At 58.0% G+C, this 55762-nt stretch carries 56 protein-coding genes and 3 pseudogenes (3 of these 59 cut by a window edge); 30 read left to right on the forward strand and 29 right to left on the reverse strand.

Annotation, left to right across the window (positions count from 1 at the left end):
- Window positions 1-17: the beginning of a sugar ABC transporter substrate-binding protein gene (locus FHX14_RS26400; RefSeq protein ID WP_130815675.1), read on the reverse strand. The gene continues 952 nt to the left of window position 1, outside the view; the window shows 17 of its 969 coding nt (coding positions 1-17); it begins with the start codon at window positions 15-17; its stop codon lies beyond the left edge, outside the window.
- Window positions 18-626: 609 nt separating this feature from the next.
- On the opposite strand from FHX14_RS26400, the gene FHX14_RS26405 reads away from it, so the two are divergent.
- The 7 genes from FHX14_RS26405 to FHX14_RS26435 all read left to right on the forward strand — a co-directional run bounded on the left by FHX14_RS26405 (window position 627) and on the right by FHX14_RS26435 (window position 9582).
- Entirely contained in the window at window positions 627-2150 is a 1524-nt protein-coding gene (locus FHX14_RS26405; protein WP_246713460.1) for a sugar ABC transporter ATP-binding protein, read from the forward strand.
- A 37-nt stretch (window positions 2151-2187) separates the two neighbouring features.
- Window positions 2188-3408 (forward strand): ABC transporter permease, encoded by a 1221-nt coding sequence (locus tag FHX14_RS26410; RefSeq protein WP_246713461.1) that lies wholly within the window; start codon window positions 2188-2190, stop codon window positions 3406-3408.
- A gap of 100 nt (window positions 3409-3508) precedes the next feature.
- The gene (locus FHX14_RS26415) at window positions 3509-4897 is read left to right on the forward strand and encodes an MmgE/PrpD family protein (protein WP_210301144.1); all 1389 of its coding nucleotides are present in this window, start codon (window positions 3509-3511) and stop codon (window positions 4895-4897) included.
- A gap of 122 nt (window positions 4898-5019) precedes the next feature.
- Window positions 5020-5769 carry an electron transfer flavoprotein subunit beta/FixA family protein gene (locus FHX14_RS26420; RefSeq protein WP_184379765.1) on the forward strand — a complete coding sequence of 250 codons (750 nt, stop codon included), beginning with the start codon at window positions 5020-5022 and terminating at the stop codon, window positions 5767-5769.
- A gap of 25 nt (window positions 5770-5794) precedes the next feature.
- Window positions 5795-6727, forward strand: a complete 933-nt coding sequence (locus tag FHX14_RS26425; protein ID WP_184379767.1) for an electron transfer flavoprotein subunit alpha/FixB family protein — start codon at window positions 5795-5797, stop codon at window positions 6725-6727.
- A 185-nt stretch (window positions 6728-6912) separates the two neighbouring features.
- On the forward strand, window positions 6913-7329 hold the full coding sequence (locus tag FHX14_RS26430; RefSeq protein ID WP_130815677.1) for a cupin domain-containing protein: 417 nt from the start codon (window positions 6913-6915) through the stop codon (window positions 7327-7329).
- Window positions 7330-8241: 912 nt separating this feature from the next.
- Entirely contained in the window at window positions 8242-9582 is a 1341-nt protein-coding gene (locus tag FHX14_RS26435) for an adenylate/guanylate cyclase domain-containing protein (protein WP_184379769.1), read from the forward strand.
- Between the two features lie 379 nt (window positions 9583-9961).
- On the opposite strand, the gene FHX14_RS26440 is transcribed toward FHX14_RS26435, so the two are convergent.
- Window positions 9962-11365: a helix-turn-helix transcriptional regulator gene (locus FHX14_RS26440; RefSeq protein ID WP_184380031.1), complete on the reverse strand. Its 1404-nt coding sequence runs from the start codon at window positions 11363-11365 to the stop codon at window positions 9962-9964.
- A 119-nt stretch (window positions 11366-11484) separates the two neighbouring features.
- On the opposite strand from FHX14_RS26440, the gene FHX14_RS26445 reads away from it, so the two are divergent.
- The 5 genes from FHX14_RS26445 (at window position 11485) to FHX14_RS26465 (ending at window position 19413) form a co-directional block, all read left to right on the forward strand.
- On the forward strand, window positions 11485-13017 hold the full coding sequence (locus FHX14_RS26445) for an acyl-CoA carboxylase subunit beta (RefSeq protein ID WP_130815679.1): 1533 nt from the start codon (window positions 11485-11487) through the stop codon (window positions 13015-13017).
- Window positions 13018-13074: 57 nt separating this feature from the next.
- The gene (locus FHX14_RS26450; RefSeq protein WP_130815680.1) at window positions 13075-15078 is read left to right on the forward strand and encodes an acetyl/propionyl/methylcrotonyl-CoA carboxylase subunit alpha; all 2004 of its coding nucleotides are present in this window, start codon (window positions 13075-13077) and stop codon (window positions 15076-15078) included.
- 86 nt (window positions 15079-15164) lie between these two features.
- Window positions 15165-17306: a methylmalonyl-CoA mutase gene (scpA, locus tag FHX14_RS26455; protein WP_184379771.1), complete on the forward strand. Its 2142-nt coding sequence runs from the start codon at window positions 15165-15167 to the stop codon at window positions 17304-17306.
- Between the two features lie 7 nt (window positions 17307-17313).
- Window positions 17314-17715: a methylmalonyl-CoA epimerase gene (gene mce / locus FHX14_RS26460; RefSeq protein ID WP_132575202.1), complete on the forward strand. Its 402-nt coding sequence runs from the start codon at window positions 17314-17316 to the stop codon at window positions 17713-17715.
- 36 nt (window positions 17716-17751) lie between these two features.
- The gene (locus FHX14_RS26465) at window positions 17752-19413 is read left to right on the forward strand and encodes an electron transfer flavoprotein-ubiquinone oxidoreductase (RefSeq protein ID WP_184379773.1); all 1662 of its coding nucleotides are present in this window, start codon (window positions 17752-17754) and stop codon (window positions 19411-19413) included.
- A 26-nt stretch (window positions 19414-19439) separates the two neighbouring features.
- Here FHX14_RS26465 and FHX14_RS26470 read toward each other — a convergent pair.
- Window positions 19440-19559: pseudogene (locus FHX14_RS26470) on the reverse strand (IS6 family transposase); the annotation flags it as partial.
- A 287-nt stretch (window positions 19560-19846) separates the two neighbouring features.
- Entirely contained in the window at window positions 19847-21085 is a 1239-nt protein-coding gene (gene serA / locus FHX14_RS26475; protein WP_184379775.1) for a phosphoglycerate dehydrogenase, read from the reverse strand.
- Window positions 21086-21554: 469 nt separating this feature from the next.
- Between serA and FHX14_RS26480 the strand changes: the two genes are divergently transcribed.
- Window positions 21555-22535: an IS30 family transposase gene (locus tag FHX14_RS26480; RefSeq protein ID WP_348649270.1), complete on the forward strand. Its 981-nt coding sequence runs from the start codon at window positions 21555-21557 to the stop codon at window positions 22533-22535.
- A 207-nt stretch (window positions 22536-22742) separates the two neighbouring features.
- A pseudogene (locus tag FHX14_RS26485) lies at window positions 22743-22934 on the forward strand (GNAT family N-acetyltransferase); the annotation flags it as partial.
- A 108-nt stretch (window positions 22935-23042) separates the two neighbouring features.
- On the opposite strand, the gene FHX14_RS26490 reads toward FHX14_RS26485, so the two are convergent.
- Window positions 23043-23438 (reverse strand): hypothetical protein, encoded by a 396-nt coding sequence (locus FHX14_RS26490; RefSeq protein WP_184379779.1) that lies wholly within the window; start codon window positions 23436-23438, stop codon window positions 23043-23045.
- A gap of 319 nt (window positions 23439-23757) precedes the next feature.
- Here FHX14_RS26490 and FHX14_RS33165 point away from each other — a divergent pair, with 319 nt between their 5' ends.
- The gene (locus FHX14_RS33165; RefSeq protein WP_246713462.1) at window positions 23758-24048 is read left to right on the forward strand and encodes a hypothetical protein; all 291 of its coding nucleotides are present in this window, start codon (window positions 23758-23760) and stop codon (window positions 24046-24048) included.
- A 73-nt stretch (window positions 24049-24121) separates the two neighbouring features.
- Window positions 24122-25070 (forward strand): IS630 family transposase gene (locus FHX14_RS26500; RefSeq protein ID WP_184379780.1). Its coding sequence is split into 2 segments (ribosomal slippage): window positions 24122-24457 and window positions 24459-25070, totalling 948 coding nucleotides; the frame shifts between segments, so codons are not numbered across the junction.
- A 284-nt stretch (window positions 25071-25354) separates the two neighbouring features.
- Here FHX14_RS26500 and FHX14_RS26505 read toward each other — a convergent pair.
- Together FHX14_RS26505 and FHX14_RS26510 are read right to left on the reverse strand one after the other, a co-directional pair.
- On the reverse strand, window positions 25355-25774 hold the full coding sequence (locus FHX14_RS26505; protein WP_184379782.1) for a hypothetical protein: 420 nt from the start codon (window positions 25772-25774) through the stop codon (window positions 25355-25357).
- Between the two features lie 113 nt (window positions 25775-25887).
- The gene (locus tag FHX14_RS26510; protein WP_184379784.1) at window positions 25888-26148 is read right to left on the reverse strand and encodes a DUF982 domain-containing protein; all 261 of its coding nucleotides are present in this window, start codon (window positions 26146-26148) and stop codon (window positions 25888-25890) included.
- Window positions 26149-26287: 139 nt separating this feature from the next.
- On the opposite strand from FHX14_RS26510, the pseudogene FHX14_RS26515 reads away from it, so the two are divergent.
- From FHX14_RS26515 to FHX14_RS26525, 3 genes and pseudogenes are all read left to right on the forward strand, one after another.
- Window positions 26288-26738 (forward strand): annotated as a pseudogene (locus FHX14_RS26515) (Ku protein); the annotation flags it as partial.
- 142 nt (window positions 26739-26880) lie between these two features.
- Window positions 26881-27120, forward strand: coding sequence for a hypothetical protein (locus FHX14_RS26520; protein ID WP_184379786.1), 240 nt, complete (start codon window positions 26881-26883; stop codon window positions 27118-27120).
- Between the two features lie 206 nt (window positions 27121-27326).
- Window positions 27327-28256, forward strand: coding sequence for a sulfite exporter TauE/SafE family protein (locus FHX14_RS26525; protein WP_184379788.1), 930 nt, complete (start codon window positions 27327-27329; stop codon window positions 28254-28256).
- A gap of 62 nt (window positions 28257-28318) precedes the next feature.
- Here FHX14_RS26525 and FHX14_RS26530 read toward each other — a convergent pair whose 3' ends face one another.
- The 4 genes from FHX14_RS26530 to FHX14_RS26545 are packed head-to-tail and all read right to left on the reverse strand — an operon-like array spanning window position 28319 to window position 30385.
- Window positions 28319-28645, reverse strand: coding sequence for a YnfA family protein (locus FHX14_RS26530; protein WP_184380032.1), 327 nt, complete (start codon window positions 28643-28645; stop codon window positions 28319-28321).
- A 54-nt stretch (window positions 28646-28699) separates the two neighbouring features.
- Window positions 28700-29407, reverse strand: a complete 708-nt coding sequence (locus FHX14_RS26535; protein WP_184379790.1) for a cytochrome c biogenesis CcdA family protein — start codon at window positions 29405-29407, stop codon at window positions 28700-28702.
- 4 nt (window positions 29408-29411) lie between these two features.
- Entirely contained in the window at window positions 29412-29795 is a 384-nt protein-coding gene (locus FHX14_RS26540; protein ID WP_130661107.1) for a thioredoxin family protein, read from the reverse strand.
- A complete protein-coding gene (locus FHX14_RS26545; RefSeq protein WP_184379792.1) occupies window positions 29792-30385 on the reverse strand; it encodes a hypothetical protein in 594 nt (197 codons plus the stop codon). The genes FHX14_RS26540 and FHX14_RS26545 overlap by 4 nt, the downstream gene beginning before the upstream one ends.
- Before the next feature lie 74 nt (window positions 30386-30459).
- Between FHX14_RS26545 and FHX14_RS26550 the strand changes: the two genes are divergently transcribed.
- Together FHX14_RS26550 and FHX14_RS26555 are read left to right on the forward strand one after the other, a co-directional pair.
- On the forward strand, window positions 30460-30903 hold the full coding sequence (locus FHX14_RS26550; RefSeq protein WP_184379794.1) for a helix-turn-helix domain-containing protein: 444 nt from the start codon (window positions 30460-30462) through the stop codon (window positions 30901-30903).
- A 31-nt stretch (window positions 30904-30934) separates the two neighbouring features.
- A complete protein-coding gene (locus FHX14_RS26555) occupies window positions 30935-31531 on the forward strand; it encodes a cation transporter (protein ID WP_184379796.1) in 597 nt (198 codons plus the stop codon).
- Window positions 31532-31965: 434 nt separating this feature from the next.
- Here FHX14_RS26555 and FHX14_RS26560 read toward each other — a convergent pair whose 3' ends face one another.
- Both FHX14_RS26560 and FHX14_RS26565 read right to left on the reverse strand, forming a co-directional pair.
- Window positions 31966-32970 carry a dienelactone hydrolase-related enzyme gene (locus tag FHX14_RS26560; protein WP_184379798.1) on the reverse strand — a complete coding sequence of 335 codons (1005 nt, stop codon included), beginning with the start codon at window positions 32968-32970 and terminating at the stop codon, window positions 31966-31968.
- Window positions 32960-34570, reverse strand: coding sequence for a hypothetical protein (locus FHX14_RS26565; protein WP_184379800.1), 1611 nt, complete (start codon window positions 34568-34570; stop codon window positions 32960-32962). Before FHX14_RS26565 ends, FHX14_RS26560 begins: the two co-directional genes overlap by 11 nt.
- A 263-nt stretch (window positions 34571-34833) precedes the next feature.
- On the opposite strand from FHX14_RS26565, the gene FHX14_RS26570 reads away from it, so the two are divergent.
- Window positions 34834-35511 carry a hypothetical protein gene (locus FHX14_RS26570; RefSeq protein ID WP_184379802.1) on the forward strand — a complete coding sequence of 226 codons (678 nt, stop codon included), beginning with the start codon at window positions 34834-34836 and terminating at the stop codon, window positions 35509-35511.
- Here the strand turns inward: FHX14_RS26570 and FHX14_RS26575 are convergent.
- From FHX14_RS26575 to FHX14_RS26595, 5 genes are all read right to left on the reverse strand, one after another.
- Window positions 35508-37529 (reverse strand): hypothetical protein, encoded by a 2022-nt coding sequence (locus tag FHX14_RS26575; RefSeq protein WP_184379804.1) that lies wholly within the window; start codon window positions 37527-37529, stop codon window positions 35508-35510. The two genes, FHX14_RS26570 and FHX14_RS26575, sit on opposite strands and share 4 nt — an antisense overlap.
- Window positions 37495-37887 (reverse strand): hypothetical protein, encoded by a 393-nt coding sequence (locus FHX14_RS26580; protein ID WP_184379805.1) that lies wholly within the window; start codon window positions 37885-37887, stop codon window positions 37495-37497. The genes FHX14_RS26575 and FHX14_RS26580 overlap by 35 nt, the downstream gene beginning before the upstream one ends.
- A gap of 3 nt (window positions 37888-37890) precedes the next feature.
- The gene (locus FHX14_RS26585) at window positions 37891-38292 is read right to left on the reverse strand and encodes a hypothetical protein (RefSeq protein ID WP_168320228.1); all 402 of its coding nucleotides are present in this window, start codon (window positions 38290-38292) and stop codon (window positions 37891-37893) included.
- Between the two features lie 4 nt (window positions 38293-38296).
- Window positions 38297-39046 carry an AAA family ATPase gene (locus FHX14_RS26590; protein WP_168320229.1) on the reverse strand — a complete coding sequence of 250 codons (750 nt, stop codon included), beginning with the start codon at window positions 39044-39046 and terminating at the stop codon, window positions 38297-38299.
- A gap of 140 nt (window positions 39047-39186) precedes the next feature.
- Complete coding sequence (locus tag FHX14_RS26595) at window positions 39187-39585, reverse strand: hypothetical protein (RefSeq protein ID WP_184379826.1); 399 nt, start codon at window positions 39583-39585, stop codon at window positions 39187-39189.
- 128 nt (window positions 39586-39713) lie between these two features.
- Between FHX14_RS26595 and FHX14_RS26600 the strand changes: the two genes are divergently transcribed.
- Genes FHX14_RS26600 through FHX14_RS26625 form a run of 6 tightly spaced genes read left to right on the forward strand, consistent with a single transcriptional unit; the run spans window position 39714 to window position 42922 of the window.
- Window positions 39714-40394, forward strand: a complete 681-nt coding sequence (locus FHX14_RS26600) for a thermonuclease family protein (protein WP_184379828.1) — start codon at window positions 39714-39716, stop codon at window positions 40392-40394.
- Window positions 40395-40411: 17 nt separating this feature from the next.
- Window positions 40412-41044 carry a thermonuclease family protein gene (locus FHX14_RS26605; protein ID WP_184379830.1) on the forward strand — a complete coding sequence of 211 codons (633 nt, stop codon included), beginning with the start codon at window positions 40412-40414 and terminating at the stop codon, window positions 41042-41044.
- 32 nt (window positions 41045-41076) lie between these two features.
- Window positions 41077-41637, forward strand: a complete 561-nt coding sequence (locus FHX14_RS26610) for a thermonuclease family protein (protein ID WP_246713463.1) — start codon at window positions 41077-41079, stop codon at window positions 41635-41637.
- Between the two features lie 25 nt (window positions 41638-41662).
- Complete coding sequence (locus FHX14_RS26615; RefSeq protein WP_184379832.1) at window positions 41663-41977, forward strand: hypothetical protein; 315 nt, start codon at window positions 41663-41665, stop codon at window positions 41975-41977.
- A gap of 8 nt (window positions 41978-41985) precedes the next feature.
- Window positions 41986-42357, forward strand: a complete 372-nt coding sequence (locus FHX14_RS26620; protein WP_184379834.1) for a hypothetical protein — start codon at window positions 41986-41988, stop codon at window positions 42355-42357.
- Window positions 42358-42376: 19 nt separating this feature from the next.
- Entirely contained in the window at window positions 42377-42922 is a 546-nt protein-coding gene (locus tag FHX14_RS26625) for a hypothetical protein (protein WP_168320235.1), read from the forward strand.
- A 32-nt stretch (window positions 42923-42954) separates the two neighbouring features.
- On the opposite strand, the gene FHX14_RS26630 is transcribed toward FHX14_RS26625, so the two are convergent.
- A complete protein-coding gene (locus FHX14_RS26630; RefSeq protein ID WP_170262592.1) occupies window positions 42955-43296 on the reverse strand; it encodes a helix-turn-helix transcriptional regulator in 342 nt (113 codons plus the stop codon).
- Window positions 43297-43702: 406 nt separating this feature from the next.
- Between FHX14_RS26630 and FHX14_RS26635 the strand changes: the two genes are divergently transcribed.
- Complete coding sequence (locus FHX14_RS26635; protein ID WP_184379836.1) at window positions 43703-43996, forward strand: hypothetical protein; 294 nt, start codon at window positions 43703-43705, stop codon at window positions 43994-43996.
- Window positions 43997-44006: 10 nt separating this feature from the next.
- The gene (locus FHX14_RS26640) at window positions 44007-45395 is read left to right on the forward strand and encodes a hypothetical protein (RefSeq protein ID WP_184379838.1); all 1389 of its coding nucleotides are present in this window, start codon (window positions 44007-44009) and stop codon (window positions 45393-45395) included.
- Between the two features lie 43 nt (window positions 45396-45438).
- Here FHX14_RS26640 and FHX14_RS26645 read toward each other — a convergent pair whose 3' ends face one another.
- Window positions 45439-45771 carry a hypothetical protein gene (locus tag FHX14_RS26645; RefSeq protein WP_184379840.1) on the reverse strand — a complete coding sequence of 111 codons (333 nt, stop codon included), beginning with the start codon at window positions 45769-45771 and terminating at the stop codon, window positions 45439-45441.
- Window positions 45772-45830: 59 nt separating this feature from the next.
- Entirely contained in the window at window positions 45831-48551 is a 2721-nt protein-coding gene (locus FHX14_RS26650; protein WP_184379842.1) for a type IV secretory system conjugative DNA transfer family protein, read from the reverse strand.
- Complete coding sequence (virB11, locus tag FHX14_RS26655) at window positions 48520-49569, reverse strand: P-type DNA transfer ATPase VirB11 (RefSeq protein WP_168320241.1); 1050 nt, start codon at window positions 49567-49569, stop codon at window positions 48520-48522. The genes FHX14_RS26650 and virB11 overlap by 32 nt, the downstream gene beginning before the upstream one ends.
- The gene (virB10, locus tag FHX14_RS26660; RefSeq protein WP_184379844.1) at window positions 49566-50903 is read right to left on the reverse strand and encodes a type IV secretion system protein VirB10; all 1338 of its coding nucleotides are present in this window, start codon (window positions 50901-50903) and stop codon (window positions 49566-49568) included. The genes virB11 and virB10 overlap by 4 nt, the downstream gene beginning before the upstream one ends.
- An 11-nt stretch (window positions 50904-50914) precedes the next feature.
- Window positions 50915-51733, reverse strand: a complete 819-nt coding sequence (locus FHX14_RS26665) for a TrbG/VirB9 family P-type conjugative transfer protein (protein WP_246713464.1) — start codon at window positions 51731-51733, stop codon at window positions 50915-50917.
- An 8-nt stretch (window positions 51734-51741) separates the two neighbouring features.
- Window positions 51742-52476, reverse strand: a complete 735-nt coding sequence (locus tag FHX14_RS26670; protein ID WP_168320273.1) for a type IV secretion system protein — start codon at window positions 52474-52476, stop codon at window positions 51742-51744.
- Window positions 52477-52504: 28 nt separating this feature from the next.
- Complete coding sequence (locus FHX14_RS26675) at window positions 52505-53578, reverse strand: type IV secretion system protein (RefSeq protein ID WP_184379846.1); 1074 nt, start codon at window positions 53576-53578, stop codon at window positions 52505-52507.
- Window positions 53579-53786: 208 nt separating this feature from the next.
- On the reverse strand, window positions 53787-54578 hold the full coding sequence (locus tag FHX14_RS26680) for a conjugal transfer protein (protein ID WP_168320276.1): 792 nt from the start codon (window positions 54576-54578) through the stop codon (window positions 53787-53789).
- A 22-nt stretch (window positions 54579-54600) separates the two neighbouring features.
- Window positions 54601-55762, reverse strand: partial view of a transglycosylase SLT domain-containing protein gene (locus FHX14_RS26685; RefSeq protein WP_184379849.1) — the 3' portion only. It continues 14 nt past the right edge of the window; the window shows 1162 of its 1176 coding nt (coding positions 15-1176); its start codon lies beyond the right edge, outside the window; it ends in the stop codon at window positions 54601-54603.
- Window positions 55754-55762, reverse strand: the 3' end of a protein-coding gene (locus FHX14_RS26690; protein WP_184379851.1) for a VirB4 family type IV secretion/conjugal transfer ATPase. 2511 nt of this gene lie beyond the right edge of the window; the window shows 9 of its 2520 coding nt (coding positions 2512-2520); its start codon lies off the right edge, out of view; it ends in the stop codon at window positions 55754-55756. Before FHX14_RS26690 ends, FHX14_RS26685 begins: the two co-directional genes overlap by 23 nt.

Below are 55762 nucleotides of genomic sequence, written 5' to 3' on the forward strand. Positions count from 1 at the left end.
CCAGTTCTATTTCGCATTCTGCACTCCTCCCATAAACATTTGGCAGCGTCATAGCGACTGCGGCCGGCTTCTACTTTTCCAATTCCTCCCTGCGCAATCGCCCAGCCATACGTGAACGGCTTCCCGCAAACGCAACGGTTGGCGGAACGGCCAACAGATATGCGGAGCGACTGACGTGATCAAACACCGCTACTCGTAGCAAGTGGAGCTCTGATCGACGTTCGTAAATAATCTTATATTACGGGACATTGTCAAGAGAATGCTTTGGGGGACAATCAATTGCGTCGAGGGCCGACCCTCCATATGGGTAAAAATAGGCGCATCAATGAGGCGATGAACTCATAAGTAGCTCTGTAAATGGCCAGTAAGGTCCGGCGAGTTGGCCGAGCGCGCAAAGCGGGATTGACATAATCCCATATGAGGGGATATTTATATTCTTGGGAGTAGGATGCGTATTGTGCAGGATCGCCGGCGGCGGTCCGCGTGGAGGAAAAAGTGTTGCAGCATCGCCACCAAATTCGAAACCGAACAGCTCGGCAAATTGCGTTGGAGGAGGAAGCGTGTGACCCCACGCAATTCGAAGCGATGAAGTTGAGTATGCACCGTTCTGTCGGAGATTCCAACCGATGACCGATCGCTCACTGCTAATGCGTTTGGAGAACGTGACGAAGAAGTTTGGTGGGCTGATTGCGCTGAGGGGCGTTGATCTTCAGATCACAAGCGGCCGCGTCCACGGACTTCTAGGGGCCAATGGCGCTGGCAAGTCGACGTTGATCAAGATTATTTCCGGCGCCTATGCGGCAACATCTGGGCAAATTTACTGGAGGGGCGGAGCAGTCTCTTGGTCGAGTCCGAGAGACGCCAATGACAGCGGGGTGGCAACGATTCATCAGCATATTCCGTTGGTCTCGACGCTCTCCGTCCTCGAAAATGTCTTTCTCGCAGCGCCCGGCTTTTGGCGCCAGAGCCTCGAAATGCGTGAGCGCTTCGATGTTATTTGTGAGCGCGTCGGGTATTCCTTGAATCCGGACGCGCTTGTGGGCGACTTGCGGATCGGTGCGCGTCAGATGGTAGCAATCTTCCAGGCGCTCGGCTCAGGAGCCGATCTGATCGTCATGGATGAGCCTACCGCTTCCTTGGCGACTGAGGAGCGGGAACTTGTCTATCGCGCTGTTCGACGCCTCACTCAAGGCGAAAACAAAGCCATTCTCTTTGTATCGCATTTCCTCGATGAAATCATAGCGTTGACCGACGAGGTGACGGTGCTACGTGATGGCCAGGCCGTGCTGCGAGCGGAAACAAAAGACCTCGATGAATCCAAGATCGCTGAGGCGATCGTTGGGCGCAGGCTAGCTGCGATGGAAACAACATCGCAAGGGCGCAGCCTAGAGCAGTTAAAGGTCCTACCAGAACTGCTAGAGCTTCGGGAATTGGGGTCCCCGGGCAAGCTTCAGCCTATTTCGCTAAAATTGCGTGCCGGTGAGGTACTGGGCATCGCCGGGTTACTTGGTTCAGGTCGCAGTGAGCTGCTTCATGCAATCTTCGGAGCAGATGCCGATGCGACCGGCGATGTGGTCTTGCGGGGAAAGACGCTTCGCCGCAGCACCTCTGCAGCCGTAAAGGCCGGCATCGCCTTGGTACCAGAGGACAGAATGCGTCAAGGCTTGGTCCCCGGGTTTGAAATATGGCGAAATACGACGCTGCCCGCCCTGAAAGGGGTTTCAGCGGCAGGTGTTATCCCCATCGAGCTCAAGGAGCGCGAACGGGCCCTCGACGCTATCCAGCGGCTTTCTATCAAGGCGCAGTCGCCGGACGTGCCGGTGATGGAACTCAGCGGTGGAAACGCGCAAAAAGTGACTATCGCCAAGTGGTTGTACAGCAACGTCGACGTTTTCCTTCTCGATGAACCAACCGCGGGGATCGACGTCGGTGCAAAAGCGGACATCCTTATGCTGGTGCGTAAGCTCGCATCTGAAGGCAAAGCCGTTATCGTCGTTTCGTCGGAATTTGAGGAATTGATTGCCGCGTGCGATCGCATACTTGTGATGCGGGACGGACGTTGCATCGCCGAAAGATCGGTCGCAAGCACCTCAGAACATGAACTCATCCTGTTGGCCAGCGGGCATACTGTTGCGCAGACAGCCGCCTGAACAAGCTCGAAAATTGAATTTGAATAGTGAGAACACAATGGCTTTGACACTGAAGCAAACCGATAAACAGAGGGAGAGCCGTGCTGCGGCGCCGTCGCTCGCTTCAAATCCGTCAATCGACAAAAAGGCGGACTGGAGTCAGGCCTTCGGCCTTCGTGAGATGGGCGTTTTTTACGCCTTGCTGTTGCTCGTGATCGTCCTTTCATTCACCACAGCCTACCTTGGAAAATCCAATTATATCAGCGTTCTCAATGTGACGAATGTCGTTTACCAGGCATCACTGATTTCATTCATGGCTATTGCCATGACAGTTGTCCTGATTACCGGAAATTTCGATCTTTCTGTCGCGTCTGTCGCAGCGCTTTCGGCGGCGATCTTCGTTGGAAGCTGCAACTCCATGGGGCTCGCGCCGGCGATTGGCCTTTCCATGGCCACAGCAGTGACAATTGGACTGATCAATGGGAGCATCGTGCAATTCCTGGGGATCAACGCGTTTATTGTGACGCTTGGAACATTAACGGCAGTGCGCGGACTGGTTTTGATTTATACCGACGGCGCGTCCTTAACGATCCAGTCGCCCCAGATCGTCGAAGTACTGAAAGCATTTGAATCAAACCGGATCGACATTGCCTATGCACTGATCGTTCTCTCCGCGCTTTTTCTTATTTCTGGAGCCTACAGCGCGATTCGTATCAAAAGAATGTCTCCGCGCTCTGCTGGCCTCGTCCTTGCGGGCGTCTCGATACTGGCGTTCACGTGGGTTGCCGGTTTTGTCGTCTCGGTGAAAATGCCCGTGATATATTTGGCAGTGTTCACGGCGATGGTCTGGTTTGTTCTCCGCTTTACAACGGTCGGTCGAAAGATCTATGCGGTCGGCGGCAACCCGGAGGCAGCACGTCTATCAGGCATCAATGTCACACTTTACCGTCTTGCCGCGTTTGTCTTTTGCAGTGGCATAGCGGGGTTTGCCGGAATATTATTTGCAGCACGGCTCCGCTCGATGAATCCTACGGGCCTGCAGGGAGCTGAACTTACGGTCATTGCGGCAGCAATCCTCGGGGGCACGTCCCTGTTCGGGGGTGCGGGGAGCGTAGTCAAAACGCTAGGTGGAGCGCTTCTACTATATTCCCTAACCAACGGGTTTAATATTCTTAACCTCGGTGCGAACTACCAGGGTCTTATAGAAGGTATCGTGGTCGTCTCGGCTGCGGCGATTTATACCGTCGGTGGCAATAAGCGAAGAACGAAGACAGGCTGATCCACAGCTCCGAGATCATTCACTTAAAGCGTACAAGCGAAAGCGACGATAACGCGACGAGTGCACCCATTTTTCTCGCCGACCCAAAAGAGTGAAGACAATGGTGACGATGCCTGCTGACGACTTTTCCCGCGACTTGGCCAAGTTCGTTTCGAACTGCCGCTACGAGGATTTGCCGGCTGAAGCGGTGGAAGCGGCCAAAAAGAGTATTCTTGACCTGCTGGGAGTAAGCTTGGCAGCGAGTGGTACCGTGCCCGCCGTACGCGGAGTTATGGAATTTGTTCGCGATCACGGCGGCAAACCGCAATGTAGTGTCTTAGGTTTCGGCGACCGTGTTCCGCCTATCATGGCCGCCTTTGCGAACGGCGCGATGGCCCACTGCCTAGATTTTGATGATATGGCACCTGATGGTAATCACGCAAGCAGCACACTTATCCCCGCGGTGTTTGCCGCAGCTGAGTATCAAGGCGGGCTGTCCGGCCAGGATCTCATCACGGCTGTTGCAATCGGGCAGGATATCTTTCTCAGGATGCGGCGAAGCCTGAAGCAGCGACTGGACTGGCTTGTGACAACCGTGCTGGGTGTATTCTCGGCTACTGCAGGTGTTTCATACGTATTGCGTCTCAGAGAGGACCAAGTGGCCAACGCATTTGGTATAGCAAGCCTAGGCTCCTGTGGGACACTGGAGATGCGGTTTGGAACGGGAAGCGACCTCGGAGAGCTGTATGCTGGTTTCGTCGCCAAAAGCGCCGTGATGTCTGGAATGCTTGCGAAGAATGGCGTCACGGGCACGCAGCGCGTTTTCGAGGGCCAGGCAGGAATTATGAAAGTCTATTTCGGCGGCGAATATGATCGTGCCAAGATCCTTGACGGACTTGGTACTTGCTTTAAAGGGGCCTCGATGCAGTACAAGCCATGGCCCGTCTGCGGAATTGCCAACACCTACATCCATGCGATCCTGAAGTTGGTACGCGAACACGACCTCAAAGCAGATGACATTCAGGAAATTCGGCCGTTCGTCGGTGATTTCCAGCAGCGTATGTCCTATCCGCTCGAGGAAAGACGGCGACCGACAGGTTCCATGGACGCGCGTTTCAGTCTTCCTTTCTGTGTCGCGGTCGCGGCGACCTACGGCCGCGTCGGAGTTGAGCATTTTACCGAGCAAGGACTTCAAGATCAGGCGGTACTCGCTATGGCCCAGAAGGTGGTTCCTGTTGACGACAGCAAATTTGATTGGACAGCTGAAATGCCCGACGCGCGCGTTGAAATCGACACAAGGCGAGGGTTGACGATAACCGGAACAGGGAAGGGGACACCAGGAAGTAATGACTTTCCCCTGGAATGGACTGACCTGGTTCGCAAATTCACGTCCTGTGCAGCTCTGGCCGCTCAGCCAAAGTCTTCAGCTGCGATCTCCGACGCCGCCGGGATGGTACGCTCCCTTGAGCAAGTGACGGATGCCACCAAGATTATTCGGCTGCTTTCATGACGACGAATAAGACCGGAAGGTGGTTTGGATGGCCGCCAATGCGGGATGCTTATCGAAACCACGTTTTCATCCGATTTCTTTAATTCTGATTCAAGCCAAACGGTTGGCATGAGGAGAACCCAATGAAAATCCTAGTCGCCGTAAAGCGGGTCGTCGACTACAACGTGAAGATCCGGGTGAAGCCGGATGGCACGGGTGTCGAGCTTGCCAATGTGAAGATGTCGATGAACCCGTTCGACGAGATCTCGGTGGAAGAGGCGCTGCGGCTGAAGGAAGCCGGCAGGTGCGAGGAAGTGGTGGTCGTCTCGATCGGTCCTGCCAAGGCCGAGGAGACGCTGCGGACCGCACTTGCGATGGGCGCCGACCGGGCGATCCTGGTCGAGACCGACGATGCTGTAGAGCCGCTCACGGTTGCCAAGATCCTCAAGGCTGTGGCGGACGTCGAACAGCCCGGTCTGATCATCGTCGGCAAGCAGGCGATCGATGACGATTCGAACCAGACCGGCCAGATGCTGGCGGCACTGCTGGGCATGCCCCAAGCGACCTTCGCCTCGAAGATCGAGATCGGTGATGGCAAGGCTCAAGTGACCCGCGAAGTCGATGGCGGCCTGCAGACGATCGAGATCAAGCTGCCGGCGGTCGTCACCACCGATCTCCGCTTGAACGAACCGCGTTATGCCTCGTTGCCGAATATCATGAAGGCGAAGAAGAAGCCGCTCGACAAGAAGACGCCGAGCGACTTCGGCGTCTCGACCACACCGCGCCTCAAGGTCTTGAAGACCGAGGAGCCGTCGGGCCGCAAGGCCGGCGTCAAGGTCAAGTCGGTCGCCGAACTCGTCGACAAGCTCAAAAACGAAGCCGGCGTGCTGTAATCAGCTTGGAACAGGAATCATCATCATGACCATTCTTCTTCTGGCTGACCACGACAATGCAAGCCTGTCCGACCAGACCGCCAAGACGCTGACGGCTGCATCCAAGATTGGCGGCGACGTGCATGTGCTGGTTGCCGGCAAGGCTGCCAAGCCGGCTGCCGATGCCGCCGCCAAGCTTGCCGGCGTCTCCAAGGTGCTGCTCGCCGAAAGCGACGAACTCGCCAACAATCTGGCCGAACCGCTGGCCGACCTGATCGTCTCGCTGGCGGGAAGCTACGACACGATCATCTCGGCTGCCACCTCGGTCGGCAAGAACGTGCTGCCGCGGGTGGCAGCCCTCCTCGACGTCGCCCAGGTCTCGGAGATCATCGAGGTGATCTCCTCCGATACCTTCAAGCGGCCGATCTATGCCGGCAATGCCATCCAGACGGTGCAGGCAACGGACGCCAAGAAGGTGATCACCGTACGCACGACATCCTTTTCCCCGGCCTCCCAAGGCCAGCTTGCTGCCGTTGAGGAAATCTCAACGGCAGCTTTTTCTTCAAGCCTTTCCTCATTCGTCTCCAGCCGAGTATCCTCATCCGACCGTCCGGAACTGACCTCGGCCAAGATCATCATTTCCGGCGGCCGCGCGCTCGGTTCCGCGGAAAAGTTCGACGAGGTCATTCTGCCCGTTGCCGACAAGCTCGGCGCGGCGGTCGGTGCATCGCGTGCTGCCGTCGATGCCGGATATGCTCCGAATGATTGGCAGGTCGGCCAGACCGGTAAGGTGGTGGCGCCGCAGCTCTACATCGCCTGTGGCATCTCCGGTGCCATCCAGCATCTTGCTGGCATGAAGGACTCGAAGGTTATCGTTGCAATCAACAAGGATGAGGAAGCGCCGATCTTCCAGGTCGCAGACTACGGCCTCGTCGCGGATATCTTCGTCGCTTTACCGGAACTCGCGAACTTGCTTTGAGTCGCCATGGTCGCCTCTAATCGCAGCTCGCTACCGCAATTTGCGACGAGGCAATGAACCTGCAATGCGGACTAAATATTTTATCGAACATCCTGCGGCTCCGGTAATTTGAATCCGAAGAATGACTAATACCCCTTATTTCATGCACCCATGCATGGTTGTGCCCCAACTAATGGAGACAAGACATGAAAATTGACAGGAACGGTTCGCAAAACTCCGCCAAGGGGCCAGTCGAATGGTTCACCGGAAACGTACGCCTCGATCCACTCTTCGCAGCTAACGCCTCTCGGCGTGCGACGGCTGGCGCGGCCACTTTCGAGCCTGGCGCGCGAACAGCATGGCACACTCATCCGCTCGGACAAACCCTTATTGTGACGGGAGGGGTGGGCTTGGTGCAACGAGCCGGCGGGCCGATCGAGGAGGTTAGGCCAGGCGATGTGATCTGGTTCGAGCCAGGCGAAAAGCATTGGCACGGCGCAGCGCCCTCTACGGCCATGACCCATATAGCAATCCAAGAGAATGTTGATGGAAAGGTCGTTGATTGGCTGGCCCCTGTGACCGACGAAGAATATCTCGGTGCTGTGAAACGAGCATTCGAATGACTCTCTGCGTGTCGTGAGCAATTTGTATCAACGACTAGCGAACGGCACGGCATCAGTTCGGGCTTAAAAAGATAGCGGGCAAAGTTTCTCACAGCGAATTGGAAACACTCAGTTCAATACATGTCATAGATATTTTCCCGTATTCCCAAATCACCAGCAGGTTTTACCAGGCTTCGCAGACTGACTATTCGCAGCCGTAACCCTGAGTTTCGTTCCTGAAATCCTCAATCGATCCGATACGAACGACAGTCTCCGCTCAGACATTGATGAGCGCATCTCATAACGACAAGCGACATGAGGCGACTAATACAAGTATCGAGCAGCTGCTAAGAATCCTTAATTCGATCGAAACGAGGGGGAGTTTGCAAAAAATGGCAGCAAACAACTGACGTCACGACCAAGGCGGCACCTTGGACACCGGTCGCCGTCGAAGTACTCAACTTAAGGAAGCTGGCGCGCTGCGCGGTGATCAAGCTCACTCCAAGGAGTTTAGTGAGGATACGTATTCCCGCGCGGCTAAACCAAAGCGGTAAAGGGTCCCGGCCACGTTGATCTCTACGATAGGGTAGACTTGATTCCGTTCGATAAATTCACGTCTCTCTTCGAGACCCATCTTGCCACGGCCTAAGGGGGGTGTAGGTACATTGTAAACGGGGATATGCGGTCTTTAGCACAAGATACTATGCGGTAAGGTCTTCCGCCTGCACCCTTTCATTCTCGTCTTACGCTCGGAACCGGAAGAGCCGGCTCCGATGTGTCCAAGACAGCGAGCATCATCGCGGTTTTCCAGCCAGAAAAGGCACGAATTAAAATCGTGCTGCAGCGGTTTCAATATCTGAGAGGCTAGTTTCCGGAGGAAGCTGGGCCTTCCTTTCGCAATGCGACTCCAACCGCAAAAAGATTGAGCAAAGTATGACTTCGCAGAAACGGCTAAGTTCGTTGAATTTCCTATTTCAAAACCGCTCTCTTGAGGCCGCGCAACGGACAGGATTCATTTTGGCTGTGTTGGGACGCACGGTTGCCGTAACTCTGTTAGCATTCGTGTTTCTTTGGGGCTATCACTACCCCGTCAACATCGTGATATTCGCCTTCACGCTTTTCTTGGCGTCTCTTGGTTTGGTGGCACTTATATCGACAAGAACGCGGTCCGAAATCTACGCGCGCTATGCTTTTTTTTGCACTGATGCGGTGCTCGTCTCCCTTGTTTTAACGTTTGTTCCCTTGAGCAGCGGCGACTCGATACCGCAAAATCTTGTGTTCCTGACCAGCCGGGTACAATACTTTTACGTCGTTATAGCTGCTTCCATCTTGACGCTATCGCCTTGGTTGGTGGTCTGGACAGGGGCGAGTTGCGTTCTAGGATTGACGTTTTCCACGGCTTGGATCGTCCACAGCATGCCGGAGATGTTATCGTTTTCGGATCTAGCCCCGTCCCCTTCACGGGAAGTTTTCTACAATGTCGTTCTCAACCCCAATTTCATTGGAATAGAGTCGCGCATCGAAGAAGGACTGATAATGACCACGTTGACGGGAATTGCCGCAGTCGCTGTTCATCGTGCCAGATCTGTTGCCTCCGCAAGGCTTGAAGCAGAGGAGAGACGGCGCCAAATCCAGCGCCTCTTTGGTAAATACGTTCCGTCGTCGGTTATTGGCGATCTCGCAAGCGATGGTCAATTGGCGCCTCAGATAAGAGACGCCACACTGCTTTTCGCCGACGTGGAAGGCTTTACCGCCTTGTCGGAAAATCTGGATCCCTCAGCAGTAATCAGCCTCTTAAATGGGCTTTTTTCATCCGTCTCAACGGTAGTAAGCAGTCACGGAGGCCTGGTCGTTAATTATTTCGGCGACGCCGTCATTGCAGCATTCAATTTGCCACTTGCTTGTGACGATCACGAGCTGCGGGCGGTCAGGGCCGCACAGGAGATATTGCAGGTGCTTGCGGATACCAAGTTTGATGGCCATCGAATCAAACTGAGGATCGGGATTGCCTCGGGCCCTGTTGCAGCCGGTACAGTTGGGAGCGAAGACAAGCTTTCGTTCACTTTATATGGCGATACCGTAAACCTGTCTCAACGTCTGGAGGCGCTCAACAAGAAACTTGGCACCAACTGTTTACTTTGTGGAAGAACCTTTGAGCGCCTGGGCGGTCATATCGTCGGCTTGCGCAGCCTCGGAGAAATGGCGGTTCGCAATCGGGACAAACCAGTGGCGATTTATGCCTTGGCCAATGCCGTTCCCGCGCACCGAGGCTGAGATCGTCAGACCCTCGATGCTAAAGCATGGATCCTGGCATCTTTCGGCGCTTTACCCGCTTTCAAGTGGCAGGAGCGTCGAACGGAAGCGCTCATGGTCGCGCCCAGCCTTGGGCGGTAACGGCACATAGCTTTCGGGAACCTGGCTGTGCTCTTAGCGAAGCCCGTCGGTCAGGGACATTTCTTCAAGGCTCTCCGCGAGGCAGGTTTCACATTACAACGCTACTTTCGACGATCGCGTCCCACGAAGCTGACGAAGTTTTTTGTGACAACGCACTATGGAAGCGGACCGGACGCCGGATAAATTCGAGGCCCGGCCAGGTTCCTCTGAATACGCTCCATTATGCTTGGCATCCTGATTTGGCTAATAGCCCCCGCCGTCAGAGTTTGTACGGGAGCATTCCCCTGAGATGGTGATCGACCAATATCTTTTGGCGGAGCGGGGGAATCGACCTGCTAGCACAGTCGCGTCGTTCGCAAAGGCGACACGATACTCCGATCGGATCGAAACCGCGTTGGTTCGATACATCGAGATCGTCCGCGTAGACGAAAGCATCTGCGTAGGAGATCTCGCATCCGAGCGCCAGCGTGTAGGTCGGCCGGTTGTTGCTGTATCCGGCCACGGCTTTCGATGTCTGCGTAGCAAGACAGAGATAGCGACTACCATCCGGCGTTTCCGCAAGCTGGCGCATGATCTGTCCCGGTGTTACTGGCGCCTGATGCGCGATCCACAGCGGGCATGCTGCGCCATATCTCGCGAACTGAAGTTTCGTCGCGCTGTGTCGCTTGGTGATATTTCCCGACCGATCGATCCGTGCAAAGAAGAGAGGAACGCCTTTGCCGCCGGGGCGCTGCAGCGTCGAAAGACGGTGGCACACCTGCTCAAGCGAAGCGCCAAACCGTGCAGAAAGCAGGTCGAGGTCATGCCGAAGCTCAGCGGCGGTTTCTTTAAATACTCCATATGGTAAAAGCAGCGCACCGGCAAAGTAGTTGTGCAATCCGACACGACAGATCTCATAGGCTTCCTGGGTCTTAAAATTCGCCGCTGACGCGACGGCGTCGATAGTCTCCGCTCCGTGCAATTGCGCGATCTGCAATGCAACCTGAAAGTCTCTCGTTGGCGCGGGGAGATACTGGTTCAGTGTCAATTCTCGTAAAATTGGATCGAAACGGCGCATAGCCGCGTGGACCTCGGCGTCCTTGCGCAGCCGAATCCCATACCGTGTGTCAACAAATCGACTGAGGGTCGTAAAAGTATCTTGCTCGGCAAGACCGAGTTCCTGTGCTAGGGATTCCGCTTGTTGATCAACTTCATGAATGTAGTTATCAACAAAATGGAAGAAATCGCGCACTTCCTCATAGGGCGTGTTTTCCACTAGGATTTGATCGTCCAACCGATCATCATGGCTTGCAAGCTGTTCGCTGCGCTGCCGGTATGCCTCGTGGCAGTTGAGCAAAGCATGGGCAAACCCGGGCGCATTCTGCGCGATCAGCTTCAATTCCTGGATGCTGGGAATGTAGTTTGCAAATAGGGGATCCGACAGCGTTTCCGCCAGTGCAGAGACGAGTCGATCTCCGCTGCCGGCTGACAGCTCGCTGATATCCATCTTAAATTTGTCGGCCAGCGCCAGGAGAACAGTCGCGGAGACTGGCCGCTGATTATTCTCGATCTGGTTCAAATAACTGGTCGAAATTCCAAGCCGCTCAGCGAAAACCGCCTGAGTGAACCTGTTGGCGTCGCGCAGATCGCGAACTTTTCGTCCGATATAAAGCTTCCCAGCCATGTTCTTTTTCGCAAAATAGATATTTGCATTTTTGCAAAAAATACTTTGGCACACGATCGAGCCTTTTGCCAATACGGGATTTTCGTTATCCGACATGGAAACGGAAATAGAAGGTCATCATGGCGGCTAATATTGAGAACCTTGAGCAGCGACGGGAACAGGCGCGTCTCGGCGGCGGGCAAAAACGCATTGACGCACAGCATGCCAAGGGCAAGCTGACGGCGCGCGAGCGCATCGAGGTGCTGCTCGACGAAGGCTCCTTCGAAGAATATGACATGTACGTCACCCATCGCGCCGTCGATTTCGGCATGGCAGAGCAGAAAGTTGCGGGCGATGGCGTCGTCACCGGCTGGGGCACGATCAATGGCCGCCAGGTCTACGTCTTTTCCCAAGACTTTACCGTGCTCGGCGGCTCGCTGTCCGAAACCCATGCGCAGAAGATCTGCAAGATTATGGACATGGCGGCGCGCAACGGCGCGCCTGTCATTGGCCTCAACGATTCCGGCGGTGCCCGCATCCAGGAGGGCGTCGCCTCGCTTGCCGGTTATGCCGAAGTCTTCCGGCGTAATGCCGAGGCGTCGGGCGTCATTCCGCAGATCTCCGTCATCATGGGTCCCTGCGCCGGTGGTGCGGTCTATTCGCCTGCCATGACCGACTTCATCTTCATGGTGCGCGATTCGTCCTACATGTTCGTCACCGGACCCGACGTGGTGAAGACCGTCACCAACGAGATCGTCACGGCCGAAGAACTAGGCGGCGCCGGCACCCATACGAAGAAATCCTCGGTCGCCGACGCGGCCTATGAAAACGATATCGAGACGCTGGAGCAGGTGCGCCTGCTGTTCGATTTCCTCCCACTCAACAACCGCGAAAAACCGCCGGTGCGTCCGTTCCACGACGATCCGGCCCGCATCGAGAATCGTCTGGACACGCTGATCCCGGACAGTTCGGCAAAACCCTACGACATGAAGGAGCTCATCCACGCGATCGCGGACGAAGGCGATTTCTTCGAGCTTCAGGAAGCCTTTGCCCGCAATATCATCACCGGCTTCATCCGGCTTGAGGGCCAGACCGTCGGCGTCGTCGCCAACCAGCCGATGGTGCTGGCCGGCTGCCTCGATATCGATAGTTCACGCAAGGCGGCCCGCTTCGTCCGCTTCTGCGATGCCTTCTCGATCCCGCTCCTGACCCTGGTCGACGTGCCCGGCTTCCTGCCAGGCGTCGCGCAGGAATATGGCGGCGTCATCAAACATGGCGCCAAGCTTTTGTTTGCCTACAGCCAGGCCACCGTGCCGATGGTGACGCTGATCACCCGCAAAGCCTACGGCGGCGCCTATGACGTCATGGCCTCCAAGCATATCGGCGCCGACGTCAACTATGCCTGGCCGACCGCCGAAATCGCCGTGATGGGCGCCAAGGGCGCCACCGAAATCCTCTACCGCTCCCAACTCGACGACGCGCAGAAGATCGCAACCCGGACCGCAGAGTACGAGGTCAACTTCGCCAACCCCTTCAAGGCGGCCGAACGCGGCTTTATCGACGAAGTTATCATGCCCCACTCCTCCCGCCGCCGCATTGCTCGCGCCTTTGCCTCGCTGCGCGGCAAGCGGCAGGAACAGCTTTGGCGCAAGCACGATACGATCCCATTGTGATCCGTCGTCCCGTCATTCTCCGGATGCCAGAGCAAGTTTGAACCGATCGAGAGTAAAATGATCAAGAAAATCCTCATTGCCAATCGCGGCGAGATCGCCTGCCGGGTGATCAAGACAGCACGCAAGATGGGCGTCGCCACCGTGGCCGTCTTTTCCGATGCGGATGCCGATGCCCTGCATGTGAAGATGGCTGACGAGGCCGTGCATATCGGCCCGGCACCCTCAAACCAGTCCTATATCGTCATCGACAAGATCCTCGACGCCATCCGCAAGACCGGCGCCGATGCGGTGCATCCAGGCTATGGCTTCCTGTCGGAAAACGCCGTGTTTGCTGAGGCGCTGGAAAAGGCAGGCATTGCCTTCATCGGCCCGCCTGTCGGCGCTATCCAGGCCATGGGTGACAAGATCACCTCGAAGAAACTGGCGGCCGAAGCCGGTGTTTCCACCGTGCCCGGCCATATGGGCCTGATTGCCGATGCCGACGAGGCGGTAAAAATTTCCGCGTCCATCGGCTATCCGGTGATGATCAAGGCCTCGGCCGGCGGTGGCGGCAAGGGCATGCGCATCGCCTGGAACGACGCGGAAGCCCGCGAAGGTTTCCAATCCTCGAAGAACGAGGCGAAGAATTCGTTCGGCGACGACCGTATCTTCATCGAGAAATTCGTCACCCAACCGCGCCATATCGAAATCCAGGTGCTTGGCGACAAGCATGGCACGGTGCTCTATCTCGGCGAACGCGAATGCTCGATCCAGCGGCGAAACCAGAAGGTCATCGAGGAGGCTCCATCGCCGTTCCTTGACGAGAAAACCCGCCGCGCTATGGGCGAGCAGGCTGTCGCCTTGTCGAAGGCCGTTGGCTATTATTCGGCCGGCACCGTCGAGTTTATCGTCGATGGCGACCGGAATTTCTATTTTCTCGAAATGAACACCCGCCTGCAGGTCGAGCACCCGGTGACCGAGTTGATCACCGGCATCGATCTGGTCGAGCAGATGATCCGCGTCGCAGCCGGCGAAAAGCTGTCTTTCGGGCAGGATGACGTCAAGCTCAACGGCTGGGCGATCGAAAGCCGGCTTTATGCCGAAGATCCGTATCGCAATTTCTTGCCCTCGATCGGCCGCCTGTCGCGCTACCGGCCACCGGTCGAAGGCAAGACGTCCGATGGCATCATCGTGCGCAACGATACCGGCGTCTTCGAGGGCGGCGAAATCTCGATGTATTACGACCCGATGGTGGCGAAACTCTGCACATGGGCACCTGATCGTTTGACTGCCATCGACGCCATGTCGGCGGCTCTCGACAATTTCGAGGTCGAAGGCATCGGCCATAACCTGCCTTTCCTGTCGGCCGTCATGCAACACGACCGCTTCCGCTCCGGCAACATCACCACGGCCTTCATTGCCGAAGAATTCCCCGAGGGCTTCCATGGTGTCGAGCCCGATACCGTCTCCGCACGAAAACTCGCAGCCGTCGCCACCTTGGTGCATAAGGCACTGCAGGACCGCGCCGTGCAGATTTCCGGCACCATCGGCAATCACCGCCGGGTGATCGGCAAGGATTGGGTCGTCACCTTTGCCGGTCAGGAACATGCGGTAACACTCGACACCTCCGCCGATGGCGCCTGTATCCAACTGTCGGACGGCACCGTCTTTGCAGTTGCCGGCGACTGGACGCCCGGCCGCAGCCACTCCACGTTCGTTGTCGATGGAACTGCCATGGGCGTGAAGATCGATATTGGGGGCACCGGCATCCGCCTGCGCTGGCGCGGCATCGATGTCACCGTCCATGTGCGGAGTCCGCGCGTCGCCGGGCTTGCTCGGCTGATGCCAACGAAGCTGCCACCGGACACTTCGAGAATGCTGCTCTGCCCGATGCCCGGCGTCATAACCTCACTCGCCGCTATTGAAGGACAAATCATTGAGGCCGGACAGCCACTAGCTACAATCGAAGCCATGAAGATGGAAAACGTTTTGAAAGCGGAGCGTAAGTGCATCGTTAAACGGGTCGCCGCCTCCGTCGGTCAGAATATGGCCGTCGACGAACTCATCATGGAATTTATCTGACAATGAGCGGCATCTCTGCTCGGCGGCAACCACTAGGACGCTAAAACAATGATTGATCGTGTCGTCAAGCTAGAGGCGCATTAAAGATGGCAAACGCGGATCTCTATCACCACTGGAAGACGATAGCGGAGAAAGAACTGAAGACCTCGCCCGACGGCCTCACTTGGCAAACGCCGGAGGGCATCGCCGTGAAGCCACTCTATACCGAGGCCGATCTCGAAACCGTCGATCACCTCGGCTCGCTGCCGGGTCTTGCGCCGTTCACCCGTGGTCCGCGCGCCACCATGTATGCCGGACGGCCCTGGACGATCCGGCAGTATGCCGGCTTCTCCACCGCCGAAGCGTCGAATGCCTTTTACCGCAAGGCGCTCGCCAGTGGCCAGCAGGGCGTCTCCGTCGCGTTCGATCTTGCCACCCATCGCGGCTATGACAGCGATCATCCGCGCGTCGAGGGTGATGTCGGCAAGGCCGGCGTGGCGATCGATTCAGTCGAGGACATGAAGATCCTGTTCGACGGCATTCCGCTGGAAAAAATCTCGGTGTCGATGACGATGAACGGTGCCGTCATCCCGATTCTCGCCTCGTTCATCGTCGCCGGCGAGGAACAGGGCGTGCCACGTGCACAGCTTTCGGGCACGATCCAGAACGACATCCTCAAGGAGTTCATGGTCCGCAACACCTATATCTATCCGCCCGAACCCTCGATGCGGATCGTTGCCGATATCATCGACTATACCGCCCGTGAGATGCCGAAGTTCAACTCCATCTCGATCTCCGGCTACCACATGCAGGAAGCCGGCGCGACGCTGGTGCAGGAACTGGCCTTCACGCTGGCCGACGGCCGCGAATATGTCCGCGCCGCCATCGCCAAAGGCCTGAGCGTCGACGAGTTCGCCGGCCGCCTGTCCTTCTTCTTCGCCATCGGCATGAACTTCTTCATGGAAGCCGCCAAGCTGCGCGCCGCCCGCCTGCTCTGGACGCGGATCATGGAAGGGTTTCACCCGGAGAAACAGTCCTCGCTGATGCTGCGCACCCATTGCCAGACCTCCGGCGTCTCGCTGCAGGAGCAGGACCCTTATAACAACATCATCCGCACCGCTTTCGAGGCGATGTCGGCCGTGCTCGGCGGCACGCAGTCGCTGCACACCAACTCCTTCGACGAGGCGATCGCGCTGCCGACGGAATTCTCCTCGCGCATTGCCCGCAATACGCAGCTGATCCTCCAGCACGAGACCGGCGTAACGAAAGTCGTCGATCCCTTGGCCGGCTCCTATTATGTCGAGAGCCTGACGGCGGAGCTGGCCGACAAGGCTTGGGCCCTGATGGAAGAGGTCGAAGCACTGGGCGGCATGACCAAGGCCGTGGCCGATGGCCTGCCGAAACGGCTGATCGAACAGGCCGCCACCCGCCGCCAGGCTGCCGTCGACAAAGGCGAAGAGGTCATTGTCGGGGTCAACAAATATCGGCTGGAAACCGAGGATGATCTCGACATTCTCGACATCGACAATGCCGCCGTCCGCACCGCCCAGATCAGGCGGATTGAGGAGACCCGCAAACGGCGCGACACCGTCGAGGTAACTGCAGCGCTCGAGGCGCTGACGCAGTTCGCCCGCACCGGCGGCGGCAATATTCTCGAAGCCGCAGTCCGGGCTGCCCGCGCCCGCGCCACCGTCGGCGAGATCTCCGATGCGTTGCGCGCTGTGTTCGGCGATCACACCGCCGTGCCGGAAGTCGTCAGCGACATCTACGGCGACGCTTACAAGGACGAGCCGGAACTGGTGACATTATCTGCCCGGCTGTCCGACTTTTCGCGCACTATCGGCCGCAAGCCGAAGATCATGGTGACCAAGCTCGGGCAGGATGGCCATGACCGTGGCGCCAAGATCATCGCTTCGGCCTTCGGCGATATCGGCTTCGATGTGCTCGCCGGCCCGCTGTTCCAGACGCCGGACGAAGCGGCCGACATGGCGCTGGCCGCGAACGTCCACGTCGTCGGCGTGTCGTCGCTCGCCGCCGGCCACAAAACGCTGCTGCCGCAACTGGTCGAAACGCTGAAAGCCAAGGGCGGCGGCGATGTCATCGTCGTCTGCGGCGGCGTCGTGCCGCGTCAGGATTACCAGTTCCTGCTCGATCATGGTGTCGCTGCTGTCTTCGGCCCCGGCACAAACGTCATGGAGGCCGGACGCGCCGTTCTCGACCTTCTGGAAGGCCGCCTAAGGAACAATTGAGGGAAATATGATAAATTGGCTCAACCATATCGCAATTGTCGTGCCTGATCTCGCGGCGGCTGCAGCTCAATATAAGCTACTTGGAGCGACAACTTCGGCCCCGAAAGACCTCCCCGAACACGGTGTCACCGTCGTCTTTGTCGGCATTCCTAACACCAAAATCGAACTCATGCATCCACTTGGCGAAGGATCCCCGATTGCGGGCTTTCTCGAAAAGAATCCCGCCGGTGGCATCCATCACATATGCTTTGAAGTCGCCGAAATCGACGAAACGTCTGCGAAACTTCGTGAAATTGGCGTGAGGATACTCGGCGACGGGAAGCCGAAATTTGGTGCACACGATAGGCCCGTTCTCTTCGCTCATCCGAAAGACTTTCAGGGTGCGTTGATCGAATTCCAACAGACCTAAGCCAATGGTGTTGTTCAGCAAAGAATGTGATAAAGAATGAGAGTGATATCTCTCCCAGAACGCGAGAGCATGGAATTCGACGTTGTGATCGTCGGGGCGGGTCCTGCCGGTCTTGCGGCGGCGATCCGGTTGAAGCATATCAATCCGGAGCTGTCGGTCGTCGTGCTGGAGAAGGGCGCGGAAGTCGGCGCGCATATCCTCTCGGGCGCCGTGGTCGACCCGATCGGCATCGACCGGCTGTTGCCCGGCTGGCGCGACGAGGCCGATCATCCGTTCAAGACCAAGGTCACATCAGATCACTTCTTGCTGCTCGGTCCGGCCGGCTCTGTTCGCCTGCCGAATGTGCTGATGCCGCCCCTGATGAACAACCACGGCAATTACATCGTCTCGCTTGGGCTCGTCTGTCGCTGGCTGGCGACCAAGGCCGAAGAACTCGGCGTCGAGATCTATCCGGGTTTTGCCGCAACCGAAGTGCTCTACAATGACGAGGGTGCCGTCATCGGGGTCGCCACCGGCGACATGGGCATCGAAAAGAACGGCGAACCCGGCCCGAACTATACCCGCGGCATGGAACTTCTCGGCAAATATGTGCTGATCGGCGAGGGCGTGCGTGGCTCGCTCGCCAAGCAGCTGATCGCCAAGTTCGATCTTTCGAAGGACCGCGAACCGCAAAAATTCGGCATCGGCATCAAGGAACTCTGGCAGGTCAAGCCGGAAAACCATCGGCCGGGCCTGGTGCAGCACTCCTTCGGCTGGCCGCTCGGCATGAAGACCGGCGGCGGCTCCTTCCTCTATCACCTGGAAGACAATCTGGTGGCCGTCGGCTTCGTCGTCCACCTCAATTACAAGAACCCCTATCTCTATCCCTTCGAGGAATTCCAGCGCTTCAAGACCCATCCGGCGATCCGCACCACCTTTGAGGGCGGCAAGCGCCTGTCCTATGGGGCGCGTGCCATCACCGAGGGCGGCTACCAGTCGGTGCCGAAGCTTTCCTTCCCCGGCGGGGCGCTGATCGGCTGTTCGGCCGGTCTGGTCAACGTGCCGCGCATCAAGGGCAGCCACAATGCGGTGCTGTCGGGCATGCTGGCGGCCGAGAAGATCGCCGCGGCGATTGTATCAGGCCGCAGCCATGACGAAGTGACCGAGATCGAGAACGAATGGCGCAAGGGCGACATCGGTCGCGATTTGAAGCGCGTCCGCAACGTCAAGCCGCTGTGGTCGAAGTTCGGCACCGCGCTTGGTGTGGCGCTCGGCGGCTTCGACATGTGGACCAACACGTTGCTCGGCTTTTCCGTCTTCGGCACGCTGAAGCATGGCAAGACCGATGCCCAGTCGCTCGAACCGGCCTCGCAGCACAAGCCGATCGTCTATCCGAAGCCCGATGGCGTCTTGACCTTCGACCGGCTGTCCTCGGTGTTCCTGTCGAACACCAATCACGAGGAAGACCAGCCGGTGCATCTGCAGGTCAAGGACATGGCGCTGCAGATCTCGTCCGAGCATGACATCTATGCCGGTCCGTCGACGCGTTACTGTCCGGCCGGCGTCTACGAATGGGTGGAAAAGGATGGCAAGGACGTCTTCGTCATCAACGCCCAGAACTGCGTGCACTGCAAGACCTGCGACATCAAGGATCCCAACCAGAACATCAACTGGGTGCCGCCGCAGGGCGGCGAGGGGCCGGTCTATCCGAATATGTGAGGCGCGGTGAAGGCGTCGGGGCTACACCGCAGACGCCAGCGATGGATCGTCGAATGATCGACGCTGATGCCGCGTTCGGCCATCATTTCCTTCAGGTCGCGCAGGCTCAGGCCGTAAGCCAGATACCAGCGCACGCAGAGCAGAATTACTGACTAGTCGAAGTGGCGCCCTTTGAACATTATCATCCCCGAAGATATCGAGTACTGATTACCGTTCCCAAGTTAGCAATAAGTTTGCAACAGAACCCGCAACCGAGGTAGCGTTTTTAGCTACCGGCGGTATCTCGCGATTCTCAGCGAAGGCACTGATCCTTTGCCCCCAACCGCGTGAACATACCAATAATCTACGGGTCGACGGTCGAACCCCTTCAAGCAGCAGGTCACAATGATTCCTGAGCCTCGCGAGCTACCTGGAAAAGGCATTCCCACCGGCGTCAGTAAACCAATCGAGCCCGTATCGTTCCTTGAATCTGGCGGAGTGCATCAAGTATATCATTTGCGGTTTGGCCAACGCCTTCGACTTCAATAACCACGTAACCGGTTTCGCCGTGCGTCTGCAGGAACTCGCCCACAATATTAAGTCCACGAGACGAAAAAACCGTATTCAGATTGTTGAGAATGCCAGGGCGATTTTCATGAACATGGATGAAACGCGTGCCGTTTGGTCGTGGCGGCAGTTGAACCTGGGGAAAGTTGACAGCCCCCAGCGTCGAACCGATGTCCGAATATTCGACCAGCTTCCTCGAGACTTCTCTTCCAATGCGCTCTTGGGCTTCTTCGGTCGACCCTCCAATATGCGGGGTCAGAATGACATTATCCAAACCTTGCAGCGGGGTTTCAAAACGCTCTTTGTTTGATGCCGGTTCCCTCGGGAACACGTCCACAGCCGCGCCTGCGAGATGTCCTTCCTTCAAAACCTTCGCGAGCGCTTCAAGATCCACCACGGTTCCGCGGGCGTTGTTGATGAAAATGGCTCCCTTTTTCATCCGGCGCAGTTCGACCTCAGTGATCATGTTCTGCGTCGAACTGGTCTCCGGAACATGCATCGTCACAAAATCTGAGATTTCGAGGAGCTCGCCAAGCGTTGCCATCGATTCTGAATTGCCGTGGCGAAGCTTGTCCGAAGGATCAAAATAGCGAACGTTCATACCCATGCTTTCGGCAAGAACGCTTAGCTGCGAACCGATATTGCCATAGCCCACGATGCCCAGCGTTTTCCCGCGCACCTCACGACTGCCCTCGGCGGTTTTGTCCCATCCGCCTTCATGAGCTGAAGCCGAACGCGGGAAAATCCGCCTGGTCAGCATTATGATCTCACCGATCACAAGCTCGGCGACCGAGCGCGTATTCGAATAAGGGGCGTTGAATACCGGGATCCCGCGTCGACGGGCCGCATCCAGGTCGACCTGATTTGTCCCCACTGAGAAACAACCGACGGCCATCAACTTCTTGGCGGAGCTGAAAATCTCCTCTGTCAGCTGCGTGCGTGAACGAATTCCGACAATATGGGCCTCGGCTATATGACTTTTGAGATCTTTGTCATCCAGAGCCTTCGGCAAATGGGTCAGGTTGACGTAGCCGGATAAAGCGAAGTAGTCCACCGCGCTCTGACTGATCCCTTCCATCAAAAGTACGGAAATTCGATCGCGAGGAAGAGAAAGTTGTTCGGTCATTGAATTGCCCTGGAGTCTCGATTTCTATCTGGCCGAAGTAGCTCGTCCGACACAAAGACGCACTGCTATGGCAGCATGACTTAGCGACCATCCGATGAGCAGCGCAATAACAAACTCAACTCCGTCGGCAGGCATAAGGCTCCGTTGCCGCAATTCAGCATATGCCGACAGTCATGACGTGCGTACGGCGGCTATTGGCCCCCAGCGGCTGCGGCGATGCCGCCGCCATCAGGCTTAAATGCCGACGATGTTGATTGCCACTGAGAACTGACCCAGCGTGGCCCGATATTCTCATTCAGGCGATGCAGCGATGTCTGTCGGCCGGCTCATTACATCGCATCGAAGTTCCATAAATCTGCTTATGCGATATGTTATAACATAACGGTACATTCTATTTCCAAGTGCGACATGCCAGTAATTTCAATGGCTTCACTTTGGAGATTTTGGCATGTCTTGATGCTATACGCAGATCACCCTCGCCGATCGCCGACGCCTGCATCATCTGGTGGCGGCAAAGGTTCCGGTAAACGAGATGGCACGTCAGCTTGGCCGTCATCGCTCGACCATTTACCGCGAGATCAAGCGCAATACGTTTCATGACCGTGAACTGCCGGACTACGACGGGTACTACAGCACAGTTGCTCACGATATCTCCAAGGAGCGGCGACGCCGGCTGAGAAAGCTGCGGCGCCACCCAACTTTGCGCACAGAGATCATCAACCAGTTGGAGGCTCGCTGGTCTCCAGAACAGATTGCCGGACGCCTGCTTTCGGAGGGGCTAAGTCTTGTTCGTGTCTGCAAAGAGACGATCTATCGCTTCATCTACAGCAAGGAAGAGTATGAGCTAGGCCTCTATCGCCATCTGCCCGAAGCGCGCCGCAAACGTCGTCCATTGCGCTCCAGGAAGCCCCGCGACGGTGCGTTTCCAACCACTCACCACATATCCCAACGGCCTGATTTTATTGGTGATAGATCGCAGTTTGGGCATTGGGAGGGCGATCTCCTCATCTTCGAACGTCCACTTGGCCATGCCAATGTCACTTCCCTTGTGGAGCGCAAGAGCCGCTATACCGTTCTCATCAAGAATCCGAGCCGACACTCGCGCCCAATCATGGACAAGATCATCAGAGCGTTTTCTCCTTTACCGGCGTTCGCGCGTCAAAGCTTCACATTTGATCGCGGGACCGAGTTTGCCGGGTTCAGGGCTTTGGAAGAAGGCATCGGTGCCTGCAGCTGGTTTTGCGACCCAAGTGCGCCTTGGCAAAAAGGAACCGTCGAGAACACCAACAAGCGCATTCGACGCTTCCTGCCAGGCACGACAGATCTGGCAATTGTGTCGCAACGCGACCTTCTCCACCTCACGCGCCATATCAACGATCAACCGCGCAAATGCCTCGGATACAAGACGCCGACCGAGGTGTTTATGGCGCATTTGCACGAAGATAGGTGATCCCCTATCCTGCAAAACAGGCATGATGCACTTGGGTTAGCTTCTCCAAACGCGCTATGTTGACTTTTGTTGTGATAAACACTTGAGATTGCTAGATTCGGCCTTTTCAAGCAGTTTTCCGGTCGGGAAAAGCACGTAAAAACGCGAGACGCAATTTTCCCCTATTCTGCTCGTTTAACCAGACTGACGCGCACATGCCGGTGAGCTGGCTTTGCCACAGAGTTGGTGACGGAAGCAGTGCGATTTGCATTCGAAGATGTCGGCACTCGTCGCGTTATCGGGCTGGTACGCCCTGCCAACCCAGCCTCTCGACGGGTTTTGGAGAGATGCGGCTTCTCGTTCGAACGAGAGGTTATGCTGCACGGCGCTCCGACTAATTTGTATGTCCGAGAACGATGACCGGTATTGTGCGCGCGATCCGGCGAAGGGCGTAGTCGCATGTCGGCCGAAAACGCCCACCCAACGATGGGCAGCGAGTGCCACTGACACGAACCCCAGCCGGCAGATTTACCCGACCGTCGAGACAGCGTGCACCTTCATGTCATCTCGAACTTCATAGAATTTGTCCCCATCGATATAGATAGAGTGGCAATTCGGCTTCTCGCCTTTTCCGTTCGAGCAAGCTTTGCCGTCCTTGAAGGTGAGCTTGCTTTTCACGTCGATCATATTGCCGTCGACGTTAGCCTTACCCGTAATCGTGCCCTTCTTCCAACTCCATACCAGATCGGCAGTCACGGGCTTCTCCAGATCGAAAATCTCGACCTTCACATGCTTGCCATCAGCAAAGGCTTTGAACTCTTCCATCGTGACCTTTTTGGCACCCGCTGGAAGGTCCAGGGCATATGCGTTTATACCTGATAATAAGAACGCCAGTGCACCAATGCTTGAAAGAATCTTTCTCATAGCGTAGGTCCCCACCCCAAAATCAGGGTGCGCTAAGTTACCGCCCGTGGGTTGGTGCTGCAACGTGGACCACCATCATCATTTTGATGGAGGCGGCGAAGTCGCCGTGTCTGCTTGCGGCTCAAGTGGTCAGGCCCAACACACACTCGATAAGATACGAGCAGTTGGGCTTCTGGCATTCGGTCCCGGCTGGAGCGCTGGTACTCGGCATTGTAGGTGGCCTCGGAGCGCTGTTTGGCACAGGATGGACCCGGGAGCAGACAACCCGCCTTCTGTCCTCTGAATGGCTTGCTTTGATGACGCGACAGAGCGGTTTCGAGTGGTGCTCGGCGCGGCAATTCGATCAAAGATCGAATTGCTCGGGGAGAAACGAACCAAGCTTCCCGAAGGCAAACATCCCGTGCGCGCTTGGGTCGACGCCCGATTTTCGTGCGAGATCGTCTCGCTCGGAGAAGCTCGCTACGATCTTGAGCACGGTTTCCGTAACCTGCGTCAGCCGACGAGGGCAAGGGCATGCCTTGAGGTCATGAGGGAAGCGGCCGTACACCCTGTCGCGGTCGAAGCCGAACTGAAGGGCCTGCTCAAGGTATTAGAGCGTATCCGGATTTAGTTGAATCGGAAGGGATTCCGTTTTTGTGTGTTTTGTGATTCAAGATGCTGGCTGGAGTGGAGGCCAGCATCGAATGACGCGACCTCTTTCCAATGATCTTCGTGAGCGTGTTGTTGCTGCAATCGAAGCCGGTGAGAGCTGCCGGTCGGTTGCGGCGCGGTTCGGTATTGCCGTGTCTTCAGCGGTGAAGTGGTCGCAGCGTTATCGTTCGAGCGGATCTGTCGCGCCTGGGAAGATGGGCGGCCACCGCAAGCGGGTTCTGGAGTCGCATCGGACGTTTATCGTGGAGCGGATCAACCAGACGCCGCATGTGTCACTGCACAGGTTGAAGGAAGAGCTGGCCGCGCGAGGGGTGAAGGTGTCCCACGATACGGTGTGGCAGTTCCTGCGGCGTGAGGGATTGCGGTTCAAAAAAAACACTGTTCGCCCTTGAGCAGGCGCGCGCTGACGTCGCGCGACGGCGACAGCGCTGGCGATCCTGGCAGGCTGGCCTCGATCCAAGACGGCTGGTCTTCATCGATGAAACCTGGATCAAGACCAACATGGCGCCGCTTCGAGGGTGGGGGCCGAAGGGCAAACGCCTGCGCAGCTTCGCGCCGCACGGACATTGGCGCACCCTGACTTTCCTCGGCGCGTTGCGCTGCGATCGGCTCGCCGCACCCTGTGTCTTCGATGGACCAATCAACGGTGAGTGCTTTCGCGCCTATGTCGAGCAGCAACTCGTACCGGTGCTCAAACCCGGCGACATCGTCGTGATGGATAATCTCGGCTCCCACAAGTCGGTCGCCATCCGTCAGATGATCCGCAACGCTGGTGCTCGGCTCTGGTACTTGCCGCCATACTCCCCCGACCTCAATCCGATCGAACAGGCTTTCGCCAAAATCAAGCACTGGATGCGCCTGGCTCAGAAGCGAACCATCAATGACACCTGGCGCCATATCGGACACCTCGTCACAACCATCGAGCCCAGCGAATGCAGCAACTACTTCGACAATGCCGGATACGCTTCCGTCAAAACCTGAAACGCTCTAGCCTCGGAGCCGTCAAAGACGAAGGCAGCGGGAAAGAAGGCTTCTCAGGTGTGGAACAGGCCTGGAATCGTGCCCGATAGAAGGACCTGAGACATGGACGTCAAGTATCCAGCAGCACGGGCAAACAACTTGTTCGACGCATTCAAGCGCTGTATGCCGGCTGGAACAAAGGCCCTTGGACACTCAGGCTCCGATGCACGCAGTGCGACGGTCTGAAAATGAAGAAAAGCCGGTACAGGTGAAGTAGGCAACAGTCACGATCGAGAGCGAGCGTCTCACTGCCGCAGCGACCGCCGTACTTTATCGATTTCTTCGGCCAACCCGCGGATCGTTTCAATGGTAAGGCTGTGATTTGAGCCATCAGGACCTTCGCAGACCACCACAGCGCTGTCGGCCTCCCAAGGATCGGCTGTAACAGATTGGATGCCATGCGCTAGAAGATTGCGGATTTTCGAGACCTTCTCTACGGCACCGAGTTGGGCGGCTGTCTCGCTCTTGTCCGACCTGTCCGCAAGCTCGGCCATGTAAGTTCGCCAGCGAGTGAAAACGGTACCTTTGGCTAATCGCCCTTGCAGTCCTGCTTCCTTCAGTTGCCGGCGCATTTTGGTCTCCAGGAAGCACCAATAGATTTGGACCTGGCCGATCTCACACGCCAGATCGCGTAGGGTCGGATTGGGGAAAATGTCGCTGTTCATGCTGGAAAGCATATAGGATGACACAGAGTTCGCCAGTCCAATATGCGGCGTGATCGAAGACCCAGGGTCGCGATCAATGCCTTGCTGAGCGCATCGCCATCACGCTCCGCGGATCAATGAATGATGGTGATCACGCCGAGGCCGGCTTCTTCCGCAGCCTTAATGAGCGCCCTCCGCGCGAACTCCGGCGAAACATCCCCGAACTTCGCATCGAGACATGCTTTGACCGCGATCACGTAGGCGTCGCCTTCCTCGTCGGGCCACAGGTTCAGGAGCACGTTCGCCATGTCGTGAAGCGTTTTGATCTTGTACGCTTCTCGGTCCTCAAACACCAACATCAGCATCGAAAAATCGTCCGAGTTGTCCCGATTCATAACATCGGCGCTCCATCCCCTACACCTTTTGGAAACCTTGCAAGAATCGTTCCTCTGCTCCGGGCTGCGACATCGAAACGTTCGCGCGCCTGCTCTGACGATGTGATTCAAGAACCCCGCCCAACCGGAGTACAGCGTCATGCCAGGCGAGCGTGCACAGTGGAAAGTCTTCATAACGCCGGCGACGTCGGAGTCAGAGAAGGTCAGGTTCCACACGTTGAACCGCGAAACCGGCAACCGCGTCGTCTCGCAGTACATCGACTCCGTCACAGGCAAGCCCGTCAAGGACGAGAACGAGGCCAAGGGCTACGCCCGCGGCGAGAACGACTACGTGCTCCTCACCGACGACGACCTAGACCGCCCTGGGCACGGTGAAGACGATCGACATCGACAAGTTTCGTAGCGGCGGGCGGGAGCGCGCCGTCGTCCTAGAACCGCGCGGCCAAGGGATTGTCTTCTGGACGCTCAGGTTCGGCGACGAGGTTCGGCCGGAGGAGAACTACTTCGAGGATATCGACGAGGCGGCCGATCCCTATCTCGTTCCGTTGGTTCAGCAGCTCATCAAACAGAAATCGGCGAAATGGTCGCCAGCCGCTGTCCCCAGACGTCTCCATAGTCTTATCGCCCGAAATTTCTTTCCGTCGCAGCTCGATCAAAATGCCTGCCACTGTTGCTAGCACGCTATAGCGTTCCCACGCCTGCTCGTTAGGGTAGCCGAAATTGGGGGACGACATGGCTAAGACCGACTGGCCGAAAGAGCCGTTGACCACGGACACCATGCAGGTGCTGGACCGCATTCTGACCGAGTGGTGCGCCGAGCAATCGTGCGAGAAAAGCAGCGAAGGCGCTCGCGTGACCGCCAAGACGCTAGTCGATTGGTTCGAGTTCGGCATTCATGACGAAGGCGAGCTTGCGCGCCTCGTCCGCGACAGGTCCATGCTGGACCTCGGGGAGCCGGAGCCCCGCCGATGAGCCTACGCTCTGGTGTATCCTGTCGACTGCTGCCATTGGGGTGTTAGCAGCCCTGCCGCAAACGCATAGTCGCCTCAGCTCGAAGTCGTGCTGGACAAGATTGCTGGCACCCTCGACGTATCGAGCATGCCTTATATGAAAGAACCATTGCTTGCTTCTCAAGGTCGGTGTTGCCGTCCTCAACCGCAAGCTCGAGCGCGCGCCCGATGCTCTCTGCTCATGAGCTGCACATAATCCATGGTCTTCCCTCGTTGTTGAAAGCAATCATTTCACTACAAGACCAGCTGATTTTCGTTGCATCGCCGATCCGAAGCCTGTCGATTGCCGCTCAAAGAAGCGCGCAAGGATTCGTGATGAGAGACAACAAGGGCGCTGCATTCGGAGCAGGCGGAATCATCGGCGCACTTGGCGGCTTGATCGGGCTAGGCGGTGCGGAGTTTCGACTGCCTCTCCTAATAGGTCTGTTTCAATTTGCCGCCCTTGAAGCCGTCGTTCTGAACAAGGCCATGAGTCTTGTCGTCGTCGCCTTCTCACTGCCGTTCCGTGCTGGAACAATCTCGTTCAGCCAGATCGCCGCTAACTGGCCGATCATTGTCAACCTTCTGGCTGGCAGCCTCATCGGTGCGTGGTTTGGCGCCGGTTGGGCGACGCGTCTGCGATCTGAGACGCTATACAAAGTCATTGCGATACTGCTCGTGGCCATAGCGATCGTCCTCGTGCTCGGACACAACGCGCGTGCGGATGATCCGCTTCTGAGGGGGGTTGCGCAAATCATCGCCGGCGTCGTCGCGGGTTTCATTATCGGAGTGGTCGCGGCCTTGCTTGGAGTGGCAGGCGGTGAGCTTCTTATTCCGACGCTGGTCCTGCTCTTTGGTGCAGATATCAAGCTCGCCGGAAGCCTATCTCTGGCCGTAAGCCTGCCGACAATGCTGATCGGTTTTTCGCGCTATAGCCGCGATCAAAGCTTTTCCGTACTTGGACGCAACAAAGGATTCGTCCTGATCATGGCCATCGGCTCGGTCTTCGGCGCCTTCATCGGAGGCTACCTCCTCGGCATTGTCCCGAATGAGTTTTTACTGCCGGCGCTCGCCGCGATCCTGTTGATTTCGGCCTACAAGGTTTGGCAGCACAAATAGGAGCCGACGATAAAATCGAAGAGAGGTCGCGGATGCAGCTCGCAGGCAGACGCTCGCCGCGCTTAGGCCGCGCGCGGCCCCCACAAGATAATGCCAGCTCCGATCAAACATACGACCGCACCTGTCATATCCCAGCGATCGGGCCTGTGGCCTTCTACCGTCCAAAGCCATAGAATAGCGGCGACGATGTAAACGCCGCCATAGGCCGCATAGGTTCTTCCCGCGGCTTCGCTATCGACCAGCGTCAGGAGATAAGCGAATAGCGCCAGGGACGCCATGCCCGGCGCCAGCCACCACGGCGATTTGTCGAGCCGCAGCCAGGCCCAGAAGGCAAAGCAGCCGGCGATTTCAGCGAGAGCCGCGCCCACATATGCAAATAAGGTCAACATACCTGTCACATTTTCACAATTTGGGAAGCGGCGCCAGACGCTGGGATTGGATATTCAGATCGCGGTGGTGAGGGACAGCATCCAGCTCGGCAGGGCGTCAAGCAGGACCGTTTGAACCGTGCGGTCGAAGCCAGTGAGCGTCATGGCGCCGGCTAGAATGAGCAGCGCGCCAAGTGCCATTTTGAGGCCGCTGGCTGTGCTCATCATGCGCCCGCGCCAGCGAAGCAGCGCTTCGCGCGACAGCGCCGACAGCACCAACAAGGGCAAGGCGGTGCCTATGCCGAAGGCCAGCATGGTCAATGCGACCATGCCAAGATTTTCGCCGCGGGCGGCCATGATGGAGGCAGCACCCAGCGTTGGGCCGACACAGGGCGTCCATACCGCGCCGAGGAGTAGGCCGACACCGAACTGTCCTGAGATGCCCGAGGTGGACAGGCCGCCGAAGCGGTTTTGCGTCCAGTTGCTCACCGGTCCTGCCGCGGTGGCAAAACCAACCTGCAGGCGCGGCACCACCAGCACCGCGCCGACAAGGATCAACAGCACTGCCGCGCCGGTGCGGAAGACGGTCATGTCCAGGCCGATCGAGAACCCGATGGTGGCGACGAACAGGCCGATCGCCGTGAACGACAGCGCCACGCCGGTAGCCAAAGCCAGCGGCGCAAGGCGGTGTTGCGCCACGGCGCCCGTCAGAACGACGGGGACAAGCGGCAGGACACAGGGCGACAGGATAGACAGGATACCGGCGAGTAGCGCGAGCAGCATCGACTTACAGCGCCTTGCGCATGATTGCCTCGATCACGGCCGGCTTGGTCTTACCGGTCATCCGGTCGACCTCCTTGCCGTCCTTATAGACGATCAATGTGCTTTGCATCTGGACATGCAGCAGTTTCAGGGCGTCTTTCTGCGTATCAAAATCGACCTTGAACTCTTTCATCTCTTTGAAGTCAGGTGTGCCGAGAAGCTTGGCGACGATCGGCTTCTGAAGCTTGCACTCTCCGCACCAGGGTGCGGTGACGTGGACGAGGACCGGACCGCCCGCGGCAACCGCCTCAGTGAAACCTGGTATCGGGTCGGTACTGGCAGCAAAGGCGGGTGTCGCGATCGCGAGGGTGACAGCGGCGAAGGAAAGAAGGAGTTGACGGCGGTTCATGCGGAAGTCTCCATGGTTAGGGCTGCAGGTGCTAGGTGGGCGAACAGGTCGCCGGCAGCAGCGGCTGCGGCCTGTGGCGCGATGATGGTGACGAAGACGCCAGTGGCGTCGTGCCTAAGATCGAAGGTCAAGAAGGCGCAGCAAGCTTGCTCCTTCCGCACCAGTTCCCGGACCTCGGAAAGCGCTTCGGGCGCATAGGTCAGGTTCAGGCGCAGGGCGGTTCGTGTTGCCTGTCGAAGATGGCGCGATGTCAGCTTGTGGATGAGCTCGGTCCGGGCCTTGAATTCGTTGGCGTCGAGCGTGCAGGCGATCGGCGCCTCTTGTTTGACGTCCGTGCCGCAAGAGCCGCAGCCGCAGCTGTTCGTCGGCATATGGTTTTCAACAGCCTGTGGCGCAGCCTTTCGCCGTGACAGCAACAGCAGCCCTACAACTGGCACAATCAGCAAGACCGCGATAGCACCCCATTTGACAAGCGCACTGCCGACAAGAACCGTTCCGACGCTGGCGAGCATAAGGGGCACGACGCTGACCGCGCAGCACGCGGCGCAGGCCGCGACTGCGGCGCCGGTCAGCTTCATTCCGGTATTCATCTTCGACCTCCTATTTTCAGGCTGGTCGAACCGTACTCCTTCAAGTAGCTTGAAGGGCAAGGAGATAATTTGCCATGAACGTTCACATCCGCGTGTTCACCATCGGCGCCCTTGCCAAGGCGACGGGCACCAGTACGCCGACGATCCGTTACTACGAGGAGATCGGCCTTTTGCCGCCCGCAAACCGGACGGCAAGCGGACAGCGCAACTACGATGAATCCGACGTTGGTCGGCTGACATTCATCAAGCAATGCCGTGATTTCGGCTTCAGCATCGAACAGGTCCGTGTTTTGCTGGATTTGTCGATCAGCTCAGAGCGGGACTGTGTCGAGACGCGCGATATCGCGCAGGCGCATCTTGATGAGGTCCGCGCCAGGATGGTCGAGCTACGCGCGTTGGAAACCCGCCTTCAGGGGTTCGTAATGCGATGCAATGATGCATGCGCCGGTGGCCCCGGCAGCGACTGCGTGATCTTCAAGGACATGGCCAACCCACCGACAAAGGGTTGCTGCGGCTAAAAATATCCCATGCCGACTAGGAAACCCTCATATGCTCAATCGATACCTGGATACGCAACTGCGCAAGGTTGTTGCGCTGGTGGCTTTTCTGAACCTCGCCTATTTCGGCATTGAATTCGCGGTCGCTCTGAAGATCGGATCTGTATCGCTTTTTGCCGACAGCGTCGATTTCCTTGAGGACGCGTCGGTCAATCTACTCATACTGCTCGCTCTTGGGTGGTCCGCGCGGGGCCGCGCCCGTGTCGGGATGGCGCTGGCGCTGATCCTTCTCGCGCCCGGCGTGGCAACGCTCTGGACCGCCTATCAGCACTTCATGACCATGGTTGCGCCAGAGCCACTCGCTCTAGGCTTGACGGGCGCCGGCGCCCTGGTTGTCAACCTCTCCTGCGCGTTCATGCTGTCCGCGTACCGCCATCACAGCGGTAGCTTGACCAGGGCGGCATTTCTGTCCGCCCGCAATGATGCTCTGGCGAACATCGCAATTATTGCCGCAGGGTTGGTGACAGCGTTCCTTTGGCGGTCGGCCTGGCCAGATCTAATCGTCGGATTGGCGATCGCCGCGATCAATCTCGATGCCGCAAAAGAGGTCTGGGAGGCCGCAAGAGAAGAGCACCACGCCGCCGCGTAAAATCCGTGGTATTGGCCGCTACGGAAGAACAAGCCAACTGACGCAGAACGCACGTCTCCTCAATTCAGCGCATTGGTCGCTGCTCAAGACCGAATTGCATATTGATCCTGTATACGCTTAATTGCGGAACCTATTCAAGCCTGTTGTCCTTGCTGGGGTCATGGTCCTTTTCGAGGTCATGGCCTCGTAATGATGTCCGGATCCGATGCCTCAACGTGCGGAGCGCGGTCTCCGCCCAGCCGGGTCACGATCCTGTCGCAGCAAGAAGCACGCCTCGCCAAATGTCATTCCACGGAACTGAGCCCGGTCAGATCCGTGTCGAAATCAACATGCCGACGCATCGCACCGTACGACCGTTGCGCGCGCACCCCTCTTCTCGGCCACCCGCATCGCAGCATCCGTCATCTTCTGGACTTGATCAATGAACTCTGAGCCTAGCAGAACGACAGAAACCGTTTCAGGCTCAAACCGGCCAACAAAATATAAGGCGGCGAGCCGAGCGAATAGTGACCACAGTTCAATTCCAAATAATTTGGCCTAACTCCGGCGCCCTTCAGCCCCTGCATGAACCGCTGCGATATCTCTGGCAGAACAACCTTGTCCCTCTTAGCCAACACAACGTGAAGTTCGAGATCGGTCCGTGCCAAATTATGCGCGTAATTCTCTAGGTTAAGCGGACCCCACGCACGTCTGAGATCGGTCAGCTCAATAGCGGGCTCAAGGCTTTCACGTATCGCTCGTGTCGCCCGCCCCGTCCAAACCATATCCGCGAGACTTCCAGCTGTGAGAAACAACGAGGCTTTCGACACAGCCTGGTCGTGCGCAGCGATTAACCCTGCGACCCAGGAACCTAAGCTCATACCGAGGACGGAGATCTCTCGATAGCCTTCGCTTTTCAGCCAACGAATGAGTTTGCGCCCGTCCAATACTGCCTGCCTTACAGACTGGATGGTTCGACCGAGATTAGCGCTCAGCATATAGTCGGCGTGCACCGCGCCTGGACGGCTGCGCTCGAAGTGGTAGGGCATGGCAATCTCAACAACCGTGATGCCGCGTCTCGAGAAAAATTTGGCAATCTGGTGATTTCGGGTGCTTGCATTCCAGTGGTGAAAAATCACCATCACCCTATTGAAGGAGCCGCTTTCTGTGATTTTCGCCCAGACGACGTTGTTTTCTTCAACGTCAGTAGACATGCCCGATGGAAATATGAGCCACTCATCGTGCCTCTGAAAACGCTGATCGTCCCCGCCCGGCTCATCGAAAAAGGACGGATCAGAAACGGCCTGGTCCGCAAGGACGCAAAACTCGTCGATACTTCCTATGTTCCCCGCGCCTGGAAAGGCGCGGTCGGCATCAAGGACGAAATCGGCTGCAGTCTTCGATTCTTCACCGCGCCGTGCCCGCCGCTCATCCCAACGATCAAGCCAACTATGATACACTTTGATTGTTTCCTAAGCCGTACGCTCTCCATCGCCCAAACCCCGGGTCAATAAGGCCGTACATCGCGAACAGCACCCCAATGCCGAGAATGATCGAAAAGCCTGTAAACGCGTCGATCAGTAGGTAGCTAGTAAAAAGTAACCCTACGACCGCTGACATCTTCCACAAGGGCAAATGAAACCTGTCTGCGGCACTTAAACGGATGGAACCGTATAGAAAGACAATACAGGTTGAAATAGCGACAAGAAGGCTGCTGTAGTGGGTTGGCATCCTATAGCTGGATCCATTGCCCATATCTTTGCTCACATACAAGGCTGAAGACATATCGCCGAGCAACCAGGCGACAATATTCTTTCCGTTCGATGCTAGGTAAGAGCTTTGGGTCTTCATGCATATGGCGATCAGCATCCCCAAAATAGTACACCGAAAAATTCCGCGCATCACCAGCAAGGCGATCCCATTTAGCTCGTATTCATAATCTCCTCCCGCCCGATTCTTCGATGCTTCTCCAATTTTCCAAAGGTCATGAACCAACGTATGAAGCAAAATGAGGCCTGCGAAGAAGAGGTAGAAGCACAGGCACATGTAGAGATAAGCGAGCCCTGTGAATATAACTTCCGTCGGCACCGATATGACTTCAGGCCGCACAAGCGCTAACTTGCCCCAATCCATCGCGTAATTGCCACCGCCTTTTACCAGCGGGATCAAGCACACGCCGATCCATTGAAAAAGACCTGCGAACAACACACAGATCAAAAAGACCGCCCAATTTGTGTACGATGAAGCTTCTACGTTGCGCGCCCAAGCGTTGTCGCTTTCCATCCGGCTGCCCGGCACTACAAGCTTTAAGCGCCCTTCATTCTTCCAAAACAACAGCAACTCTATCACGAACGCAAAAAACAACGGCAAGAACACCATGAAGAGGAATGTCCAATTCGGCGCCCAGAGGAAACCTACCTGTTTGACGAGGCCATCTGTCCGGTTGTAGGTCGCGTCATGGATCCCCATGATATACGACAGAAACCCCAGGGCGGTGGCACCCGCAAACACCGACGCGGGTAAATTCAAGGGAGATCCGTGGCTAAATAGCGCCTCCGACCTTCCCGCCAAATTAAAACGTCGACTCGGCTGATTGGCCTCAGTGTCCCTTTCCAGTTTTGCCGGAGACTCCACCTCATCATCGTCGGCAGACCGTGCCTGATCTGGAACCTCCGGCGCTACGGTGCTGCCCGTTTTCTTCAAACCTCGCCTCTTGGCAGTCAACCGAGATTGCGCCGCACTGAGCTCCATCTGCCATTCGCTTGTTGCTACCGGATCATCACACCCGAAGACCCTTGCCACCCAACGAATATTGGTCGTGCTGATACCCTTCTCATTTTCTTGAAACCAAAGCTGGACCGTTCGCAGATCGACCCCAGTCCGGTTGGAATCGATCTGTGAAATCGCCTCGGCGAGAAGTTCGGGCGTCCACGGGCCTGCGGGAAAGCCATCACTTCCCAACGGCCGGCCCGCTCCTGCCGCGGCCAATTGTTTGAAGAGTTCTTTGAAATCACTTCCGTCTTTCGGCGGAGGGAGAAATAACTTTCCATTCTTTGGCAATGGCTTACCGGCTCTGGTTTCGTTTCGTTTCGGTAGATTTCGTGCGTTTGTGCCCGATTAACGGGTATCGCAACAACACGCAACTGCATAGCGATTCTACTATCAGGAGCAAAATTTTGAAGGTTTGGGATGTTAAATTCAGAACAGATGAGCAGCGAGTGAGAGGAGGAAGCCATTTGCCCCTCGCTTGTACGAACGCCGGAGATCCTCGCGCTATTTCCCATCCGATAACGAAGCTGGCTTTAAGGTTTGGAATTTAGCCAATGAACAATCATGCAAAATATGCAGACAGCATCTTTAGGAGGATTGGTTCAACCGGCCTCGTCATTTTCGAGAGAGATGGCACCCTCCTGAGAAGGACTAGTCCCTCCGGGGATTACATGCTGGGAGATATCAACGAAGAATTCGTTGAAATTTTAAGGCATCTGCGACACCTCAATGCTCGTTTCGGCTTTATTTCGGACGAGCGTGGGATGGACGCGGGTGCCTATGGAAGATCAGAATTCGCAACCCTGACCGAATTGCTTGACGCATTACTGAGCATCAGAGGTGCCATGCCGGATTTCTGGGTGGCATGGAGTGACGTCCCACATCCAAGCGGAACCCGCCTTCAGCGCCAGGCGGATCGGCAACAGGAGGCTGGCGCCGAAGCGATCTTCCAAGTTATGAAGCGGTATGGGATCGGCAAGAAGGAAACCGTTTTTATCGGCAGCTCGACGACTGGTAGCCTCGCTGCAAAGGATGCGGGTGTCTCGGTAATCGACTACTTCAAGAACCGAAGCGAGGGAACCGCTCAGAGTGGGGGCGGAAAGCATGCCCCCAATTTGTCTTCGCCTGAAGCCACCGAGGTCCAGCGACTCCGCGCCGAGATCCAGGCGACGTTGGGCTGGTCCATCGCTGGAGAGCTTAACTGTGGCCAACAGCACGGTTCGCAGGGTTAGCGGGTGCGGTCCCTGTCCTTCTCCTGAGGCGGGCGAAGCTTGATCGATTTTGGTATGTCGCGATCCCGCTGCTGGGGTTTCGGACGCTCCCCGTTCGAACGATCGGCTTCCGGCGCGTCATATTCGGCATTAGACCGGGCAATGCGCGATGCGTCGAGAGAACGGTTGTTCGAACTCCTATTAACCACACCCTGCTCCGCAATGTGATCGCGACTGGCAGCCGACTTGGTTTCGAGACTGTCCGAATTCCGCTTATCGCTGCCAGACTCCGTTCGGTCTCGATTCTTGCCAACGCGTGAGTCGAGCTGCAGCCCGACGACCTTGCCGATGATCTTCGTCGCCTGTTCGAAGATCAGCCGATCAGATGGGTTGGCAATCTTCGCGGCAACCGTCAGCGCGGTGTTCGCCAGCGTTTCCTTCGCTGCTTTTGCTTGCGCGGCACTGATGGGTGTGGATCGCAGCATGTGGTCTTCGCCTTTCTCTCGTGTGGGATCACGGCCTTCGCGGACCGCTGTTTCAAGTCGCCCGTATTCGCGCCGAAGCCCGATGGACAGATCATGGCTGAGCTCGCGCGCGGTGCTCGGTGCACTGCGGTCCTTCGCGATACCTTCCAGCATCAGAATGACACGCCCGACGGAACGCCGGCTCTGTTCGAGCCGCTTCTTGGCCTCTTCACGCTTCGGCGCGGTCGGCGTGTCGCGCAACTTAGCCCTGACCTTGTCGACTACGTTTGCTGGCGCCGTTGCGCCCATCCGGCGAAACATTTCCCACTCCCATCGTTTGACCGGCGGTGGGCCCGCACGTTCGATACGCTTCTGGCGATCGATCGGAATGCCGCGCTCACGTGCCTTGTCAGCGAAACGGACCCGCCATTCGGTGAAGTCGCGGATATTCGGATTGAGCATCTTTCCGCTCGCATTGCGCAGGGCAACGATGACATGCAGGTGCGGATGCTTTTCAAGATCATTGCGGTTATGGACGGCGTAGGCATAGCGATGGCCCGCAAATTGTTCTCTCAGAAAATCTTGGCCTGCGAGGATGAACCGGTCACGATCGACATTGGCCGGCCCGGACAGCAACAGATGCATGAAATCCCGCGGCTGGCGGGTCTGCATAAGAGCACCGACGACCTTGCCCTCGGCCGTGAGCTGCTTATGGTCTTTGGTCGTGACTTCGCGCCGTTCTCCGCCGAGCTCATAACGGCCGCTCTTGCCAGGCCTGTCCTTGACGTGAGTTTTCGTCGAGAGCGTTACATCCGCCCCTGCCCGTTGCATTGCATGCAGGGTGGCTGTCAGGCCTTTTGTTCCCGAGGCGAATTCGGCCGGATAGCGCGAAACCGGAGTGGTACCGGTGCCGCGCAAAGCCCTGTCCAGTCGCTCGTCGATCGCACGGACATCATCGATTTCTGCAGGAATACGGTTGACGCTGCTCCGATCCGACCTGTCCTTCTTCTCGTGGGCAATCACCAGCGCAAAATGGAGACGGGTCTGCCCCTTCATACCCTCGCTGACGCTGAACGCATAGGTTCGATCGGTGTCGCCCGCCTGACGGAAGCCATCCTCCGCCAGTGAAGCGAGGGCACGTGCTATATCCTCGCGGTTGGCTTTTTCAAGCTCGTAAGTCAGACGGAGAATGTCCTGGCTACCTTTCCGATTGCCAAACTCCCTCTCCCAGGATCGCACGGCGGCATTAAGATCGGTGACCGCACGGCCATCCTGGTCGTGCGCTTTCTCTTCCTTGCTTTGATAGGCGAGGACGTTGCGGGCCGAACTTGCGCCTGCGCCATAAGACAGGACCTTGACGACGACCGCATTGTTGCCGGACGCGCGGCTGAATGCAGAGGCGGCGCCCGGATGCTTGGCTGAGGGCAAGCCAGTGTTCGTGAACGACGGTCGCTTCTTCCCTCCGCCACCACCACCCCCGCGGCGGCGCAGCTCGTCTTCGATGAGATCGAAATAGCTCGGCAGCCGACGAGCTTCCGACCTAGAGCCGGAGCGACTTCTGGATAGATCGTTCATCACGGTTCCTGATCAGGTCGGTTATAAATGTGGACGGCCGGATAAAGGCAGCGTCTCGGATAGCATCGAGAGCGCGCATGACTTCTTCGAGCTGATGCGCGATCGCTTTGGTACTTTCGGCATGCACACTTTCCTCCGAGAGAAACTCCTCGTTTCGGAAGGCGAGGTCCCGTAGAAACTGGTGCATGTTTGCCAGCTGCCGATCGTGCTCCTCGAGCATCGCAGGAATGTGCATGATCTCTCTGGTGACAATGAGCTTGGCGACTATATTGGCGGAGACGTCGAGCCTCCGGGCAAGGGCGTCCAAGTTGCTCAAGACCTGAGGGGGCAGGCGGAACATGATGGCCGGTCCGCGCATGGACTACAGCCCCCTCGCCTTCAGAGCCTCGACAATCAACCGATGCGTCGCGGAGGAAAGCTGCTCGTGGCGTTCCAGCGAAACTCGAAAGATCTTCGTTAGCACGTCATCATCGAGATACAGCGAGATACGCTTTCGTTTCGTGGCGTCGCCAGCCGCTGTGGTGCTCTTGGACGCCGATCGTTCACGGCGTCGACTTTTGTCCTGAGTGCGCGTTTCCTGTGACCCATCGCCCAGGGTGAAATTTTCGTTCTGCCCTTCAGGAGCCCCATCGGGCATCAGCGTTTCGAGGTCGATATTGGTCGGCATATAGGAGGTGGCAGTTTCCTCCACCTCCTTCGCCTGATTCTCTCTCGACCGGGCAAGAGCTAGAATGTTGCCGGCCGGTGTTCTTTCTCCCGCCATCGCTCTAAACTGCCTCCGCCTGCAGAAGGCTGATGAACTCGTTGTTGATCTTCTTCACGAGATCGATCGCGTCAAGCACACTCTCGGAGGCCCGGCGCTTGGCCGATGGCGTCAGCGACGGATTATTCTCGATGCTGACGAGTTTGGAGTAGAGTGAGCCGAAGCCGGCTCCGACATCGCTAAAATGATTGCTCTTGCGGATGATCGTCTCGACCATGGGAATCTTGCCGCTGGTCAGGATCGCGTGAACTTCCGGAAGCGACCGATTGTGTTTGAGGGTGATCATGTCGACATAGTTCCAGATCGCCGCGTAAGGGATCGGTCCTTGGGGCCGCTTTTTGGATATCTCCTTCAAAATGGTCGCCACCTTGATCGCCGACGTCGCGGCGGTCGGTTCTGGAATAATCGGGATGAGGACGGCGTCGCACTCGTGATAGACCTCAATCGCGCGCTGATGGACGTAGCCGCCAACGTCATAGATGCGAATATCCGCCTCGGGCGCGTCGGCTAGCCGGTCACGAAACCGGTCCCCGGGCGCCACTCGCAGATGCAGCAACGTGCCATCGGTCGGCAGCAAGCCGCGCTTCATCGAGACATTGTACCAGCGCGTCGACGACTCCTGCTCGTCGCAGTCGATGAGCAGCGTTCTATGTCCCTGTTGCGCGAACTCCGCTGCAAGGTTGACATTCAGGGTCGATTTTCCCGCACCACCTTTGAACGTCGAGATAGCAAGCGAAAGTGGTTTAACTGTCATGGAATCCCTCTTACCCCTGGATCAAAAGTCGCCGTCTCGGCTGGCTGTGTTCGATCGCAGTGGCGGCCGGCCGCCTAAGCATTTGGAGACAAGGCCGCTGTGCGCGCGCTCCAACATCCCGTAAACATGCCGCCCTGCCTTCAGGTCCGAAGCCTGGCTCGTAGCTTGTCCTGCTGCCGCGCGGCGATCAGATCGTCATTCTGCCGGGTGATCTCGCGCTCACGGGCTGCATCCGCCATCGGGTCCCTGGCCGGCCAAAATCGTAGGATGGTCGAGAAAAGCAATGTGAAGAAAGTGATCGTGGCAGCCCTGAACCAGGAAGACTGAGCATAAAGATCGACCGCCCATTGCCATAGCGCGTGCGTCCATTCTGCCGGCATAAAGGCATACGAAAACGCCAGGGCGATGCCATATGCAACGAAGGCCGCGACGAGAAGGCAGACGCCCGAGACGGCCAGAAAATTCGCGATCAACATCAGAAACCATGCCGCCCGGAATGGAAAAACAACGACCCTAAGCGCCTTTCTTGCCGCCGACATTACCTTTCTCCATCTGCACGTTTCCAGTGTCCGACAACACATACTGCAATCCTCGGATATTTTCCAGACTTGCACTGCAGTATAATTTCGTGCATGTTGAAGATAGTCAACTGATGACGGATGCGAGCATGAACAATGGCGCATGGCGGTACGACCGCCTCCTCTTTTGCACCCTTCTCAATGCCCTGATCGCCCTGCCCTTTGTCGCGCGGGCCGGCACGACCTCTGAGTTTGTCAGCTATTATCAGAACGCCTATGCAGAGGGCCGCGACCTGATCCCCGGACCGCAAATACCGCTGGACACCCCATCGATCGCGTCCCGACTTGATCTGCAAACCATTAGCCCAGAAGCCGCGCTGAGCGGCACCGCTTTTCTCGGCGCCGATGGTTCCGTGATCAAACTGGCCGGCGTTCAGGGCTGCCTGTCGACCGAGCCACTGGAGTTTGCCGGAATGCCGACCACCTGTGCCATGATTTCGCTTGCCGGCATGACTGCGACGCTGGATGAGGCAAAGGCAGGTGCCGGCGATGCATTCCCTTGCCACGTTTTCGCGCAAAATCCCGGCAGACCGACCGTGCGTTTTGCCGAATGTTTTTTCGTCGAGAATGGCGCAGTTCGATCGCTCTCCGAGGCGCTCATCAGCAAAGGCTTGGCGTTCGCCGCCCGTGACCGCACAGGTCGACCCGTCTTCCCGGAATATTTGGAAGCCGAGGAAGTCGCACGCGGTGAGCAAATCGGCATCTGGGCAAACGATCAGTTCGCGCATCCCGATGGGGAACGCACCCCGATCAATCCGTCGACCAATTGATGCGGATCGGGCTTCTCATGTTCATTTCCACGATCACAGCTTCCGGTGTCTATGCTGCCACGACAATCATGCCGATGCTCGCCCACGGCAATGTCGCGCGCGAACCGCATTTCTCGCCATCGGTCGTCCCTGTTCAGGCATCGCAAACCGACATTCCCTCGGCCGTTGACGCTGGTGGCGCCCAACCCGAATTCGTTCCGTTTCCGACGGAGGCACAATTCGAGACGGGCGACACCTGGATCTCTAGTGGCCGACGCTATCGGCTCTATGGCCTGCAGTCTTGTCTTCGAGGAACCAATGTCACCGTCTCAGCCGGTGTTACCAGGGACTGCGGAGAGCTGGATCTGATCATCGCGCAGGCATTGATCCGGGACACGAAGCCTGTCTGCGCGACCATCAAAAATCTCGACCAGAACAACGCCGTCGTCGCATGCCAGACGACGACAGGTCAGCATCGGTACGATCTGGCAACCTATATGATTGCGCAAGGTTGGGGATTTGCCGCCGTCGACAGCGCGGGGCGACTGATTGTTCCAGGTTACCGGGTTGCGGAGGAAAGTGCACGTTCGGCGCGCGCCGGACTCTGGGCCTATTCGGACCTACCGCATCCGGTTTCCGTTCTCCAACAACAGGCGGGGGCACAACAATGAGAGTTGCGGCTGCCTCGATACTATGGCTCGTAATGGTCCCGACGGCGTTGCTTGCGCAAAGCCGCCCGTCCGATGTGCCGCGTCAGATCTACGGCAAGGTTCAGGTCGTTGATGCGACCACGTTCGAATTCGTCAAGAGCCGACAGATCATCCGCCTGGCTGGGTATGAAGCCCCTCGCCTTGAGCAGACCGCAACGAGCGATGGCGTGGAGTGGCCCGCCGGTCAGGTTTCGCGTGCCTGGATGATCCTCCGGACACTTGGGCAGAACGTCAACTGCGCGCCAATTGGCCGCGACACCAACAAGATCCTGATCGCCCATTGCTTTGTCGGCGAAACAAATCTGGCAGCAACGGCAATTGCGGAGGGTATCGGTTACGCATTCAACTACCGCAACGAGCCACAAGTCCCTGCCTATTTCGATATTGAGCGGAAAGCCAGGGGGCTGGGCTTTGGAGTCTGGTCGTCACCGGACCTGCTTCCCCCTTGGCTTTACACCGCATCGACTGTGGCCGCAGAGAAGTCGGACGGCCAATCACCAGAAGCCGAGACGGGCCTGCCCCTGCCTTTGCCTGTTACCCAAGCGGCTCGGTAAACTCAAAGACGTGTAAGGAGATTGAATGAATCGCATCTTTTGCTCCCTCGGTGTCGCGGCAATTCTGCTCGTCCTCGCTCCGGTCGCGAGCGGCGCGCAAGATGGCGCCACTCCTAATCTGACCGAGCAGCGTGATCCGGACTTTTGCGGCGCGGGGGGCGCCGGTTGCGATCCGGCGGAGGTGCAGCAATGGAAAGCAATTGGCAACAGGCTCGCCGATCTGTCATCGGCAGACCTTAGCCAATACGCCTACGCCTGCGCCGAGCACGCGGACTGGAAGACGGTGTGCGAGACCGATCCGGTTGCTGTCCTCAAGCGACTGGGCATCGAGGGGTATTGAGGTTCCCGATGGCTAAGCGCCCCGATACCGCGGTTATTGCTGCCACCATCGCCCTCCTTGCGGGAACAGCGGGAGGATATGCGATCAGTGAGCTGGCGCGAACCGGTTATATCGCAGACCTGGAAAAAGAGATCGTCCGACTGAAGGAGTCGACGCAGCAACCATCGCCTGTCGACGCTCCGAGTGACGAAGAGGCAAGTGCTGCGATCGCGAAGTCAGGCCGTTCAATCAGGATCTCGGAGTGCAAGCCGCGCGAGGCAATACCTGGCGTCACGTGTACCGTCATCATCACAACAACGTCAGGCTCCTTTGCCGGCGTGGCGCAACCGGGCGTGCTTTCCTTTGCGAGGATCGACGGTGCCTGGGCGCAAATCCAGTAGTCGATAACGGAGGCGAATTATGAGACCGTTGCTGATTTTGGTCGCAACATTGACAGGGACAGGCCTTGGCGCCCCGGCCGGCGGCGCAAAAGCCGAGGACGCCTCGTGGGGGTGCCAAGTTCTATTGTGCGCGGCATCAAAGAATCCGTCTTGGCACGGCGTTGCCTATTGCGTTCCACCTATGACGAAGCTCATTGCCGCGATGAAGGAACCGGGATTTTCCTGGCCGATTTGCCATGAGGCCAATGCCGGCAAGCCGGGCCGAGAAAACTACGAGGATTGCCCGGCCGGAACGACGGTCGGATATAGCTCGCAAGGCGACGGTGGGTGGCGCGGCGAGCCCGACCGGTGCACCAAAACGGTCGATGTCTGCCATTCACCGATCGAGCGCAATGCCAATGCGAGGCAGTCGGGTATGACGATGGGGCGCAGTTTCGGAAATGGTCGTGATGGTTGCATCCAGCAAGTTGCCACCCCGCGACCGCGGCGCGCTGATCCCTATTTCTTCGATATCCCGAATGACCAAGGCATGAAGGAAAGATTCTGGTTTAACCTCGATCACTAGTCCGGGCCGATCCCACGCTATGAAGGAGAAAATCAGGTCGCGGTCTCGGGAGCTTTTTTCTTCCCACGGCGGGCTTTCAACGCTTCTATCCGAGAGAGATCGTCTTCGGTGACCCTGAGCAAATCCTCGATAATGACATTCCACTCCCGCTGCATCTTGTCGAGCGTCGACAGCTTGACGTCACGCATGCAGCGGGTCACTTGCGACATATAGGCCTCTGATACACCGAGTTGTTCGGCCAGATCCTTGTTCGTTAGGCCGCGCTCGGCCTTCAATCGGCGCAGGCCGATTGCCAGCCTTTCTTGAAACGATAGTGCCTTCAATATCGAGACGTCCACTGCGTTGCCGGACTGATCGTCTTTCACACGAGACATGAAACGCCTTCCCTGGCGGAAGATGTGCTCGATACGGGACCAGCAAACGTATTATCCCGCCGACAGAGGGTACTGCCACAGCTGCTGGCCCGGGATTTGTTCGGAATTCTACTGCTCATCCAATGCCTGACGCCGGCTAGAGACCATGATGACCAAGCGTAAACCCTTTGTTGCCTATCTCTTGCATCCAAGCATTCACAACTTTGTTACACGTCTTATACCGCGACGATCACGCCCTGCAAGAGGATGGCGGAGCCTCCTCGGATCACTGAGCCCCGTAGTTGGGGCACCGTCTTCAATTGGCAAATGGATAGGTCCCTCCATAGATCCGAACCCCTTGCCGTAGCTTGCCCGCCACTTATACTGCAGTTATATTTTTCGAGACTGAGTTCGAAGGAGGCTCTCGATGACGTCGCTTAAGAAGCGTGGCTACCGATTTGACTTGCGGCGGCTATGTTTGGCGACCCTAGTTCTCGGATCGGTTTTCCTTACCGCGGGAATCGTCATCCGAGACAGCCTCACGCTGGGGTACGCGATGATGATCCCGGTCTATGCCTTCCTTTCGGCTGTGCTCGAGGGTTCGCGCGTCGACAAAGGCAGGGCTTGGGACATCCGAGCTTGGGGAGAGACGATCGTCGCCGTAAGCGGTGCCGCCGGTGTGGGATATCTCGGATATCAGCTCTGGCTCCTCGGCTATTGAAGGGCTTGGCATGCGGATCGTCGTTCGCAACAGTCCAGTGCATCCACTTGCCGGCCTGTCCGACCGAGAGGCAACCGCGTTGCGCGCCTGGTATGGCAATGCTGCATCCAAAGAAGATGAGGCGATTGCGCTTTCGGTCATCAAACGCGCCAAAGTGATGGACGGCTGGATTGAATGCGATTGCATCGCCGCTGGCTTGCAGCCATTGCTCGCGCCGATCCAACAGGAGCGTACATTTACGCTACGACGGCTGACCGCGAAGGAGGCGGATCCCCACCGGCATGAAGAGCGTCCAAACCATGCGCAGACGTGCCCGTTCCATGTAGACAAGGACGCTGCTCCGCCTCTGTTCGAGCGTCGCTATGAGATTCGCCCGCTGCCAAAATCCGAGCGCAGCTATATCGACGCCCTTCCGGCCATTCCCAACCGTCTTGCTGATATCTCGGACGATGATCTCACCCGATCGAGGGAACGAAACGACCGTCCTTCCAGACTTGCGAGCATCCTGTGGCTGATGCTGGACAAGGCAGGCACGAATGTTATCCCTGCGCTGCAGGACAATCCCGAACTTGCACTAGGAGGTCAGCTCTCAGGGATACGTTCCGCCGCGCGGGAGCTCAGGGTGCTGCGGACCTGGACGCTCAACGCGCTGATGTCGACATGGGCCGCGGATTACTGGGATCCAGATAGTCGTTGGCAGCGATTGCTCTGGACCTCTCGTCCCGACTGGCCGGAGAGCCTTCGGCGAACCGGCTTTATGTTGCTGTTTGTCAAAACCGTGTCGGCGCAGGCGATCATGCCGGCATCGTCCTCGAGAAAGATCGATGTGCTCGGTAAAGTCCGCCAGCCATTGCGTGGCGATCCCGCACTCAGAGGTCCGTTCCTGACCTTGCTGAACGTCGATTTTCAGGAGGATGACGAAGGGCCGGCGCGGGCGGTCCAGGCCTATGCCCAGCCGGTCTACAATGGCGACACGCTTTTCCCCGTGGAATCGGGATTCGAAAGAGACGTTTCGCATTTGCTGTTCTGGCTGCAGCAAGCTCTCTTCGACGCCGCGCCGGATCTTCGCATCAAGATCACCAAGCCGCTATTCGCATTGGAAACTCCGATTGGACTGTGCAGACCGGACTTCATATTGGAGGCGTCGTATCGACGATCCCGGCCGGTGAACCTCATCGTCGAAGCCTTTGGGATGGAGACCGACCAATATCGGGAAGCCAAGGAAAGGACGCTGCCTCGCATGAAGCATCTCGGGCCGATCTTTGGCATTTTCCCCAAGGACCTCATAGAAGCGCAGGCCGCAGACACCGCCAGGCGGCTACAAGACTGGGTGATCGATCAAGTTCGTCAGGCCAGAAACAATATCTCGCCAACTTCCGATGACGACATCCTGACCTGAACATCAATTGTGGTCGCCATTTTCCGCAGCGTCTGATTTGCCTTCACCGGACAGCGCTTAGCTCGACTCTCGCCGCATTGAGGAGCGCCTGTTGGATGATCACCAGCACCTTGGGTGGGCAAGTTCCGAACATGCTCCAGACGAGGTCGTCAGCCAGTTCTGTGATCGTGGGCGTCAGCCTCGCCGGCGCCGACTTGTCGATCGCATCCTCACCATCGCCCTCCAGGTCAACTTCGGCTTCGATCGTTTGACTTTCCATTTGGCGCTCCTTCACCATCAGCCAAACGCCGGCGTCAGCCTTGGCGGCAGCGACAATTCGTTTGAGATGACCATTTTTTGAAATATCGCCGTGTAAGAAATGTCGGATCTCACCCATGTATTGTTCTCCCTGGCAGATGGGGACGCAGTGTTGCGTCGTTGCGGGCTACGTCGCATCTACTCAGCAAGCGCCTCGGTCCCAGATTGCTCCCGATCCTCGCCCAGCGGATCCCGCACCAAGCTAGCGAACTGGCGCAGGTAGGCTCTCGAGCTGTCCTCCGTGAGCCGATCCGACAGGCTCTCTAACAAGAGCTCGACATCCGCGTTGAGCTCGACCGGCTCAAGTGCATTCTCTTCGACCTGCTGGAAGATCACCTCGTTCAACGCGGTAAGATCTGCCCCGAATACTTCTCTGACCTCCTGCCGCTGAAGAACAGACGCAGCAGGCCGAGGGCCGCTTTGATCCAACGGACCATTGGCCTGTTTGGCTTGAAGGCTCCGATGTGCCGGTGAGCCCGAATAGACATTACGGCTGAGCTTCTCCTGATCGATATCGAGACCGATGTCACTCTCGCGAGCGGCTCCAGGCGTTTTGGGTATGCCGCGCTTTCGTTGCCCGCTCGCCGAATCCCCCTTTTGCTTGTCTTCCGACTGCTTCTTCTTTTCCGCCTGTACCTCCTCCTCCGCCACACCGGCCTCGCGCGTCTCGTCGAGATCCAGGCGATGACGCAGCTCGTCGAGCGAGGAAATGTAGACGTGGCGGACACCATCCTTGACGACGAAGCGCACGTCGTCGATGTCAGTGCCTGTCAAGGCCGGGGCCGCCGCGGACTTGCTGTCGTCGATCGTCCATTCAACCGGCTCAATGCAAGGACTTTTCGCCGGCTTGAACTTCCGCACCTTCGAAAACATCCGCTCGCCGCCAGAATCGAGCTTCATGATGCGCATCAGCGGCATGCCGGTGACCTGCAGGATCGCCTCTTCCGGCTTCATCATCATCAGCGTGTTGACGGGAAGGAGATCGACCGAGACCGGCACCTTCGAGATCGATCGCTGTCTTCGGCCGTGGCGATGGGAATAGGACGATTGCTCCACCCACTCCGTCGTTTTGCCAGCAGCCATCGAGACAGCGGTCGCATCTTCCTGGTTCTGGAAATTCATGAACAGCTTGATCGTCGAAGCCCCCATCAGGATCTTTTGGCCGGAGCGCTGGTACAGCCGCTCCAATTGGGCGCCGTCCTGGAGGATGAAGACGAAGCGCACGCCATTCTTGCGGATTAGCGGGGCAAGCGTCAGGACCGTGTCGATACGACCGCCATTGCCGAACTCGTCGAGCATCATCAGCACTTCGTGCTCACCGTTGCGCAAGGGACCCATTTGCACGAGCTTGTCGGCCATCTGCTGGATGAACATCGAGATCAGTCGCTCATAGATCTGCATGGCGTTCCAGTCAGCCTGGATGTAGATGACGAGCTTACGCTTTCTGACGGTGTCGATCGGGATCGTGGTGATCGAGGTCAGCGCTTCCACCAGCGGGTTCTGCAGAAAGTTGAGCTTGGCCACGATCTCAGCCGCAATCCCCTCCCCGAGCTTTTCATGCCGGCCGGCGAATTTGGTCAGCTGCATACGGGTCTGGTCGGAGAGAACCGGCTCGTAATTTTCCAATAACTGGATGATCGCCTTGCGCTCGTCCGACATCGAGTTGAGGATGCGATAGAGCTCGCTGAGCGACTTGCGGGTGTCAGGGCATTCGAGCACGAAGCCGAGCAGCGCCGTCAACAGGATCCTGGCGCTTTCCTCCCAGAAGTCGGAGGAATCCGATCGCAGACGTTCCGGCAGAAGCATTTGCGTCAGCTTCTGGAGGTCAGTGATCCGCTGGTTCGGCTCGTCACTGATCAGGTCGAGGGGATTGTAGCCGTCGGTGAACTTCGAGCCGGGCGCCAGCAGGAAAATCTCGTAGCCTTTGTCTTTCAGGTAGCCGGAGGTTTCCTCGAATAGCTCGCCGCTCATGTCGAGGACGACCTGCGATCCCTGGAAGCTCATCATCGTCGGAATGACGAAGCCGCGCGACTTGCCCTGCCCCGGCGAACCGATCACCATCACATGCTGGTCGCCGTCATTGCGCAAAAGCAAACCCTGTTTCAGTCCGAGAACGATGCCGTGCTTGTCGCGCAGCCGAAAATCGGCTGCGTCCTTCAAGGTGGCGAGGCGTGCCTTTCCCATGATCATCCGCTGGCGTTTCTGAATTGCCGCGCCGATCGGAAATCCGACGATGGCACCGGCGGCAGCGAGACCTGCGAGCGCGGCGAGCACCGTCTGCCGGGAGGGTTTTTGATAGGCGCCGGCTGCATCGATTGCGCCGAAAGGCGCCTGATACATCGCGGCCAGATGATTGCCATAGTAGCTGGCAATCTCGGCATGCTCGCCGGCCTTGGTGGCAACCATATAGAAGGCCACGCCGTAGACGATGACACCGGAATAGGCGGCGGTGAAGATGAGAGCCGTATGAGCAATCAGACTGAACATCGATCGGACATGCAGGAGATAGAGGATCTTGCGCGATAGCGCCCTGCCACCTTTCAGCATCCAGAGGCAAGCCAAGAAAAACAGGAGCGGCGAGGCAAGGACGAATGCCAGCAGCGAAAGCCCAACCGTGTTGCGCACATGGATGATGGACCAGGTATAGTGGATCGCATCGACGAACCGCACCTGTGCGACGTAGTCGAAGTAGGACGAAGATCCGAATGAGGTGATGTAGGCGTCGTAGATCAGCGTGAAGAAGGCGAGCCAGAGGAGAACGACGCCGAGCAGCGCGACCGGCATGGTGAACAACGACGCGCGCTGCAGGCCCGTCCATTTCGGTCGGTCAGTCTCTTTGTGCGTGGATGCGCTTGCCATTTTCGTCCACCTCGTCGGCAAAGTAGATCTCGCTGACGCCGCGGCCGCCAGCGGCATCACTCTTCTTCAACTGGACCACGATCGGGATGATCGAGCGGATGTACCGAACGATATCGTCGCGCTCCATGCGCACATTGCTGTTCAGCACCAAGGTCGACAGCCGGTTGAAGGCGTGGTGCGGTGAGTTTGCATGGATCGTCGACATTGAACCGGGATGCCCGGTATTGATCGCATTGAGGAAGTCGAAGGCCTCGTCGCCGCGCAGCTCGCCCATGAAGATCCGATCCGGTCTGAGACGGAGCGCCGTGGCCAGCAGATCGCCCATCGTCACCCTTGCCTCGCCCTGGCCACCCTTCGAGACCAGCAGCGAGACGACGTTTTCCTGTAGCGGCTCCAGCTCAGCCGTGTCCTGCATGAGGATGAACCGCTCATGGTTCGGAATGGCGGTGAGCATCGTATTCAGAAACGTCGTCTTGCCGGTGGAGGTGCCGCCCGAAATCAGCATGCTGCGGTGATTGATTGCCGCGAGCTCCAGGAAGGCGCGAACCTTGCCGGCCCGCAGCAGCCGCGACAGCTCGATATCGACGTCGTCGATATAGTCGTCTCCCGTCACCTTGGTGAAGCGGAACGCGCCAGCCTTCTCATAGTCGTTCAAATCGAACCGGCGGATGAATTGCTTGCGAATGGAGAAGGCGTGGCCCGTCGCCGAAGTCGGGTTCAGCACGAACTGCACGCGCTCGCCCTTGACGAGCGTCGCCGATAGGAGCGGATGTTCAACGTTGACCGTCTGCTTGGTGAACGAGGCGGCGCGCGATGCCATATGGCGGATTGATTCCTGGTCGAGGCCGTCGACTTGCTGCCTCATCATGCTGAGCTGGCCGATACGCTCGAGCCAGATCTCATTGCTGCGCTGGCAGGAAATCTCAACCACGCCGGGATCGTCGAGAAACGGCCGGATCGGCTCGATGGCCTCAGACAGAAAATGCTGCTCAGCAGAAATCGACGGGCGCGCGTTCATTTGCCAAGCTTCCTTCTGCGCAGTCTCTCAAACTCTTCGCGGACCGGATCCGGATAAAGCCCGGCGAAGTCGAGGTCGCGTGTGACGAAGACATTGATGTCGGAGCCCTGAGGAATGTGGATCGTCGGCCGGATGTTGCGGCTGTCCTGGAAAGCTTCTGACGCCAGCTGCTGGATGCCGGACGCAATCGTCTCAGCAGCAATTTCGCGGGCACGATCCTGTGACGTGCTTCCATTATCCTGAGGAATGCTGGTCACCGTTCCATCCGTATTGACGATCGTGATATTGCGGTCCTGCTTCTGGCCGAGCTGGGCGATGTACTGAGTGGCGCCGCCAATCAGCGTCATCATCGTCGGCGGCCCGAACCGTTCCCAATACTTGCGGTCGACGACACCCGTCATGCCCGAGCGCCCGAGCCGGTCGGTGCCATAAGAGCCGAGCTGCACCGAAACGCCGTCTCCGCGGATCATCCGTGTCCAGACGATCAGGATCCGCTCCTGCCCCCGCTCGACGCCGGATTTATAATCGCCGATCAGTGACGACCCAGCCGGTATGAGGATGCGACGGCCGTCGAACGAATAGACATCGTCGCGCACGATCCCCTTCACCATGCCGGCGAGGTCTGAATTGATCGCCGTCTCCAGCGTGCCGCGGATCATCGTGCCCTGCGGGATCCAGGCGTCCGTGCGGCGGTTCTCGGTTGCGACTGAAACGTCCACGCCCTGGCCACCCATCGCCTTCAAGAAAGCGCGATCACTGTCGACCGCGCCGCCACCGTTTGACGCTGCTGCCGTTTGCGCCCCGGACGGATCACTGGCGCCGAACAGTCCCGCACCCGCGGCACCGGTCGAGGCCCGTGCCGCGCCGTTCCTCTGATCCGATTGATCGAAGACCATGGCGGAAGAGCGAACACGCTCCAGCAGCTTGGCTTGCCGTGCGAGCTCGATGCAGCGGGGATTGTCCGGGTTCTTGCCTCTGGTGCAGTCGACCTCGGCCGGTGGCAAAACGGGAGCAGCCGCCGGAACGACGGGCGCTGGCGGTGGCGGAGGGGGTGGCGGCGGCGCTTCCGGAACGACGACCGTCGGCAAAGGAGGCGGGGCCGGCGTTCTGAACCCTTCGTTCCTGGGTGTCTGGACCGGACGGAACTCCTCGCGCGGCGTCGTGTCGATCGCCGGCTGCTGCTCGCCGCCGGCAAGCAGAAAATAAAGGACGACGCCGACGCCGGCGATGGCCGCGATAACCGCGATCGGCCGCATAAGACCAACGCTGCTCCTCCGGACCGGACCGCCAATGGCGCTGTCGGTGTCGAGCGAATGATAATTTGGATCCGACATGGCGCGCTTTCCTAGTGTTGAGCCTGTTGCGGAGGACCGCCGGCACCGATCCGCTTCGGCGCAACCGCACCTTCGATCGGCGCCGGAATATCGGCGGGAACAGTTCGCAGATTGAACAGGCAGGTCTCGTCCTCGGTGCCATAGCGCAGCGACCACTGCCGCGAGACGGTATCGATGACGATGTAATCGGCCTCGCGGCGGTAGTTCACGAGGCTCTCGCGGCGTTTCCGGTCGACGATGAAGATCGCCGGAATGTCGCCGGTGAATTTCATGAAGGTCTTCAATCCGTCGTCAAACACCCAGAGCGGCTTTGCCGCATCGCTTCCCTTGAAGCCATAGTCGTAGTTGACCTTGTCGCGACGGATGTTCTTGAGGTTCGGATTGTGCGCAGCATCCTGCGCCTGTTTCCAAAGCTCGGCCGTCCCCTTCAGCCCGGCATCTTCGGGATAGGTGAACTGCAGCTTGAAGGTCTGGTTCTGGATCGCCTTGCTGTCGTTGACCCGCAGATCGAAGGAGTAGGTCCGCCTGGTGGTCACGACGGAGAGATTGGTCGAAGCGTCCTTTTCCATTGGCTTCAAGGTCAGGGAACGCCGGTCGGCCGAGGTGAGGATCTGCCAGGAGACAGTGTCGCCGGCAACGACCTGGGTGATCTCTTCGTCCGTGCCGAAGAGGATCGTCGTCACCATCCCGTAGGTGCCGGTCACCAGGAAAACCTGTTCAGCCGAATAGGGTAGCGAGCGCACCCGAGGATCGAGCCTTCCCGGACGTGCAACCAGTTCGGCATGACCGACCGTGGTTCCCAGCAGCAGTAAGAATGAGAGCGCCGCCATCCATTTCATCATTGGGCGGGCCCCGACGGCATGGTTTCCGGAACCCTCGCGTATTCGGTGACGACAAAGCCCAGCGGATTGTACAGACGAACCCGGTTGCTGGCGGGAAGATTGATCTGCCGGTAGCGCACCGTGGCAGACCAACGATTGACGACGTCGCCACCGCGCTGGCGCTCCCGCGTCTCAAATCGGACCGCCATGGTCGAGGCATTGAGAGGATTGACCGAGAGGATTTCCGGCTGGATGTCGCCGGTGGCACCAAGCGTCTTCAGGGGCCCTCGTGGGTTGCTTGGGTTCATCCACGTCTCATACTCCTTGAAGGCCTCGGAGTTCGGTTCCGACCAGAGCGCGATCATGTCGAAATTGTCCGAGAGATAGCGGGGATCATAGGTCTCGCGGCGGATGACGTAATTGCCGACGAATGAGGCGCGAACCGCCTGGATTTCCGAGACGCTCGACCGATCCTTGTCGAGCGTCGTCACGGTTTCCATGTAGCCGGTGTTCTTGTCCACGATCAGGGGCACCACCTCGGTGCGGACAAGCGGGAAGAGCTGCGCCACCGAAAACGACAGTATTCCGGCGATGGCCCAGCCCGCCACGGCGAACACCATCAGGATGAAACCGATTAAGGTCCGAAGCGAGCGGTTCTTTTCGCCCCAGGACAAGTGCCGGTCATAGATTTCCTGCGGGCCGGGAACATGATCGGTCGGAGCAGGTGTTGTCTGTCTTCTGAACAATGCCAAGTGTTACCCTCGAATAACGGTGTCTCGTTCACTCGCTGTTGCGGCGGCGATTGGTCAGCATTCGCCCAAGCGCGCCGACGCCTGCCACACTGCCGCGGCCCGCAAGTGCTGCCGCCGTCACGGCGCCCCTCGGTCCCGCCAGCATGCCAAGGGCGACGGCCGCCGCCTGCCCGGTCCTCGAATTGCTGGATGCAAGTGTTCTGCGCGCGGCGCCGTAACCGGTATTGACACCGCCTCCGCCCGGCACGGCCGATATCGCCGTGCCGTAGGAAAAGGTTCTAGCGAAATCGGGCACCTGAAAAAGGAAATAGGAGATCAGCGCCAGGTAGAGCACCATGGCGAGCACGATCGCCAATGCGTTTTCCTTAGTCGCCATGTCGCCGTTGATCGTGTCCATCATGCCGATTAGAAAACCGAACGACAGGCCGGCCATGATGTAGGTGAAGAGCAGCATGAACATGCCGTAGGCGACGCCCCTCACCCATGCGTCGAAGACAAATCGCGTGATGCCGAAAAAGTAGCAGAGGATCGCAATCGGCCCGATCGCCAGCATGACGGCGGTGATCATCTTGGCAAACAGCGTCACGCCGGTAAGGATGAGCAGCATCGGCAGCAGACCGAACACCAGCACGATGAACACGACCACAGCGCCAGTGACATTGGGCAGCCATCCTGACTCGTAGGAGTTGAAGAGCTGCATGGCGAAGTCGTAGACCTTGCGTGCCATGCTGGCGACTTGCTGGGCGAGATCGGAACCGGCCGACTGGCCGCCCATCGCCGAGGAAATGGCCGAACCGAGATCCTGGGGCGACGAGAGCACGAACTGGCCGATATTATCGTAGAAAGTGGCCCAGGACATGACCAAGGCGTAAGCCAGCGCGATCTTGAAACCCGTCACCGCCATGTCGTGCAGGGAGACAGCAGACAGTCCGAGTGCACCCCAGAGGAAGTAGAGGATCAGGAAGATCGCCAGGATGGCTGAGACAAGATTGCTATTTTCGGCAAACAGGCCCCACGCCCGTTCGAGGGAGGCTTCGTTGATCTTGTCGAAATATCTGAGCGCGTCGCCATAGAAATTGATCGCGTAGCTGACTGGATCCATTTCGCATCCTAATTGACAGGCCGCATCGGGCCGCAATCGTCTTTGACCACTCTCGCCAGCGCCTGTTCCGGCGGCGCTGGTTGCGGGGCACTATCGTAGCCGGGCGCCGGCACGGGGTTTTCGTCGGCCGAGCATTTCGCCAACTGTTCGTATTTGCCGCCGCAGCCACTGAGAGCCGCGCAACAAAATGCCAAGATCAGGGCCAGCCTCACTGCTCCTGCTCCTCGAATGCCTTCAACTGATCGCGAACCGAGGCCCCCTGTTGCTCCAAGCCTCCATCCCGCATGACACTGTCGGGAAGCGGCGCGAAGGTTTTGAGGTTCTGCGATGAAGTGGCGAGCGCCGCCTTGTATTGCTGGTTCAGCAGCATCACTTGGTTGTTGAGGGAGCCAACGGCTTCGTTTGCGGTCTGGTTGCCTTGCAGCACCATCTGGGTGTTCTGTTCGAGCGCACCCTTCAGATCCTGAGCCGTGCCGATCTTCTCGGTCGCCTGCATGAACGAGTTTTGCCGATCCTTCGTTGCGCTGTTCATCGCATCCGTCAGCGCCGTCATCGTCGTCAAGGCATTGACCCCTTGCGAATAGGCCTGGTTGGCGCCTGAGAGCTCCCCGCCCTTGACGGTATCGACCACCATCTTCACCAGGTTGAGGCCGTTAATCAGTTTGGCGGCCGTATTCTGAAACTGACCGCTAATGCCGCCGAACACGGCCTGATTTCCCGACAGGATCGATCCGAAGTCCGGCGCCTGCCCCATGCTGAAGCCATTGCCGGTCGCAAGTTTGGCGAACTGGCTGGCATCCTGACTGCGATCGCCGGTGACCGCCTGCAAGGTCTTCGTCGTGTTGTCCTTGACGACCGAGGTGTCCTGCTGAATCTGCGACGACAGTTTCTTGATGTCCTCGCTGAGCGAAATGTTCTCCGAATCCTTGACGGGAACCTGCGCGTCAGCATGCGAGACGGCGACGATGCCAAGGGCTGCCGCTACGACAAATTTCTTCATGTGCCTAACCTCTCCAGTCCTTTCAGTTTGCTCTCGCTCTGGCGTCGACGACCGTCACCAGGCCCAATACGGGATCCTGCATCGCCGAAAAGGTCGCGATGGTGCCATTGGCGCGTGCCTGTTCCTGCAGGTCATCGAGCCAGCGCTGGATCTGCTCGGTCGTGGCGGTCGACGGCACGGCAAAGCAGCGGGTGCTGCCGGTGTCGACGATCGTCGATGGGCATTGGATCTGCGCCATCACGAGCGAACCGTCGAAATCTTTCGAATTGCCGCCACCGGAGCCGCGTAAGTTCGCCGACGACGATTGCAGCCCGGCCTGCAGGCGCAGCAGATATTGTTGGTTCGCTTCAATCGATTTCCCAAGCAGCTCATTCCAGACCGATCCGCGCTCGACCTGCGCCTGCGTATTGCGGTCGACAGCCTTTTTCAGCTGCTCGCCGCAGCCGTTCCCGTAGCTCGCGCTTTCGGGCTCGGTGTTGTCGCTAGCCGGCGGGGTCCGGTCGCCATCCTGCGCCTTGTTGCGGCCGTAGTAGGCGGAGACCTTTTTGACGTAATCCTGCGTCTCGGGGATGTTCGGGATCTCACCGTTCTTAAGCGACTGACGATAAGGACCGACATTGTAACCTGCGGCGACGAGGTCGTAGCGATTGCCGAACATTCCCTGGAGCTGCTTGATATATTTCACGCCGCCGCGGATATTGTCGCGCGTATCGTAGGGATTGACGCCCAGCTGAGCTGCGGTTCCTGGCATCAGCTGCATGACACCGGTGGCGCCGACCGCTGAGCGCGCGGACTGTCGGAAACGCGATTCCTGTTCGGCAATGGCGAGCGCGAAATTAGGATCGACGCCCTGGCGGGTTGCCTCGTCCTCGACCATACGGGCGACTTCCTGCTGGCTCGGCGTCCGCTGCGATGGCGCCGCCGGTGCCGTGTCGCCGCCCATGCCGTCTGCCGAGCAATCGGCGGGTGCGCCGGAGCCCTGACCGGGCGCTACGCTGTCCGTCGTACCGCCCGAGGCGCCTTTCAGTTTGCGAGTATCGGCCTGATAGCCCTGGTACCAGTTCAAGGTCGCCTGCTGGATCTTCTGGCGGGCATTGTCGATGACTGGAACCTGAGCGCGAGTGGCCGCAGGGGTCATCACTGTCGCCAGCGCCAGCACGCCGGCCGTCGCCAACTCAGGAAGC

The organism is Rhizobium sp. BK619, from assembly GCF_014195245.1.
GTDB lineage: Bacteria > Pseudomonadota > Alphaproteobacteria > Rhizobiales > Rhizobiaceae > Rhizobium > Rhizobium acidisoli.

Excerpts from the sequence above, each read along its gene's own strand:
- FHX14_RS26405 (WP_246713460.1), top strand. The coding sequence starts at position 627 with ATGACCGATCGCTCACTGCTAATGCGTTTGGAGAACGTGACGAAGAAG.
- FHX14_RS26410 (WP_246713461.1), top strand. The coding sequence starts at position 2,188 with ATGGCTTTGACACTGAAGCAAACCGATAAACAGAGGGAGAGCCGTGCT.
- FHX14_RS26415 (WP_210301144.1), top strand. The coding sequence starts at position 3,509 with ATGGTGACGATGCCTGCTGACGACTTTTCCCGCGACTTGGCCAAGTTC.
- FHX14_RS26420 (WP_184379765.1), top strand. The coding sequence starts at position 5,020 with ATGAAAATCCTAGTCGCCGTAAAGCGGGTCGTCGACTACAACGTGAAG.
- FHX14_RS26425 (WP_184379767.1), top strand. The coding sequence starts at position 5,795 with ATGACCATTCTTCTTCTGGCTGACCACGACAATGCAAGCCTGTCCGAC.
- FHX14_RS26430 (WP_130815677.1), top strand. The coding sequence starts at position 6,913 with ATGAAAATTGACAGGAACGGTTCGCAAAACTCCGCCAAGGGGCCAGTC.
- FHX14_RS26435 (WP_184379769.1), top strand. The coding sequence starts at position 8,242 with ATGACTTCGCAGAAACGGCTAAGTTCGTTGAATTTCCTATTTCAAAAC.
- FHX14_RS26440 (WP_184380031.1), bottom strand. The coding sequence starts at position 11,365 with ATGGCTGGGAAGCTTTATATCGGACGAAAAGTTCGCGATCTGCGCGAC.
- FHX14_RS26445 (WP_130815679.1), top strand. The coding sequence starts at position 11,485 with ATGGCGGCTAATATTGAGAACCTTGAGCAGCGACGGGAACAGGCGCGT.
- FHX14_RS26450 (WP_130815680.1), top strand. The coding sequence starts at position 13,075 with ATGATCAAGAAAATCCTCATTGCCAATCGCGGCGAGATCGCCTGCCGG.
- scpA (WP_184379771.1), top strand. The coding sequence starts at position 15,165 with ATGGCAAACGCGGATCTCTATCACCACTGGAAGACGATAGCGGAGAAA.
- mce (WP_132575202.1), top strand. The coding sequence starts at position 17,314 with ATGATAAATTGGCTCAACCATATCGCAATTGTCGTGCCTGATCTCGCG.
- FHX14_RS26465 (WP_184379773.1), top strand. The coding sequence starts at position 17,752 with ATGAGAGTGATATCTCTCCCAGAACGCGAGAGCATGGAATTCGACGTT.
- serA (WP_184379775.1), bottom strand. The coding sequence starts at position 21,085 with ATGACCGAACAACTTTCTCTTCCTCGCGATCGAATTTCCGTACTTTTG.
- FHX14_RS26490 (WP_184379779.1), bottom strand. The coding sequence starts at position 23,438 with ATGAGAAAGATTCTTTCAAGCATTGGTGCACTGGCGTTCTTATTATCA.
- FHX14_RS26505 (WP_184379782.1), bottom strand. The coding sequence starts at position 25,774 with ATGAACAGCGACATTTTCCCCAATCCGACCCTACGCGATCTGGCGTGT.
- FHX14_RS26510 (WP_184379784.1), bottom strand. The coding sequence starts at position 26,148 with ATGAATCGGGACAACTCGGACGATTTTTCGATGCTGATGTTGGTGTTT.
- FHX14_RS26520 (WP_184379786.1), top strand. The coding sequence starts at position 26,881 with ATGGCTAAGACCGACTGGCCGAAAGAGCCGTTGACCACGGACACCATG.
- FHX14_RS26525 (WP_184379788.1), top strand. The coding sequence starts at position 27,327 with ATGCTCTCTGCTCATGAGCTGCACATAATCCATGGTCTTCCCTCGTTG.
- FHX14_RS26530 (WP_184380032.1), bottom strand. The coding sequence starts at position 28,645 with ATGTTGACCTTATTTGCATATGTGGGCGCGGCTCTCGCTGAAATCGCC.
- FHX14_RS26535 (WP_184379790.1), bottom strand. The coding sequence starts at position 29,407 with ATGCTGCTCGCGCTACTCGCCGGTATCCTGTCTATCCTGTCGCCCTGT.
- FHX14_RS26540 (WP_130661107.1), bottom strand. The coding sequence starts at position 29,795 with ATGAACCGCCGTCAACTCCTTCTTTCCTTCGCCGCTGTCACCCTCGCG.
- FHX14_RS26545 (WP_184379792.1), bottom strand. The coding sequence starts at position 30,385 with ATGAATACCGGAATGAAGCTGACCGGCGCCGCAGTCGCGGCCTGCGCC.
- FHX14_RS26550 (WP_184379794.1), top strand. The coding sequence starts at position 30,460 with ATGAACGTTCACATCCGCGTGTTCACCATCGGCGCCCTTGCCAAGGCG.
- FHX14_RS26555 (WP_184379796.1), top strand. The coding sequence starts at position 30,935 with ATGCTCAATCGATACCTGGATACGCAACTGCGCAAGGTTGTTGCGCTG.
- FHX14_RS26570 (WP_184379802.1), top strand. The coding sequence starts at position 34,834 with ATGAACAATCATGCAAAATATGCAGACAGCATCTTTAGGAGGATTGGT.
- FHX14_RS26575 (WP_184379804.1), bottom strand. The coding sequence starts at position 37,529 with ATGAACGATCTATCCAGAAGTCGCTCCGGCTCTAGGTCGGAAGCTCGT.
- FHX14_RS26580 (WP_184379805.1), bottom strand. The coding sequence starts at position 37,887 with ATGCGCGGACCGGCCATCATGTTCCGCCTGCCCCCTCAGGTCTTGAGC.
- FHX14_RS26585 (WP_168320228.1), bottom strand. The coding sequence starts at position 38,292 with ATGGCGGGAGAAAGAACACCGGCCGGCAACATTCTAGCTCTTGCCCGG.
- FHX14_RS26590 (WP_168320229.1), bottom strand. The coding sequence starts at position 39,046 with ATGACAGTTAAACCACTTTCGCTTGCTATCTCGACGTTCAAAGGTGGT.
- FHX14_RS26595 (WP_184379826.1), bottom strand. The coding sequence starts at position 39,585 with ATGTCGGCGGCAAGAAAGGCGCTTAGGGTCGTTGTTTTTCCATTCCGG.
- FHX14_RS26600 (WP_184379828.1), top strand. The coding sequence starts at position 39,714 with ATGAACAATGGCGCATGGCGGTACGACCGCCTCCTCTTTTGCACCCTT.
- FHX14_RS26605 (WP_184379830.1), top strand. The coding sequence starts at position 40,412 with ATGTTCATTTCCACGATCACAGCTTCCGGTGTCTATGCTGCCACGACA.
- FHX14_RS26610 (WP_246713463.1), top strand. The coding sequence starts at position 41,077 with ATGGTCCCGACGGCGTTGCTTGCGCAAAGCCGCCCGTCCGATGTGCCG.
- FHX14_RS26615 (WP_184379832.1), top strand. The coding sequence starts at position 41,663 with ATGAATCGCATCTTTTGCTCCCTCGGTGTCGCGGCAATTCTGCTCGTC.
- FHX14_RS26620 (WP_184379834.1), top strand. The coding sequence starts at position 41,986 with ATGGCTAAGCGCCCCGATACCGCGGTTATTGCTGCCACCATCGCCCTC.
- FHX14_RS26625 (WP_168320235.1), top strand. The coding sequence starts at position 42,377 with ATGAGACCGTTGCTGATTTTGGTCGCAACATTGACAGGGACAGGCCTT.
- FHX14_RS26630 (WP_170262592.1), bottom strand. The coding sequence starts at position 43,296 with ATGTCTCGTGTGAAAGACGATCAGTCCGGCAACGCAGTGGACGTCTCG.
- FHX14_RS26635 (WP_184379836.1), top strand. The coding sequence starts at position 43,703 with ATGACGTCGCTTAAGAAGCGTGGCTACCGATTTGACTTGCGGCGGCTA.
- FHX14_RS26640 (WP_184379838.1), top strand. The coding sequence starts at position 44,007 with ATGCGGATCGTCGTTCGCAACAGTCCAGTGCATCCACTTGCCGGCCTG.
- FHX14_RS26645 (WP_184379840.1), bottom strand. The coding sequence starts at position 45,771 with ATGGGTGAGATCCGACATTTCTTACACGGCGATATTTCAAAAAATGGT.
- FHX14_RS26650 (WP_184379842.1), bottom strand. The coding sequence starts at position 48,551 with ATGGCAAGCGCATCCACGCACAAAGAGACTGACCGACCGAAATGGACG.
- virB11 (WP_168320241.1), bottom strand. The coding sequence starts at position 49,569 with ATGAACGCGCGCCCGTCGATTTCTGCTGAGCAGCATTTTCTGTCTGAG.
- virB10 (WP_184379844.1), bottom strand. The coding sequence starts at position 50,903 with ATGTCGGATCCAAATTATCATTCGCTCGACACCGACAGCGCCATTGGC.
- FHX14_RS26665 (WP_246713464.1), bottom strand. The coding sequence starts at position 51,733 with ATGGCGGCGCTCTCATTCTTACTGCTGCTGGGAACCACGGTCGGTCAT.
- FHX14_RS26675 (WP_184379846.1), bottom strand. The coding sequence starts at position 53,578 with ATGGATCCAGTCAGCTACGCGATCAATTTCTATGGCGACGCGCTCAGA.
- FHX14_RS26680 (WP_168320276.1), bottom strand. The coding sequence starts at position 54,578 with ATGAAGAAATTTGTCGTAGCGGCAGCCCTTGGCATCGTCGCCGTCTCG.